General features: G+C 58.7%; 33 protein-coding genes (2 of these 33 running past the window's edge). 19 read left to right on the top strand and 14 right to left on the bottom strand.

Annotation, left to right across the window (positions count from 1 at the left end; all coding sequences use genetic code 11):
* Together WDJ57_RS17030 and WDJ57_RS17025 are read right to left on the bottom strand one after the other, a co-directional pair.
* Positions 1-1617: the 5' portion of an STT3 domain-containing protein gene (locus WDJ57_RS17030; protein ID WP_338902106.1), read on the bottom strand. Its footprint begins 456 nt before the window's first position; the window shows 1617 of its 2073 coding nt (coding positions 1-1617); the start codon lies at positions 1615-1617; its stop codon lies off the left edge, out of view.
* 79 nt (positions 1618-1696) lie between these two features.
* Positions 1697-2236, bottom strand: coding sequence for a DUF7344 domain-containing protein (locus tag WDJ57_RS17025; protein WP_338902105.1), 540 nt, complete (start codon positions 2234-2236; stop codon positions 1697-1699).
* Positions 2237-2586: 350 nt separating this feature from the next.
* Between WDJ57_RS17025 and WDJ57_RS17020 the strand changes: the two genes are divergently transcribed.
* The 9 genes from WDJ57_RS17020 (at position 2587) to WDJ57_RS16980 (ending at position 14673) form a co-directional block, all read left to right on the top strand.
* Complete coding sequence (locus tag WDJ57_RS17020) at positions 2587-4251, top strand: SipW-dependent-type signal peptide-containing protein (RefSeq protein ID WP_338902104.1); 1665 nt, start codon at positions 2587-2589, stop codon at positions 4249-4251.
* Positions 4252-4334: 83 nt separating this feature from the next.
* Positions 4335-6005, top strand: coding sequence for a vWA domain-containing protein (locus WDJ57_RS17015; protein WP_338902103.1), 1671 nt, complete (start codon positions 4335-4337; stop codon positions 6003-6005).
* Positions 6006-6093: 88 nt separating this feature from the next.
* The gene (locus WDJ57_RS17010; protein WP_338902102.1) at positions 6094-7974 is read left to right on the top strand and encodes a vWA domain-containing protein; all 1881 of its coding nucleotides are present in this window, start codon (positions 6094-6096) and stop codon (positions 7972-7974) included.
* A 121-nt stretch (positions 7975-8095) separates the two neighbouring features.
* Positions 8096-9721 carry a LamG domain-containing protein gene (locus tag WDJ57_RS17005; RefSeq protein ID WP_338902101.1) on the top strand — a complete coding sequence of 542 codons (1626 nt, stop codon included), beginning with the start codon at positions 8096-8098 and terminating at the stop codon, positions 9719-9721.
* A gap of 212 nt (positions 9722-9933) precedes the next feature.
* A complete protein-coding gene (locus WDJ57_RS17000; protein WP_338902100.1) occupies positions 9934-10923 on the top strand; it encodes a right-handed parallel beta-helix repeat-containing protein in 990 nt (329 codons plus the stop codon).
* Between the two features lie 37 nt (positions 10924-10960).
* The gene (locus WDJ57_RS16995) at positions 10961-11665 is read left to right on the top strand and encodes a hypothetical protein (RefSeq protein ID WP_338902099.1); all 705 of its coding nucleotides are present in this window, start codon (positions 10961-10963) and stop codon (positions 11663-11665) included.
* 298 nt (positions 11666-11963) lie between these two features.
* Positions 11964-12989, top strand: coding sequence for a SipW-dependent-type signal peptide-containing protein (locus tag WDJ57_RS16990; RefSeq protein ID WP_338902098.1), 1026 nt, complete (start codon positions 11964-11966; stop codon positions 12987-12989).
* Positions 12989-14275 (top strand): signal peptidase I, encoded by a 1287-nt coding sequence (locus WDJ57_RS16985; protein WP_338902097.1) that lies wholly within the window; start codon positions 12989-12991, stop codon positions 14273-14275. Before WDJ57_RS16990 ends, WDJ57_RS16985 begins: the two co-directional genes overlap by 1 nt.
* Positions 14272-14673 carry a hypothetical protein gene (locus WDJ57_RS16980; RefSeq protein WP_338902095.1) on the top strand — a complete coding sequence of 134 codons (402 nt, stop codon included), beginning with the start codon at positions 14272-14274 and terminating at the stop codon, positions 14671-14673. The genes WDJ57_RS16985 and WDJ57_RS16980 overlap by 4 nt, the downstream gene beginning before the upstream one ends.
* 463 nt (positions 14674-15136) lie before the next feature.
* Here WDJ57_RS16980 and WDJ57_RS16975 read toward each other — a convergent pair whose 3' ends face one another.
* The gene (locus WDJ57_RS16975) at positions 15137-15439 is read right to left on the bottom strand and encodes a HalOD1 output domain-containing protein (RefSeq protein WP_338902094.1); all 303 of its coding nucleotides are present in this window, start codon (positions 15437-15439) and stop codon (positions 15137-15139) included.
* A 476-nt stretch (positions 15440-15915) separates the two neighbouring features.
* Between WDJ57_RS16975 and glmU the strand changes: the two genes are divergently transcribed.
* Both glmU and glmS read left to right on the top strand, forming a co-directional pair.
* Entirely contained in the window at positions 15916-17109 is a 1194-nt protein-coding gene (gene glmU, locus WDJ57_RS16970; protein WP_338902093.1) for a bifunctional sugar-1-phosphate nucleotidylyltransferase/acetyltransferase, read from the top strand.
* Complete coding sequence (gene glmS / locus WDJ57_RS16965; protein WP_338902092.1) at positions 17109-18899, top strand: glutamine--fructose-6-phosphate transaminase (isomerizing); 1791 nt, start codon at positions 17109-17111, stop codon at positions 18897-18899. The genes glmU and glmS overlap by 1 nt, the downstream gene beginning before the upstream one ends.
* A gap of 60 nt (positions 18900-18959) precedes the next feature.
* On the opposite strand, the gene WDJ57_RS16960 is transcribed toward glmS, so the two are convergent.
* The 3 genes from WDJ57_RS16960 to WDJ57_RS16950 form a co-directional block, all read right to left on the bottom strand.
* Positions 18960-20933 (bottom strand): archaea-specific SMC-related protein, encoded by a 1974-nt coding sequence (locus tag WDJ57_RS16960; RefSeq protein ID WP_338902090.1) that lies wholly within the window; start codon positions 20931-20933, stop codon positions 18960-18962.
* Between the two features lie 96 nt (positions 20934-21029).
* Positions 21030-21590 (bottom strand): rod-determining factor RdfA, encoded by a 561-nt coding sequence (gene rdfA, locus WDJ57_RS16955; protein WP_338902088.1) that lies wholly within the window; start codon positions 21588-21590, stop codon positions 21030-21032.
* Between the two features lie 198 nt (positions 21591-21788).
* The gene (locus WDJ57_RS16950; protein ID WP_338902087.1) at positions 21789-22310 is read right to left on the bottom strand and encodes a vWA domain-containing protein; all 522 of its coding nucleotides are present in this window, start codon (positions 22308-22310) and stop codon (positions 21789-21791) included.
* Positions 22311-22750: 440 nt separating this feature from the next.
* Here WDJ57_RS16950 and WDJ57_RS16945 point away from each other — a divergent pair, with 440 nt between their 5' ends.
* The 3 genes from WDJ57_RS16945 to WDJ57_RS16935 all read left to right on the top strand — a co-directional run bounded on the left by WDJ57_RS16945 (position 22751) and on the right by WDJ57_RS16935 (position 25100).
* Positions 22751-23026, top strand: a complete 276-nt coding sequence (locus tag WDJ57_RS16945; protein WP_338902086.1) for a hypothetical protein — start codon at positions 22751-22753, stop codon at positions 23024-23026.
* Positions 23027-23167: 141 nt separating this feature from the next.
* Positions 23168-24097, top strand: coding sequence for a DUF4350 domain-containing protein (locus WDJ57_RS16940; RefSeq protein WP_338902085.1), 930 nt, complete (start codon positions 23168-23170; stop codon positions 24095-24097).
* Positions 24090-25100: an AAA family ATPase gene (locus WDJ57_RS16935; RefSeq protein ID WP_338902084.1), complete on the top strand. Its 1011-nt coding sequence runs from the start codon at positions 24090-24092 to the stop codon at positions 25098-25100. The genes WDJ57_RS16940 and WDJ57_RS16935 overlap by 8 nt, the downstream gene beginning before the upstream one ends.
* A gap of 2 nt (positions 25101-25102) precedes the next feature.
* Here WDJ57_RS16935 and WDJ57_RS16930 read toward each other — a convergent pair whose 3' ends face one another.
* From WDJ57_RS16930 to WDJ57_RS16920, 3 genes are read right to left on the bottom strand one after another with little or no spacing between them, the layout of a single operon-like run.
* A complete protein-coding gene (locus WDJ57_RS16930) occupies positions 25103-25996 on the bottom strand; it encodes a hypothetical protein (protein ID WP_338902083.1) in 894 nt (297 codons plus the stop codon).
* Positions 25986-26474 (bottom strand): hypothetical protein, encoded by a 489-nt coding sequence (locus tag WDJ57_RS16925; protein ID WP_338902082.1) that lies wholly within the window; start codon positions 26472-26474, stop codon positions 25986-25988. Before WDJ57_RS16925 ends, WDJ57_RS16930 begins: the two co-directional genes overlap by 11 nt.
* Positions 26471-27889: a DUF58 domain-containing protein gene (locus WDJ57_RS16920; protein WP_338902080.1), complete on the bottom strand. Its 1419-nt coding sequence runs from the start codon at positions 27887-27889 to the stop codon at positions 26471-26473. Before WDJ57_RS16920 ends, WDJ57_RS16925 begins: the two co-directional genes overlap by 4 nt.
* Positions 27890-28316: 427 nt before the next feature.
* Here WDJ57_RS16920 and WDJ57_RS16915 point away from each other — a divergent pair, with 427 nt between their 5' ends.
* The 3 genes from WDJ57_RS16915 (at position 28317) to WDJ57_RS16905 (ending at position 34714) form a co-directional block, all read left to right on the top strand.
* Positions 28317-30176, top strand: coding sequence for a hypothetical protein (locus WDJ57_RS16915; RefSeq protein ID WP_338902079.1), 1860 nt, complete (start codon positions 28317-28319; stop codon positions 30174-30176).
* Between the two features lie 357 nt (positions 30177-30533).
* The gene (locus tag WDJ57_RS16910) at positions 30534-32708 is read left to right on the top strand and encodes a hypothetical protein (protein WP_338902078.1); all 2175 of its coding nucleotides are present in this window, start codon (positions 30534-30536) and stop codon (positions 32706-32708) included.
* A gap of 221 nt (positions 32709-32929) precedes the next feature.
* Positions 32930-34714: a CARDB domain-containing protein gene (locus WDJ57_RS16905; RefSeq protein WP_338902077.1), complete on the top strand. Its 1785-nt coding sequence runs from the start codon at positions 32930-32932 to the stop codon at positions 34712-34714.
* A gap of 63 nt (positions 34715-34777) precedes the next feature.
* Here the strand turns inward: WDJ57_RS16905 and WDJ57_RS16900 are convergent, their stop codons facing one another.
* Both WDJ57_RS16900 and WDJ57_RS16895 read right to left on the bottom strand, forming a co-directional pair.
* Positions 34778-34987: a hypothetical protein gene (locus tag WDJ57_RS16900; protein ID WP_338902076.1), complete on the bottom strand. Its 210-nt coding sequence runs from the start codon at positions 34985-34987 to the stop codon at positions 34778-34780.
* 390 nt (positions 34988-35377) lie between these two features.
* Positions 35378-49057 (bottom strand): choice-of-anchor D domain-containing protein, encoded by a 13680-nt coding sequence (locus tag WDJ57_RS16895; RefSeq protein ID WP_338902075.1) that lies wholly within the window; start codon positions 49055-49057, stop codon positions 35378-35380.
* A gap of 874 nt (positions 49058-49931) precedes the next feature.
* On the opposite strand from WDJ57_RS16895, the gene WDJ57_RS16890 reads away from it, so the two are divergent.
* Entirely contained in the window at positions 49932-50318 is a 387-nt protein-coding gene (locus WDJ57_RS16890) for a hypothetical protein (RefSeq protein WP_338902074.1), read from the top strand.
* Positions 50319-51939: 1621 nt separating this feature from the next.
* On the opposite strand, the gene WDJ57_RS16885 is transcribed toward WDJ57_RS16890, so the two are convergent.
* A complete protein-coding gene (locus WDJ57_RS16885; RefSeq protein WP_338902073.1) occupies positions 51940-53346 on the bottom strand; it encodes a hypothetical protein in 1407 nt (468 codons plus the stop codon).
* 376 nt (positions 53347-53722) lie between these two features.
* On the opposite strand from WDJ57_RS16885, the gene WDJ57_RS16880 reads away from it, so the two are divergent.
* On the top strand, positions 53723-54934 hold the full coding sequence (locus WDJ57_RS16880; RefSeq protein ID WP_380630060.1) for a glycosyltransferase family 2 protein: 1212 nt from the start codon (positions 53723-53725) through the stop codon (positions 54932-54934).
* Positions 54935-55309: 375 nt separating this feature from the next.
* Here WDJ57_RS16880 and WDJ57_RS16875 read toward each other — a convergent pair whose 3' ends face one another.
* A complete protein-coding gene (locus WDJ57_RS16875; protein ID WP_338902071.1) occupies positions 55310-55816 on the bottom strand; it encodes a DUF7282 domain-containing protein in 507 nt (168 codons plus the stop codon).
* Positions 55817-57443: 1627 nt separating this feature from the next.
* A protein-coding gene (locus WDJ57_RS16870; protein ID WP_338902069.1) for a metal-dependent hydrolase crosses the window boundary here: on the bottom strand, positions 57444-57671 show its end. The gene runs 297 nt beyond the window's last position; the window shows 228 of its 525 coding nt (coding positions 298-525); the start codon falls outside the window, past its right edge; it ends in the stop codon at positions 57444-57446.

Below are 57671 nucleotides of genomic sequence, written 5' to 3'. Positions count from 1 at the left end.
GTTCTCGCGCGCGTAGGCGTAGGAAGCGGACTCACCGTTGACGAGGTAGTTGTACATCCGGTTGCGACCCCACTCGCTCAGGACGAAGTTCTTCGGATAGGTCAGGCCGCGTGCGCTGGCGTAGTCGTGAATCCACTGTGCGGTGCGTGCAGCTTTCGGGTCGATCGTGATCCGCCCGTTGATGAGCGTCGTGTAGAGCCCACCCGTCCCGAGTAAGACCGCCGAGAGGCCGCCCAGCAGCGAGAGACGCGCGCGGTCCTGCGGCCGAACCGGGGCCGACGGCGTCTCGTCGGACCGACGCAGCTGTGCCGGTGCTGCGAGGATATCGAGCCAGGCGAGTGCAACGACGAACCCAAACCCCGCGAGGACAGCGAGAAACGGGGCGAGTTCGCCAGCGAAGCGGCGCTGAATCAGGGCAAGAATCCCGAAGTGGGCCGTGTATCCTATCACGATGAGCCAGGACGGGTCGTGTCGCCGCCGGGCCGTCCGTAGCGCCACTGGCACCGCGATGAGTGCGAGGAAGAACCCGAAGCCAAGGATGATCAGCGGCCCGAAAACGGTTCCGTAGTCCTCGATGAGCGAAGACATCTCGCCGATGCTGGTCTGGCGGAAGAGCCTATCAATCCCGCTGAGGGCTTCATTGACGAAGTCGGGGAGCGTCGTGAGAACGACGAGTGAGACAACTCCAAGAACGAGAGCCGCGGCCGCGAGACGGACCGGAAGCGAGATATCCCACCGCTGGCCGCTCTCGACGAACGCCAGTACCCCGAGCGCACCGACGAACAGGAGCCAGACGCTCGCCGGGACCGATATCGGGTGCCAGCCCAACAGGAGATGCGCCAGCAGTACCAGGACGGCACCGAGACCGATGCCGGCGACGGCGGGTGCCAGTGAGAGGCGGGGCGCATCACGACCGAACCGGACCACGGGCGTCACCGCCAGCGCGAGTCCGACCGGAACGATGAGCAAGGGGCCGGCCTGCCAGGCGAGGGCCTGACCGGCGATGCCGACGCCGAGTCCGGCCGCGTACCGCCACGGCGTCTCGTCGCGTTCGCGCTGAGAGAGCACCACGACGAGACAGTAGCCCGTCAGCGCCAGCCAGAGGTAATCGAAGGCGTGGTGGTCCGCGAAGCCGAGACTCGTCCGGTAGGCGTGGGCTGGTGTGACGGCCAGCAAGAGGACTGCGGCGAGACCGACGCGCGAGTCCTCGCTCGCCCGGGTCGCGATGGCGTACACCAGCACTGCCGTGACGACTGCAGCCGCGACGGGATACAGCGCCAGGACGATATCGCCCACCAGTTGGCTCCCGCCGAGAAGCACCGTCACGAGCCACAGCGTCGTCACCAGGAGCGGTTCGCCAGTCGAGACACCGGACGGCAGCGACCACGGGGCACCGTCTCCGGAGAGAAACTGCTCTACTGCGTGGCGGTACGCGTAGGGGTCGTTGCTCGAAAGCACGACGGTCCCCTGGCCGAAGACGTCCATCGCGGGCAGGAGCCGAACGGCGACCACGAGGCCGAGTGCCCCCAGCAGCCATCGCTTCCGGCGGAGTGATTCGACTCCTGGGAGCGCCTGGAGACGGTCGCGGCGAAGCCGGGACTCGGGTGCGTCAGTCACGCCTCTCACCGCGCGGAGACCGCTGGCTCACCGGGCCGATATTCGCCCGGCACGAGCGTGCATCCCTCATCGATCCCTGCTAGTCCGAGACGAATGACCGAAGATAGAACCACCGGCGCGACCAGAGCTGGTAGGCCGTCGACGAGGCCAGGACGAACAGGAACACCGTGGCGACGAGCAGCGAGTCGATGCTGACGAACGCCACGAGGTCCGTGTCCGCGAGGACGACCGCGACCAACCCCACCACACCGACGGTACGGTAGTAGGTGCTCCAGGTGATTCCGAAGCGCGTGATGACCTCCATGTAGAGGTCGACGTCGCGCGCGCGCTCACACAGCGCAACCGTCTTGCGGTCCTTGTCGTAGTCGATGATGCCGATCTCGTCGAGTTTCGGGAGATGAGTCTGGTGCAGTGAGTTGTAGACGCTCTGTCGGATGTTGCGCGGCGGCGGCGACTCGTCTGTCTCCAGCTCCGCGATGCGTTCCGACAGGTCACGCAGCGAGACTGGCTCCAGTCGCTGCTTGAGATACTGAATGACCCGCCGTCTCCGGTCGTTCCGAAGGACGTCGTGCACAACCCCTGGATCGATACGTCCGTCTGTCGTCTGGTTCGATAACATTGGTTCCCCCCAAGTTGCTGACTTCCGTTGCCGTTTCCCGTGATGTAGATGTGCGTTTGTTCCATACTCCCACACACACGGTTGGAGTATAAAGGTGTCGCTGGTTCAGAATGTGCGTTGAAATCTAAAGTCGTCGAGTCGATAAACGACCGATTACGGCGGGAATGGCAGGCAGGCACTCCTGTGAAACGGGCCATTGAACGTCGTAACGACCCACTCGTGTCGGGCAAACGGCCTGTTGAGATATCGAGTGAGGAGTTACCAAGCAGTGATGCTGCAATTATCTTAGGGGGTAGGGATGTGATTTCGTGGCAAGTTCGGGCCACGTGGGCCGGACGGAGGAACAACCAATGTCAGACCAATACGACATCTCACGGCGGAAGGTGCTTGCCGGGCTCGGGACGATCGGCGTTGCCGGTGCCGGGGCCGGCCTCGGGACCAGTGCCTACTTCAGCGACCAAGAGACGTTCACCAACAACGAGCTAGTGGCTGGCGAACTCGACCTCAAAGTCGGCTGGGAGGAGCACTACTCTGACTGGTCCGACGACGAGAACGACAATCTTGCGGGCAACGTGACGATGGTCGAGGGCGATGTCGAGAACATGACTGCAGGGAGCGTGAGTGGAACGAGGGTTGGCTTGCCGTCGAACGTTGCAGCGATGATCTCCGTAGAGGATGATGCTGACGCGATGCAGTTCCTTGACAACACGCAGGAAGACAGCTATCCATCGGGATACGATGCCTCCACAGTTAGTGGGAATTTTACCTGCAGTAATCCAACAAACGATGATGGCCAAGCCGTGCTAGCCGATGACGATGGAGAGGGTGCTACACCGGTCATCGATCTAAACGACGTCAAGCCCGGCGATTTCGGAGAAGTAACGTTTAGTTTTGCACTGTGTGACAATCCCGGATATGTTTGGGCACAGGCGTTTTTGCAAAGTGCCAGCGAGAATGGCCTAACAGAGCCGGAAGCCGATGATCCAGACGAAGATGGCGACGCAGATTCAACGGATCCCGCAGATGTCGAACTCCTTGATGCAATCAAGGTCGCTGTATGGCTGGATGACGGTGATAATTACCAGAACGGTGGTGAACAGCCGCTAGTCGCTGGTAGCCTTCGGAGTGTCATTAATGGAAGCGCTCCTGGAATCGACGGTACGGGTATCAGACTCGACGGAAGGACCCGTGACTTTGGAGGAAATATCGGTAGTGACGGTCCCGCTCCGGATGCGGAGTTGACGGACTTCACTACACCTGATGTCACTCGATTCGATACGGATGGAAGCGGAACAGTAGAGAACGATGTAGAGTTGGTTGATGATCCTGACGGGAGCGGAAAAGTCGCTCATGCAACGTCTGGTGGGGTCCAGACAACCGACTACGTTACCTCAGGAGTTCGAGTTGGCGCGACGATGGGTGATTTCGGTAGCGGGGCGAGCCTGACTTACGAGTATTATGAGGGAGAAGAAAATGCACAAGCAGCACCGGATGAAGTATACCTCCTACTCCGGGAATCCGATGGCACTGAGCATGTCGTCTATCGGACCTCTAACGATGACCGGCCGAACGGCAATCTTAATTCTCCCTCTCGGCCTTCCGGGAACTGGTACACACGCAATGTCGGAGACGAAATTCGCGGGGATTTCGCCTACAATGATGGATTTAGCTGGAACGACCTCTCGACAGGGGACAATTATAGTGCATTGAATACCAATTTCGCAGGCGATACTGAAATCGTCTCAATGGCATTCGGAAAGGGTAACATCGGGAATGGTACGGTGTCAGATGTCTACTATAAGAACCCCTCACTGGATGAAAACTCGCTCGGCAACTTCCCGACATCCTGTTTCCGTGGCGATGGTACGGTCTACAACGGCGTCTTCGCATGGTGGCTCCCGGTCGACCACGCCAACGAGATTCAGTCCGATACGGCGACGTTCGAACTTGGGCTATATACCGAGCAGTGCCGCCACAACGACGGCACCGGCAATCCGCCCACGCAATCGGAATAACTTGACCTTCGCGGGTGCACGCGCTATCGCGCACGGCGGTTCGACTCCGCCGGTGGGTCTTCCCCAGAAAGGGGGTCCAACAGATGACAGACGACAATAAACTCGAACTGACGCGGCGGAAGATCCTCGGCAGCATGGGTGCCATCGGTGCAGCGGGCGCCGCTGCTGGCCTGGGGACCAGCGCGTTCTTCAGCGACCAGGAAACGTTCGTGAACAACCAGCTCGTCGCGGGTTCGCTCGATCTCCACGTGGGGTGGGAAGAGCACTACTCCGACTGGTCCGACGACGAAGACGACGGTCTCGCCAGTGTCGAGATGGTCGAACCGGGCACGACGGCGGCCGCAGACCGGACAGGGCTGCCACTCGCCGCCTCGTCACCGGAGAACGGGTCGCTCATCACTGTCGAGAACGTCAGTCAGGCACGTCGGTTCCTGAACAATACGGAGGTGGGGAACTACTCGAACACAAGCGGTGCAGCGTTCGACCCCGAGACGCTCGATCCAGCCAACGCGTGCCAGTACCTCCAGCCCGGGTCGGAGCAGAGCCCGGTCATCATCGACCTCGACGACGTGAAGCCGGGGGACTTCGGAGAGGTTACGTTCAGCCTCGCGCTGTGTGACAATCCCGGCTACCTCTGGATGAACGGTGAACTCAAGAGTGCTGCCGAGAATGGGTTGACTGAGCCAGAAGAAGAAGATCCTGACGAGGATGGAGATGAAGACTTCAGCGTCGACTCCATCGACGATGACACGGATAATAAGATCGAACTGCTTGACGCGGTCCGGACTGCGCTGTGGTACGACGACGGCGACAATCTGCATTCTGGCGGTGTTGGCGGAAGTAGTGACCCGCTCTGTGTCCAGATTGTCCTTGATTCTTCAGGATCAATGGATAATCCACAAGAAAAGCTTGATAATACCAAACTAGGTGCAAAAAACCTTGCTGAGGAAATTCTGAAAGCCAACAGTGAGAATCGAGTCGGTATTACATTCTTTAGTGAATCGGGTAATGACGCCGATGTCAAACAATCGGTGATGAGTACTGACGATGAGGATAATGATGAGGATGATGACCCACAGGATATTGAGACGACAAAGAGTGAGATCGATAATCTAAGTGCGACTGGCAGTACCACCGCCATTGGAACAGGTATCAGTGAAGCACAATCTGACCTTGAGTCCTGTCCTGATTCTCATGATCCCGTGATGATCGTGCTGAGTAACGGGGGCGAGAATGCGAATACAGATCCTGTGGGCGAAGCGGATGCCGCATGCCAAGCAGGAACAGAGGTCCTGACTATTGGAGTTGTCGACGCAAATCAGTCCCTCCTCGAAGAGATTGCCTGCAAACCGGGGAGCCTAAGTGCGCCTGAAAACGCGTTTACGGCCGATACAGTTGATGAAATTGTTGGTGTATTCGACGAGATTTCAGAAGAGGTTGTTGGCACCGAGGAGATATTCTTCATAGGCACGCTCCGCGAAGCTCTCGAAGCGCTCTCGGATGGAACCGGCGTAGAACTCGATGGCGACATCCCCGCCGCAGACGGGGGCGGTACCGGCCGCAACTGCTTCTCCGCGGATACCCGCCACGACATCGGCTTCGCGTGGTGGCTCCCGGTCGACCACGCCAACGAGATTCAGACTGACACCGCGACGTTCGAACTCGGCTTCTACACCGAGCAGTGCCGCCACAACGACGGTAGTGGGCAGGCACCGGAGACTGCGACTGCGACGAGTACGCCGCCGCCGTCGTAACTAACTCAACGACCCCCGCAGGTGCACGCGCGTTCGCGCACGGCGGTTCGATTCCGCCGGTGGGTCTTCCCCCGGGAGGGGACAACCAATGACAGATGGAAACTACGAACTGTCGCGGCGGAAGATACTGGCTGGCATGGGTGCCGTGGGTGTGGCCGGAGCGGCATCTGGCCTGGGCACGAGCGCCTTCTTCAGCGATCAAGAGACGTTCACGAACAACAGAATGGTCGCCGGGTCGCTTGACCTCAAGGTGGACTGGGAGGAGCACTACTCCGACTGGTCCGAAGACGAGGACGATGATCCGGAAAATGGAACGCTCGACATCCAGATGGAAGAGCCAGGGAATCCCGACCTCTACCGTCGCTTCCCAGCAGGAGCAACTGATGAGACAGTTGGCGAGCACGGACTCTGGGTTCTCAGAGAAGACGTCCCCCAGTTCATGAATAATACAGCCATCGACGCGTTGCCGGATATGGATAATGATGGGACAGGTGAATTCCCCGTCGAAGAGATGGCAGAAATGGGCGAAACGGTATGCAGCTACTTAGCAGATGTCGGTGCTGACGATGATGGACTGAGTTCAGATCTCCGAACGAACGATGCAGGAGACGTTACTAATCCAGGCGACCCGCTCATCAACCTACAGGACGTGAAACCGGGAGACTTCGGCGAAGTAACGTTCAGCACTCATCTCTGCGCGGAGAATGCTAACCCCGGTTATCTCTGGATGAATATGCCAGGGGGTCTCGAGGCGAGCGAGAACGGTGTCGTTGAACCTGAGGCTGACGATGCTGACGAAGATCAGAACGAAGATGGAAGTCTAAAACAAGGTGAAGAAGGACCAGCAGAAGTCGAGCTCGTGGATGAAATCCAGACCGCACTCTGGTACGACACCGACTGTGACAACCTTCCCGATAGGGAGGGACAGCCGATCGACTTGCTTGCCATCGCAGATATCTCTGGGTCTATTGACTCAGATGAAATGGACACCATCGAGACTGCGGCCAATGAATTTGTCAAGCAGCTCCCCACTGATGGAACAGTTCAGGCTGGGTTCATGACTTTTAATGGACCTGGCGAAGGCTTCGCTATTGGCGATCCTGAAGTTGGTATCACATTAGAGGCAGAAATAGGCGGAGTCGATCGGTACTTTGTCAATAATGACCCTACTGAAGATGCGGATGTCGGTCAATTCCTCCCCGAAGAAGGTGTTGGGAGTACGCCGATGCCGGCAGCACTCAGTCTCGCAAGACAATACATCAATGCTGCCGCTCGGCCAAATTCACAAAAGGTCATTCTCCTTGTTACTGATGGCGGTCCAGACTATCCGAACGAAACGTACGAAATTAGTACCCCAGAGGGGGGTTTCTCGTTCACGACTCAAGATGGATCGAATAATGGGGTAAGTTCGATCGAGGAGCAGAATGAAACAGCTGATGAAGCTGATGACATTGATGATGATGATATTGTTCTATTTACTGTCGCTGTTGGAACGGCAGATAATCCACAGTTCGAAGGATCGCAATCTTTGGCCTCCTATCTTGAGACGGAGATTGCGAAACCCACGACAAACGAAGCTTTCGACGCAACACTGCCAGGCAACACTCTAACTGGCATTGCAACGACAGTCGCAGGTCGGATAAGTACTCTCGCCGGAACGGGAGGAGGAGAGAAGCCCATATTCACAGGTACGCTCGGTGAACTGGAAGATGTTCTTACTGCGAATAATGGCCGTGGAATACCACTTGACGCAGATGCGACTCCAACATTTGACGAACTCGAAACAGAAAACGAACAAGAAGACTCGGACGCTCGGGACTGTTTCCTCCCTGGCGTAACCTACTGTTTCGGCTTCTCGTGGTGGCTCCCGCTGAACCACGGTAACGAGGTCCAGACGGACTCCGTGTCCTTCGACATCGGGTTCTACACCGAGCAGTGCCGCCACAACGACGGGGGTGGAATCGTCTGAAGACCATCCCCAGACACACTCCCCTCCCACGCTCGTGTGGTACACGACGGTCCCACGTGTGGTCACGCCGTAAGGCAAGCGGTTCGATTCCGCCGGTGGGCCTTCCCAAGAAGGGATCAAAATGACGAAAGAAAGCTACGACCTGTCGCGGCGGAAGGTGTTGGCCGGCCTCGGGGCTATCGGCGTCGCCGGCGCTGGTGCGGGCCTTGGAACGAGTGCCTACTTCAGCGACCAAGAGACGTTCACGAACAACAAGCTCGTCGCCGGGAGTCTCGACATGAAGGTCGCGGCGACAGAATACTACTCGGACTGGTCTGCAGACGAAGCGGCCCTCGCCGGGATGGCAGCGGACCCCGCCTCGACAGATATCCGCCTACCGGCACCGGAGGGGCTGGACGGTGCCCAGGACATCGCACTGGATCTGAACGACGTCGACGACGAGAACCCGGACATCTACGAGCAGTTCGTCACTGCCATCTCCACAAACGAAGAGGGTGACAGCTATAGCAGAGTCAACGGTGGTATCTCGGCCGCCAGTGGCGGCCTCTGCGGGACTGACAGCGACGCCGACGGACCGGTAATCATCGACATCGGCGACGTCAAGCCCGGCGACTTCGGGGGCGCGCAGTTCGCCTTCGAGCTGTGTGACAACCCGGGCTACGTCTGGCTACAGGGCGCACTTCGGGGCGCGAGCGAAAACGGCGTGACCGAACCGGAGGGCGAGGACCAAGACGAGATGGACGGCGTGGTCGAACTCCTCGATGCAATCCAGGTAGCCTACGGCGTCGGAGACATCCAGAATTCGACTGTGTTCGAGGAGACCGACGACGACAACGACGGCTTCGAGCCGACGATGCAGATGAGTCTCCGCGAGTTCCTGACACTGGCCGGCAACGTCGAGGGCATCCCGCTCGCAGGAGACATCGCCGCCGAAGAAGGTGGCGGCTCGGGCCGTGCGTGTTTCGGCGGGAGTCCCAAGGACGGGTCGAACGTCCATCAGGTCAGTGTCATCTGGTGGCTGCCGATCGACCACGGGAACGAAGTCCAGACCGACTCCGTGACCTTCGACCTCGGCTTCTACACTGAGCAGTGCCGCCACAACGACGGTGTCGGTCTCTCGACAGATCTCGTCGGCTACTGGCCCCTCGACACTGTCTGGGACGGGACCGCCGAGGACCTTTCGGGGAGTGGGAACGACGGGACGATTATAGGTGATATCTCGTCGGTGAGCGGGCAGGTGGCGAATGCTGGGTCGTTCGATGGAGACGGTGACTATATTGAAATCGGTCCGGGACCGTCGGTCGGAAACGCGTTTACATTAGCCACGTGGCTTCAGGGGTCCGGATTCAGTCACACGCAATATCCGCTCGCCGTATCGAAATGGCAAGCGGGCCAGAACCGCGACTACCTCATTGGATACAACGGTCCGGAGGGGAAATTATACGCGCAGTTCAATGAAGAACCGACTGGAAATAAGAATACCATGTTTGGCCCCGCGCCCACGACCGGTACGTGGTATCACTGTGTACTCACATATGACGGTACCAGCGGAACAGGCAAATTCTATGTCAACGGCTCAGAAGTCGACTCGTCCAGCGGGCCCTTCAACGAGACCAGTTCGAATTTAGTAATTGGATCCAAGGACGGTGGTGGGAATGTGTGGGATGGATTGATCGATGACGTCCGCGTCTACGCCCGTGCGCTCTCGGACGCAGAGGTGACAAAACTATACAATGAGACCAGCTGAGTCACTCTGAATCGGTCCGTCAGCGAGGGATTCGAACTCCTCGCTGGCCGAACAGATCGCGCGCTGCACCCACGTTTGGCGTACGGCGGTTCGACTCCGCCGGTGGGCTTCTCGGAGAGGGGAAGATGGCCAACAAGGCAAACAAACCAACACGCCATACAAACAGGAGAAGACCGACCGGACAGTCGGGGGAGTCTCCCGTCGATACAAGAGTGACCGAAGGCGAGTCTGTGCAGGCCGCCATCGAGCGTGCCAGCCCCGGCGACGTCGTCGGCCTCCAGGGCGGGACGTTCACCGAACAAATCGTCGTCGACAGGGAACTCACGCTGACAGGGGTCGGGCCGGAACGAACTGTGCTCAGGGCACCACCTTCACTCGAAGGCAGATTTCGACGTGGTGAACAATGGATATCGCCCGTGATTTCGCTGGAGAGTAGCGGTGCAAAACTCCAGAACATGCAAGTCGAGGGTGCCCGAGCAGAGCGCACCGATCACACTATCGTCGGCATCGGCTGTACGGACCCAAGTGTCGACATCGGAGACGTCAGGGTTACCGGGAGTGAGACGGCGAGCACTCGTCCCGGCATCGGAATCCTCGTGTACAACGACGACTGCGCCCGTCGGGGAGCGGTGGTAGAAGACTGCGAGATTTGCGATTACCGACACAGCGGCATCGTCGCGCAGGGAACGGGACTCGACGTTCGCGTCACCGAGAGTACTGTCACAGGGATCGGTCCGACCGACACGAATAGACAACATGGCATCAGAGTGAGTGGCACGTCGCGTGCGACGCTTCTCGGGAACACGGTCGCCGACAACTACTACAGAGACAGCAGTATCGGCGCGGGAATCCTCGTCGACGCAACTCGCGACGTCTTCGTCGCCTGGAACGACATCGAGGGTAACAACAGCGGAATCGCAGCCCAGAAGACCGGCGATATCGTGGCTCGGCGGAACAATATCCGTCCGAACGACACGGGTGCGCTCAACCTCGGAGCAAAATCGTTCGACGCGACAAACAACTGGTGGGGGTCACCCGACGGCCCCTCGATCTCGAAGATATGGACAGGTAACGGGGAAGGCGGAGACACCGATGCTGCAGCCAATGGTAGCGGTGACGCAATCGTGAACGTGAGCTGGCAGCCATACGCGACCAGCCCGGTCGACACCAGCGTCTGGAGTCGGGTCGGAGGACGGTCATGAATCGAACACGGCCACAGAGGGAGGCTCACTGCCAGTCATGACCCGGGGAGGTCTCACGCGACGCAGAGTGCTCGCCAGTCTCGGAGCTGCTGGCCTGGCATCAGTAGGCGGGCTGGCGCTGGCAACGAAGGACGCAGTCGTTGTCGCTCAGACCATGGATGTCCAGAGCGATTTCGACCTGCAGGCCGACTGGCGGGAGACGTACAACGGCATGGCCATCGAAGACACGACAGACTCGTCGATATCCGAGACGACAGAGGGACCGATCATCTCTCTCCGAGATGTCTATCCGGGGGATAATGGCGTTCTCAGTTTCGAACTCAGCGAAGTCTCGGAGAACGAGATTTCCGTCGAGCCCGAGCTGGGGCTCAGCGTGACGGACAGACCCGAGAACGGCCACACTGAACCCGAGGAGGAGGCCGGTGATACGACCGCTCCCGGAGAGCTCCAGGAGTACCTACAGGTAGCCCTCTGGTACGACAGTGGCATCGGAAACATCGACCTGTTCGGGGGACAAAACGGCGTCCAGGACATCGGCGAGGGGCTCATCGACCCCGATGCCGAAGGAACGCTTGCGGAGGTAGCAGATGCAATCAATGGTGTCTCGCTGGGCTGTCTCGCTCCCGGCGAGAGCGTCACGGTCTCGTTCGGCTGGGCGTTCGAGAGCGACCAGGAAAATATCAACGTCACCCAGGGCGACGGCGTCGACTTCGACTTCGACTTTACAGTACAGCAATGTTGACGATGCGTGCGTTCGAGTGGTGCCAGCGGGCCGCTTCAGCGGGTAGACTACCCGAATGGTGTTCCAGACCGAGCGGACGAGCAGGGACTCAGACGGCCCGGCCAGTGCGTGAGACAGACCACAGGAAACGGTCCGGAGCCAGCGCGTACGCGACCGCTGGTTGGGCGCGGCCTTTCTGTCACGTGGAACGGCATATTAAAAAACAGACAAGACCTAAGTGGGTGGCACGCAAGTATGAGAATACGGCACAAAGGAGGGTGGCAGTCGATAATGAACAGCAGACATCAGGGGGGACTCTATGGGGAAGTCAGAACTGAGCCGCCGTGAGGTGCTGTCGGGGCTCGCCGTCGCGGGGGGCACTGGCGCCTTCGTCAGCGGCGGCACACTGGCGTTGTTCTCGGACGAGGAAGTGTTCGCGAACAACTCAGTGACCGTCGGCATCGTCGACCTCGAGGTGGACTGGGCGCTCGATTCCGGGGAGTCCGGGTCGAGTGAGGGTGATGTGACGATTCCGATAGAGATAACTGAGGAGAATCGAGCGGGGGAAATCACCATGACCGTCTCGGTCGACGACGACAGCAATCCAGTCTACGCCTGGCTCGGGAGCCTGTGTCCGGACCCAGCAGCGGACTTCATAAACGACCTGCAGGTGACGCTCTCGTACAAAGACGGAGAGACCATCGCAGACGGAACGCTACTCGAGGTCACGGACGGGCTGCAAGACGGCGAGGCGCTCACACCCGAGGGGCGCGTTACGGACCCGGAGAACCGGGAGTGTCTCCAGTCTTCGGACCCGATAGAACTCGTCTTCGAGTGGTCCCTGCCCGAGTACAAAGGGGATGACGACACGTCCGTCACATTCCGATTCTACGGTCGGCAGTGTCGCCACACTGACGGTACGGCGAATCCGTTCTCACAGAATCCACCGGAGTGTGAAGCGCCCGACGAACCCAGGGTGAAGAGTATCAGTTACATCGCGTTCTGCACCGACGGCGAGGTCACGGATCCGAGTGAAGATATCACGGATTACATCGATGCCATAACGACCGTGAACGACGACGGAGAACCGATCGAAGTCGAGTGGTCGACGGACTACCCCGTCGATTACGTCGTCGTGAGAGCAGGGGATTACATGTGGATTTACGATTACGCCGACGTAGAGAAGACCGCCGGAACTGCGGGAACCATCGCGGATCAGGACGGCGTCATCAAGTACGACGACGAACCTGGCGAGGCATCGAGTCCCTGTGAAGTCGCGGCACGAGAGACCGGTGGGAGTTTCGATGGGACGCAGATCAAAATCCAAGAGGGGGGTGACAAGTGATGAACGACACAGACGACACCGGAGAGGAAGCGGAGCCACTTCGAGAGCAGATTCCGTGGCGACGACTCGCCAGCGTCGCGGGACTTCTCGTTCTGCTGGCCATCGTCGTCCCGTTCATCATATACGCAGTCCCACAGATTGTCGGAGGGAAAGCGAGTTACGTGGTGCTCTCGGGCAGCATGGCACCGACCATCAGCCCCGGCGACGTCATCGTGACTGGAGGAGTCGACGCGGCAGACATCGACAAAGGTGACGTCATCACCTTCCAGCGGGGGACAGCCGAGCGACCGACGACACACCGCGTCATCGAGGTAGTCAGCCAGGACGGCGGGCCGGCCTTCCGGACCAAAGGTGACGCCGTGTCCGACCCTGACCAGCAACTCGTCTCGCCGAGTCAGGTCAGCGGTCGGGTGCTGAGCATCGGTGGGTATCTCTTCGTCATCCCACTCATCGGCTACGTCATCCAGTTCGCGAACACGCAGGTCGGATTCGTGGTGCTCTTCGCGATTCCCATACTGCTGTTCGTCCTCTCGGAGATATGGGAAATCGCATCCTCTGCCGGGTCGAGCGGCGACTCCACAGGGGACGATACGACCGAGAGCGACGAAAAGAGCCCGGCCGGTACCGCGACATCCGCGGAGGGGACGGCGGCAGCTGCGAATCCCGTGGCGACTGCAGAGCCCGAAGAGAATGTCACGGAAGCCACCCCGGCAGACATCGAACGCAGCGGAGAGGAGGAGTCCATCAGCACAGCAGACGAATCGGAGACCAGTGATGGCGTCACGTTCACCGCCCCAGAACTCCAGTTAGGGCTGATTATTCTGGCTGTCTTCCTCGTCTACAGTATCTGGGTCGCCAACGTCACGCGCGAAGTCTGGTCCTTCGCTGCCGCGGGCAGCGTCGCCACGACATTCCTGTTGCTGGCAGCGGTCTATACTATGGGAGGCGGTGAAAGCGACGACAGCGACACTGCCACCCCAACAGACGGTGATGGGGATGGAGACGCAGGCGGCGACGGCGAGTCCAAGGCACCCGCGTATGGCCACGCTGAGGTTGATGTCGAGGAAGAAGTGGCTATCCTCAAAGAATTGATGGGCTCGAAATCCGAGACGAAAGAGAGGAAGGTCTCGACGAACGGTGGGGCCAGCGCCCCAGACGGAAGTGGCGAGACACCGAAGCCGGCAATCACCCAGGCCGGTGGAACCCAGCGTCCCGCGGGCAGTGCTGAAGTGGATACCACCAGCACCGAGGACAAGGACGATTCCCCAGGAGGTGAGACGGCATGACTGATCCGAAGCAGGGGTTGCTCGCGCTGACGCTCGTCGTTATCATCGGCCTGGCCAGCCTCACTGGAGGCACAACTCTCACCGTGTTGAGCGACGGGGAGCACCTCACCGCCGACATCAACGTAGAACTGACGGACGTCAATGCCAACGACTGGACCATTGAGGTCGGAAACACCGACGGTGGGAGTCAGAAGCAGGACGACGATACTGACTCCGAAAAAGACAACGAGGTCAAGGGAGGAGGGTTCTCCTCGCACTCAGTCGTGAACACCGGCGGAGGAACGAGTAGTGGAAACACAGCGGGTGCCGGGAACACGACTTCCGGCAGTATGTCACTCCTGACAAAGCAAGTAGGGAACTACCACGCAGGAGTTCGACGACAGGGGGCGATCGGGTGAGACGCCAACCTGAAGAAAGAATCCACAGCACTGCCAGCCACGAGTACTATCAAAATTGATATTATTTCGAGGGAGAAAACATACTCAATACGTAACATCCAAACGACGACTCGTGAGCATCGTTTTCGTTCGTCAAATAAGCAACTATATCCATTTGGCGAACTACATCGATATGCAAAAATAATTTTACTGATACAAATGTTCTGTCACTCTTGTCAACCGAAATAACAAAGTAGCTTCAGATAATGTATTACGGTGGGTGCAGTCACAGAGAGGCTGTCATCCCTAGCCGAGCTGTGGCGCATCTGTGGGTGCTCCGGCATTCCACAGGCACCCGACGCCACTCACACACCCCCCAAGGCCCAGTTTATGGGCCTTTCTCTCACGTTCGGCTTCTATTTCGGTGCCGGAGGCAGAATGTAAAAACAGCGTTTTCGAGGGAACCAATCGGTGAGACGTCCGGTTACAGATGGGATTGCGGGCGAGCTCGACGTTCCCGGGCTGCAATGGTCCCGTCGTCCGTGATTCTGATCTCGAAGTTCTCGTACTCGAAGCGGACCTCCGACGCTCCGCGCTGACTCGCCTCTGGACCCAGTGTGTCCCGAACTGCCTCCAGGTCGATGTAATCGTAGAGCGGTGCCGACGTGGTCGCAAGCTGGTCAAGTGCGTTGCTCAGAGACGTCTCGATGGCCTGGTTCCCCCGCCAGTCGTGAGTTGCGAGAACATCCCACGACCGGAGTACGGCTGCATCCGTTTCTGACGACATGGGAGACGTTTTGCATTGGATGTATATATACTTTGAAGTCTAAGTATCAGATACAATAACGAGACGAGGGCTATTTTGGGATGTCGTGAATTGATGCGGGAGTGGTGTACCAGACGTAGTGCATTATTATAGTCACGAGTACGTATCTACAATACAATAACAGTTCCAAAATTACATTCTGTATACAGTAAAGAGTCCAGTACGGGTGTCGATGGAGAGACAGCACGTTCACTAAAATTATTAATCTTATTATAGATAATTTAGCTGTATATTGAGTATTTATCCAGAATTGAGATATAGAACTGCTGTTCACAAGTTATCCGGAGAGCCGTATCGGCTGGAAATCAAGCAGGCATAGTCATATATAACATAGTTATTTACATAGTCTATATTCTATATTTGTTCCAATCGAAGGAATGGGTGGCGACCATTGCACTTCCCAGAAAGTTGAAACCCCACGAGGGCGACGTTCGAGTATGACCGTCCAGACCGCCGTCGTCCTCGCCGCCGGGGAGGGAACGCGGCTGCGGCCGTTGACCCGCAACCGCCCGAAGCCGATGCTCCCGGCAGCGAACCGTCCGATTCTCGAGCACGTCCTCGACGCCCTCGTCGACGCTGGCCTCGACCGCCTGGTACTGGTAGTCGGATACCGCCGTGAACGCGTCCAGGAGTACTTCGGGCCCTCCTACCGCAACGTCCCCATCAAGTACGTCGTCCAGCACAAGCAACTCGGAAGCGGGCACGCCCTCTTACAGGCCCGCGAGGCTGTCGACGGTCCCCTTATCGTAGTCAACGGCGACCAGATCATCGAAGCGAGTTCGGTCCGGAGCGTCCGCGATGCCTTCGAAGAGGAGACGGCACCGGCCGTCATGGCCGTCCTCGAACGACAGGATGCGAGCAAGTACGGCGCGATTACGCTACGCGACCGCGACATCGAGGAAATCGTCGAGAAGCCGGACACCGACAAGTACCGGCTGATGAACGGCGGCATCTACGCCTTCGAACCGTCGATATTCGCAGAAATCGACGAGACAGAGCGAGAGGCCGGCGAACTCTCGCTGACTGACACCATCGCCAGAATCGTCGAGACGGACCGGGTTCGCGGCGTGCGCATCGGCGGCCTCTGGGTCGATGCGACCTATCCGTGGGACTTACTCGAGGTTTCCTCCGAGGTTCTGGCGCGAGGGCGCACCGCAGAACCCGAAATCAGCGAGGGCGTCTGGGTCAGCGACGCAGCAGGCGTCGACGAGGCGGCGGTGCTGCGACCCCCCGTCGTCGTCGGCTCCGACTGCGAAATCGCCCCTGGTGCCGTGGTCGGGCCGAACGTTGCCCTCGGTCAGAACGTGACCGTCGGGGCGAATGCCACACTCGAACGGACGGTGCTGGACGCCGACGCGCGGGTCGACATCGGCTCGACGCTTCGCGATGCCGTGGTCGGACAGGACGTCCACCTCGGTGCAGCCACGACGATTTCGGGCGGTCCCGGTGACGTCCGCGTCGGCCGGCAGGTCTTCGAGAAGCAACGCCTCGGTGCGGTCGTCGCCGACCGGGTGCGAGCGCGTGGGGACGTCAGCTTCGCCCCCGGGACGCTCGTCGGGCCGAACGCCAGACTGCACGCCGGGACACACGTCAGTGGAACTATCTCCGAGGGCGTGGAGGTGATGCGCTGATGTGCGGCATCATCGGTGCTGTCGGCCGGGACGACGAGACACTGGAGACGCTCGTCCACGGCCTCGCGAAACTGGAGTACCGCGGCTACGACTCCGCCGGCGTTGCGTTGACCGGTGACGGGTCCGGCGTCGACATCTGCAAGCGCGCAGGCGAAATCGACGACCTCAGAGAGTCACTGGAGACGCGCAGTCCAAGCGGCGCGGTCGGTATCGGTCACACCCGCTGGAGTACCCACGGCCCGCCGAACGACGCGAACGCACACCCCCACAAGGACTGCACGGGCGACGTGGCCGTCGTCCACAACGGCATCATCGAGAACTACCAGTCCGTCCGCGACGAACTCACGACGAGCGGCCACACCTTCCGCAGCGACACCGACACCGAAGTCGTCCCCCATCTCATCGAGGAGGGACTCGCCAACGGGTTAGACCCCGAGGCAGCCTTCCGCGAGGCGGTCGGCCGAATCGAGGGGAGTTACGCAATCGCGGCCGTCATCGCGGGTGAGGAGACCATCTTCGCCGCACGCAACGACTCGCCGCTCGTGCTCGGACTGGACAACGAAATCTTCTACCTCGCCAGCGACGTGCCTGCCTTCCGCGATTTCACCGACCAGGTGGTCTATCTCGCCGATGGCGAGTTCGCCCGCCTCGACGACGACTGGACGGTCACCGACGCCGACGGGACCGTCCTCGACAAGGACGTCGAGACAGTCGAGTGGGACCCCGAAGAGACGGGCAAGAGCGGCTACGATCACTACATGCTCAAGGAGATTCACGAACAGCCACGCGCACTCAGGCAGTGTCTGCGCGGCCGCGTCGACGAACTCGGGGGGAGCGTCGACCTCGGCGACCTCGGCGACCTCTCGCCGACCGGTGTCCAGTTCGTCGCCTGCGGCACCTCCTATCACGCGGCGCTCTACGGCGCGCAGTTGTTCGAACACGCCGGCGTGCCCGCACAGGCATTCCTGGCGAGTGAGTACGCCGCCTCGCCACCGCCCATCGGCGACGCACTCGTCATCGGAGTCACCCAGAGTGGGGAAACCGCAGATACCCTGTCGGCGCTCCGTGAGGCGAGTCGCCGCGGTGCGCGGACGCTCGCCGTGACCAATACGGTCGGGTCGACGGCTGCACGCGAGTGCGACCACGTCTTCTACATCCGCGCCGGTCCCGAAATCGGCGTCGCCGCGACCAAGACGTTCGCCTCTCAGCAAGCTGCACTCAACCTGCTCACGCTCGCGACTGCCGGCGGCGACACTCGGAGTGTCGTTCCCGCGCTGCGTGACCTGCCCGGCAACGTGCAGGCGCTACTGGATGACTCCCGAGCGGCAGATATCGCAGAAATATACGAGGACGCGTCGTCCTATTTCTTCATCGGCCGCGGCTATCACTACCCGGTCGCGCTGGAAGGCGCGTTGAAGATGAAGGAGATTACCTACAAGCACGCCGAGGGCTTCGCCGCCGGTGAACTGAAACACGGCCCGCTGGCGCTGGTGACCGAAGATACGCCCGTGTTCGCCATCGTGACCGGCGACAACGAGATGGCGACCAAGACGATCGGGAACGTCAAAGAAGTCGAGGCCCGGGACGCGCCGGTCGTGGCCGTGACCGACGGGCAATCAGACGTCGAGCGCTACGCCGATCACGTGCTTCGGGTGCCAGAGACGCATCCACGGGCGGCAGCCGTGCTGGCGAACGTGCAGTTACAGCTGGTCGCCTATCACGTCGCGAACCGGCTGGGCCGGTCGATCGACAAGCCACGGAATCTGGCAAAGAGCGTCACTGTCGAGTGAAGAACTCGGGACTTCGCTTGTGGGTTTTCTCGTCGAATCTGGATGCTGGTCCCGAAAGATTCAGGCCGAATATTCGACGCGGTGATACTCGTCTTCGAGTGCCGAGGCATCTTCCGGGAGGAGCGCAACGAGGATGTTCGGGACGATATCGCTGAAGTAGTCGATCAAGCGCCCAATACGATCGCTGTCGATCGCTTCGAGTGAGTCGAGGATCATGAAGGGTGCCTTCTCGTGAACATCGTGGACGAGGTAGCCTGCCAAAGCGAAGACGAGCCCCGTTACCTCGCGCTCGCTCTCGCTTAGGTGATCGATGGTATCCTCGTACGCTCGGCCCTCACTCGTTGTTCTGACGACGTGAAGTTCGAATACGGATTTGCTCACCGTCCGTCGCCCGTCCCGCATCTCCTCTTCCTTCCGCTCGATCCAGACGCGTTCGAGATTCTCGTATTCGAGTACGCTCAGGATGTCGTCCATCCTGTCGTTAAATTGTGTGACTGTCTGTTGCTCGATGCGATCGATGTGTCCGCGTAGTTCGTCCAACTGCTGATTTATATCCTGTATCTGTGTCTCGATATCTGGCATTTCCCCTTCGATAGAGGTTATTCGCTCAATCTCGTCAGTTTTCTCCGACAATTCGGACTGCTTTTGCTCGAGTTCGTACTCGAGAGCACTCACTTCCTGACGAAGTTCGATCAGCTTGGTATCCTGTGACTCCTGCAACTGGTGGATCTCCTCTTCCAGGCGCCCGATTTCGTTGGAGAGTTCGTCGATGCGGGAGGTGAGTTGGTCGATGTTCCGGTCGTGGCGTTCGATGTCGTTTCGCACCTGATCGATACGGTTCTGGAGCTGGTCGCGCCGTTCGTGCTTTTCGTGTAGCTGCTCACGGTCGCTTTCCAGTTCCTCGACTTCGGTCTGGAGCTGGCGTCGCTCACCAAAGAGGTCTTCGTGAACTGCGCGGAGGCGTTTGATCGTTTCCGAGATATTCGACTTCTGGGTCGTACTCCCACACGTCCAACAAACGATAGATTCGCTCTCTGAATCGAGCAGTACATCCGTCTTCGTGTCGCCGTCTGGCGGCGCAGTTGTTCCTTCGCGGAGGGCAGCAAAGATGTCTTCATCCATCGTCTCGTTTTCGATCATATCCTGGTTGAACTGCATGATATTCTGCAGTTCACTCATCATCGATTCTTTGCGAGAGATTTTATCATAGAGAGACGCTATATCGGCTTCGAGACGGTCCAGCCGGGAGTCATCGAGAGATATCTCCGCTAACTCAGCCTCCTTGGTACTCACTTCGTCTTCGAGTGATCGTTTCGTTTCCTTACTGGACTCACATTTTTCCTGAAGCTGTGAGAGAGACGATTGCTTCGAGTGGAGTGTGGCCAGTTTCTCTTCGAGTGTCGTTTTCTGCTGTTTCGAATCCTCGACAGACGTTTCAGTGGTCTCGATCTTCTCGGTCTTCGCCTCGATTTCCGCGCGCAGGTCGTCGATCTCACGTTCGAGTGTCGATTTGGTCTCGCGGAGCGACGGCAACGAGTCGAGTTCGGACTCGATTTCGTCTTTCCGAGATTCCTTCGCGGACCGTTCCTGTTTCAGCTCTGCAATCTGACGCTCGATGGCGTCTGTATCCACCGGGGCCATGATGATGTCGTAGAGGTCACCGCGCTGGCGAACGGCCTCTCGGGCCCGATTTTGTTCGAACAGACACGCAAACAGCTCCAGGTAGTGCGCTTCTTCTGGGGAAAGATAGGGGTTTCCCGAAAAGGCTAGCCCACTCTCTGTCCTGGAAACCCCCCTCCGATAGGTTTCACCCTCGATTTCGAATTCGACCCACCCCTCTTCTGCATCGCCTTTGAGTGAGACGTTCGTACTACCGAGTGAGGCACTGATTGCCCGAAGCAAGGAGGTTCGGTTGGTTGCGTTTTCACCTGAGAGAACATTGACTCCACGATAGAGTTGTGTTTCGAGTGTATCGATCCCTCCTAAATTGTGGACCGTGACAGGGCCAATAGCTGAATCCTGAACCGGGGACATAGGCATAGTAACGTTATCCCCCCGTTTAATTGCTTTGTCAGTTCATGTTAGAGTTTAGAGTACTATCACTTTTAATAACTGATTACGTCGAAAAGTTTATTCTGATTTACACTCGCACCCATTATCATCTAAGATACTGAGTAAGCTTCTGCTGGTATTGCACTGTCGGCAGGTTACAGTCACCGAAACAGTGACATCGAAATCTCCGACGTAGAAGCCTTCCTTCTTCGAAAGAGACTCTAAGTTGTCAGTGACAACTGTTGTCAGGCGGCTCTGGATTTTTTGTGCTGTGCGTTTCACCGATTGAATTTGGTCTGAAAGAGACGAATCTGTCGAGGCTTTGGTAATCTCTCGTACATTTGTAAGGTAGCGATACATGGTTTGGTGAGAAACGAAATCTTTTTTAACTGCCTGAATTTCTCCGTCTGACAATCCAAAGCGCTCCTTGACCTGGAGCGCTATAGTCTCGGAGGAATCATCTTCACTCAGGAGCCGGTACGTATTTTCGAGTTCACCTTCCAAGGGAATGACTCCTGTCTCCCCGAGTGCACTCTCTAACACTCGTTGGTTGAAAAACTGTGTGAGCTCACGAACGCTTGCATCCTGACCGTCTTCACCGACCCACCTGCGTTCGAGTTCATCCGAGAGCGGCTCCATCTGTCGGCGTCGGATTACCTCGGCAACCTTGTTTTTCGGCGAGGGACTGGAGTTCATATACCCCGTTGGAGAAGTTGCTACTTCAGTGGCGTGGGTCAGCCGACCTCATCGCTTGGTGCAATGGAGACGTCGGGCGGACTCACGGACGACCTCACAGCAGGACAGCTGTGGAAGGTCGAGCCGGCGACGAAACGCGAGTTACGATATTTCGAAGAGTTCGCCGCCAGAGACGGATTTGAAGTCGGCGACTGACTTCTGCTCGATCGTAACACCGAGTGTCCCTATAGTACTGAATATTCCATAGTCTGCTAGACGTTCGATAGTTTGAGAGATATTTGAATCAATCTCAGTATTCAATACGGGGTGAGTATCCGTCAGCAAGAGTATTCGTCTTTCGATACCTTTTGGAGCTATGTCGGGGTCGATAAACTGTTCTTCGCCAGCACTGAGCGCAGTACTGATGTCTGTGCCACCTGACGGTTCCATCGCAGAGATTTTCTGTTCGAGGTCGTCACGCACGAGCGATTTGACTTCAGACAGTTCTTGAAGCACATCGACTGACGTGTTGTAAGTTGCAACGGCCACTTTGTCGTGAGCCTGCAATCCCTGAATCGCCTGCATGACGAAATCGGAAATCAGTTCAACCTTCTTCGGTTGGGACTCATCAAGCCCATCACGCTGGGTAGAGTGAGAAAGCGAATGGGTAAGCGGGAGCTCCATAGATGACGAAAGGTCTATGAGTAGGATAATCTCGAACTGCGGCCGGTGGACACGTATCTCTCGAGAGATGAGGTCTGAAACCGAGTTCGATTCAGAGAGCAAGGGCGACAGCCGAATCGAACAGTCGAACGTGCTGTCACAGAGCGAGAGAGTCCCCGACTGTGCCTCGTGGCGGATACACATATCAGTGGTAGATAAGAGTGGAATGAGCCCGAACGGCCTGCTTTGAACATCTTCTGTTAAGTCGTTCCACATAATGTAAGTTGTTGTATATATAAAAATAATAAGAAATGATATAAAGATTTTGAATTGGTCAAATCTTGATACAGACTTGTATTGAGTTGGATTACTGTTGTAATCAATATATGATTAAAGTTGTGGAAGATATGTCCCAGACGAAAAACTAGTGATTAAGTCAGCAGATAAATTATACAGCGTCAATGACGAGTCAACAGCGTCAGCGATTCATCATCGGGCAGGTGGTGTGGATGCTGTTGGGTATCCTGTCGCTGACGCTGCTGGAAGCCCTCTCACTCGAGCTCTTTTTCGTCATCTCACTCATTGGATTCCTGGTCATCGTCGAACTAACTGCACCATTCGCAGTTACTCCTCACTGGCGGCGACGACTTCGGTGGATAATCTTGCTCGGCCTGATTGGATTCGGCTATATCGTTATCAGGCGTGTGCTGGCAATCCTCCCTGAGGGGGTACTCTAAATGAGGCTGTCGTACCCACGACTGGTTCTCGCTGGCTTCGGCGTGGTTGTCGTCGCAAGTTTGCTCGTTGCGGCCAGTATCTCGGGTACCGCATTTGGGTCGTACAACCCCTCGTGGGAAGGTACTTCAGATTTGCGAGCAATGGGCGAATCGTTCGCGGATGAGACATCAGTCATCCAGAATACCGAGTCCTACGAGTCGGACACAGCAACGGGGACAATCGGCTTCGTAATTTCACCCGCTGAACCCTATTCGACGACCGACGTCGCTACGATTCGCCAATTCATCCAGCGCGGAGGAACACTCGTCGTTGCAGGTGATTTCGACGGGAGTACGAATCAACTGCTTCGAGGGCTGGGCACGTCTACTCGCATCACGAATGTGCCAGTGCGTGACGAGCAAGAATACTATCGAAGTCCTGCACTCCCCATTGCCCCGAATGTTACGAGCAGTAATTACACGAACAATATATCACAGCTGACATTGAACTATCCATCGAGCCTTCAGTTGGCAGGCAACGAGAGCACCGTCCTCGTACGGACGTCTTCGTATGCGTATCTGGATCTGAACCGCGATGGAGAACTGAACAGTACGGAGACGCTGAGACAGCATCCAGTTGTCTCGAGGGAGCAAATCGGGGAGGGTGAGTTGCTTGCCGTCAGCGACCCGAGCATCTTCATCAACACGATGCTTGATCAGCCGGACAACCGAGAGTTCGTCCAGAATCTCGTCGACCGGCACAACCGGTCAGTGCTCGATGTCTCACACTCCGGAGGAGTGCCTCCCCTCGTTGGACTGCTCATGCTCCTCCGAGAGTCGACGGTCGCCCAGTTATTAGGCGGGGGCCTGTTACTCGCCATGGTTGGAAAGTGGAGGGGACTACTGGGCTATACACGCCGTCTTGGACGGAGGATTTCGCTGTCTGCAGAGGTTCCCGAAAGACGCGCGGTCGACAGCGGGGCTCTCAAAGAGAGTTTGCAGGCGAAGTATCCAGACTGGGACGAACAGCGAGTTGAGCGCGTAGCACAAAGTATTATGCCGCGAAACGGTGAGGGAAGAAACGATGAGTGAGCCTGGGGAGTTGTACGATGCGATCTACGATGAAATCTCGACGATTATCGTCGGGCACGAGGAGTTAGTCGAACATCTCACTGTATCACTTTTGACTGGCGGTCATATCTTGCTGGAAGGGGTGCCTGGCGTTGCGAAGACGACCCTTGCGAACGTCTTCGCCCGCGCTAGCGGTCTCGAGTACAATCGGATTCAGATGACTCCGGATATCCTCCCTGCAGATATCACGGGAACGACAGTCTATCGCCAGCAGACGGGTGAATTCGAACTCCAGCGCGGACCAGTCTTCGCAAACGTCGTTGTTGCAGACGAGATCAATCGTGCAACCCCCAAGACACAGAGTGCGCTGCTCGAAGCGATGGAGGAACGGCACGTTTCCATCGAAGGGGAGACGCTAAAGCTCCCAGAGCCGTTCATGGTCATCGCAACCCAGAACCCAATCGAGATGGACGGCACGTTCGAACTCCCAGAAGCACAACGGGACCGCTTCCAGCTCAAGCTCACGGTCGATGTGCCGAAACGCACCGAAGAGCAAACGATTCTCGATCGGTTCGACGAACAACCCACTCTCGACCCGGGGACGGTCAGTCAGGTCGTCGCACAGCAAGACCTCGACGCTGCGAGGGACATCGTCGGCGACATTCACGTCGAAGAGAGCGTCAGAGACTACATCATCGATTTAGTCGAGGCAACGCGCTCGCATCCTGATGTGGAGTATGGAGCATCACCGCGGGCCTCGTTGGCATTTTTGCAGACAGGAAAGGCCCGGGCGGCCATTCACGACCGACAGTACGTCATCCCGGACGACATCAAGGCGCTTGCTGTTCCCGTCCTCGTGCATCGGCTGGTGTTGAACACTGATGCACGACTCAGTAATGTCTCCCCACGGGAGATTATCACTGATATTCTCGACGAAATCGTTCCACCGAGCGGTGTTGCAGAGACGGCATCTGAGACCGTTGCGGCTCCAGCACCCGCGGGCAGCGACGATGGGCCCCAGTAGACTCACTGCGTAGAGTGCCACGCAAAGACGACAGTACGAGTCTCCGTATCGACCGTCTCGACGTGGATGGGTTTCGCGAGTCCATGGGCGAGACCGACTGCGAGAAAGGAGACAACGGGATGGTCGAACCGGTCGAGCGGGCCGTAGGCATTCCCCTCGACTTCGACAGTGACTCTGGTATCGCCCGTTTCGTGTTCATAGCGGATGCCATCGACGATTTCGAATTGCTTGGCGAGGCCGTCGACGAGCTGGGGCATGAGCTCCCCGACAGATTGCCCGACCGAGCCGGTCACGGCACGCTCGAATTCGGAGAACAGGCCTTCCCCAACAGGTTCGAGCGTGACACCGCGCTGGGTTGCACTGTCAGAGACCACGAAGACAGACCGAAGGTGGGACTCGTCGGGGAGAGCGGCCTCATCTGACTGGGGGACGAACAATCGAACCTGGATACTGTCATCGCCCAGTGGGACGTACACGTGCGTTCGTGTGAGTCCGAGTTCTTCGATGAGCGTATCGAGCGTCGACGCAACGCTGTGGTGTACTGCGGACCCGACGCGTGCGGAGACGAGACGCTCGGGGGTCAGATAGTACGTCAAGACTGCAGCGAACAGGCCAGTTGCCCCGAGTGCGAGTAACACCGTCTCGACGACCGGGAAAACAATCGCTCCGAGAGTAGCCAGGAGACCCAGCAGACCAAATCCGAGAGCGGTTCGTCTGTAGTGACTCCGCTGAGCCTGGACGTACGCCTCGCGCAATCGCTGGTTCTCTTCACGGAGAATCTCGACTTCGGCAAGCAACGCTTCGTCCGTCTCGCTGGTCGAAGCACTGCCCGCCGACACAGTCTGCTCTGTGTCTTGCCCATCCTGCTGCAATTGCGTTGGATTCTCACTGCTCATTGGGTACTACTCCGAGTGTGACGAGGGTGTATCGATGAATTCCATAGCTGACAATCGCGACGAGACCAATGATCAGGGCTGCACTCATCCAGAGCGGGGAGACGGCCCTAACCACGAGGGCGCCAGCGAGAAGCGAGCCCCCACCGACGACGAGCGTGGTGAGTGTCGACAGCGAAACGAGAGACTGACCAGAGCTGCCCGAGAACTGGAGTCCAACGAGGGGAATTTCGCTCAGTACGAGCGTCATGACTGCTGGGTCCGATGGGAGGAAAGTCGCCACCAAGAGCTGGCCGAGTGCGAAGAAGAAAACTCTCGGGAGTGCAAGCGTGGCAACGCCGAGAACCAGCCCGCCGACGAGTCCAGCCAGCCCTGCCAGAACCCAGAATACGATCGAGGTCGCGAGAAGTGCAATCCCGGCTTGCAGCGAGAGACCCGGTGCCGGCAGGTCGCCCCGAGACACATCAGTTGTGACACTCATGTCTGCAGCACCTGCCTGCGTGAGCGGCCGTGTTGGAGCAACATCTGTAATCGGTCCCGAGGGCCGACTTCGAAGGCGCTCACGCGCTCGAGAGAGTCGAGCTCGTGACGGAAGGCTTCGAACTCGACGTACTGTTCGTACGCTGTCGCGACATCGCGAACTGTACTCGTACGAAAGAGCACCGAAGGTGTCAGATATACCGTCACGTAGCCACCGCTCTCGCGAGCCAGTTTGACCGACTCACGGAGTTCAGAACGCGCGGTGTCGTCGGTCAAGATGACTGACCACTCCGACCCACTCTGCTGTGAGAGTGTGAGCGCTGCAAAGAGCGGCCGGTTCTTGACTCGCCGGACGTACTGCTGTTGGTCACTGAAAAAGGGCGTCAGTGTTCTCGCAAACGACGAGTCTTCGGCTGCAAGCGCCTCCGCTCGCGCCCGAGCGTTCGATGATGACGTGACGGGAGCGGGCGGCTGCGACGACGATGTCGTCGACAACTCGACGAGGGTCGCTCGAATCGAAGCGATACTCGTCTCGGTGGTCACAGGTTCGAACTGTGCGGTGATGCCCTCGTTGCCGACCGTATAACACCCGATCGGGTCACCGTATTCGGCGCCGCTGTTGACGATTGCCAGCGCTATCTGTCGGAGATAGTCGAGTTTGGTTCGCCCGGGTTCACCACTGTTCGTACTGGCGCGATGGTCGAGGAAGATTTTCGTATCCCTGTCGGTCTCGAGTTCGAATTCCCGGATATGCGGCTCTGCTAACCTGGCAGTTGCTTTCCAGTCGATGCGACTGACCGTATCGCCAGGAACGTACTTCCGGACGTCAGACGGCGTGATTCCCGTCCCTGCGTCCCCCGTTTCGTGTTCGCCGAAGCCAGTCACCTGGCGGTCGCCTGCCTGCCCGACGTGGATATCACGGGGGGCTCGTGGCTCGACACGCACAGTCGGGCTCTTTCCATGGGAAACACGCTGTGTGAACAGCCCATATCGGTCGGAGAACGTAACCTGAGGTTGCTCGAAGGTAAACTCACCGGCAACTGGCCAGTACAACGCAGCGCTCGTGTCCGAACGAGCCTCATCAGAGAGCGAAAGCGTTGGCATCTCACCGCCCACACCGACTGGGAGGGAACCGGTAATGTCGATACCAAGGTCGCCGTGTGACTCGCCCGCAGCAGAGAGCGTCACCGACCGATATTCTTCGGCAGTCAGCGTTCCCCGCTCGACAGAGAGTTCGACGGTCAGGTCCGAAAGCGCCTGTCTGAGTCGAGTCGAGAAGCGATACTGAGCGAGGAGTACCCAGCCACCGAGCGCGCCAGCCCCGACGACGAGACTCGGAGCCGAGATAACGACACCCCAGAACGCCAGACCAGCACCCAGCGCTGAGAGTGTCCAGAACCGATAGGTGACTCGCACACGAAAAACAGGTCAGTCACTCTAATTGTATTTTCCGGTTCGACTGGTCACCGCCACCAGAGCGGCCCCTCGACGGGGCGGATCAACGACGAAAGGCAGCCGGCCTCTTTTCAGCAATCTATTTACACGAGGGTTCGTAGCCCTAATCCAGTAACGAATGGCACGTCCCCCACACTGGTCACTTTCTCTGCTTGCACTCATTGTGGGGGGACTCTGTCTCGCACTGGTCGTCGCCAGTGGGGTTGGCGCTGCAGCGACGGCCGACAATACCACGAACACGACGACGCATCACGAACGCCCGTCGGCAGTGTCGGAAGACGGGGATACACAATCGGTACAGAATTGGCTGACGAACCGACTCGGTTCACGACTCCAAGACAGTTCGATACAACTCAGTCAGGGGGAGTACGAACTCGCGGACTCTCTATTGGGCGAGGAATTCGAAGACCGCCTGGACCAGTTCGTCGATGTCGCAGGAGAAACCGATGATACTGACGACGACAACACGAGCGAGTCGTTCGAGGAGGCAAAAACACAGCAAAAAGAGCTAGTGAACAAAACACAGGAGTTCAATCGCGTCCAGAAACAGTACGAACAGGCGCGAGAGGCCGGGAACGAATCCCGGGCACGGACACTGGCTCGCCGTTTGCTTGACCTCTGGAGTGAAATCGAGCAAGGGATCGGAGAGCTATCCGACCTGTATGCACTGCTTTCGAGACAGACAGGGACTGATTTCACTGGCGCGAGGCAGTCTCTCGACGAGTTACAGCGGAACGTCACAGACCAGCGAAGCGCCATCATCAATCAGGTGTTCGTCGACACGCGGCTTGCGCTGTCGGTCAATCGCTCGACAGCGTCGTATCTGGAGCCGGCAGAGATCTCTGGCACCCTGGTCGACGAAACTGGTTCCGCCCTCGGGAATCGGACGATTGGCCTGCGGATTCAGGATACGGTCCGTGTTCTGAAGACGGATACGAACGGCACGTTCACTACGGTCTACCGGCCACGAACGAGTCCGAGCGCAGAGACCACAGTGACGGCTCGGTACGTACCGAATGCGACATCGGAATATCTGGGCTCTCAGGATGCAGTCACACTGGCGGTCGAGCAGACAACCGCAACGCTCTCGATCGAGCGAGTTGCGTCGCCGCTACGATTCGCCACGCCCAGTAATGTAACGGTGCGCCTGGAGGCAAATGAGCGGCCAATCAGTTCGATGCCGATTGACCTCACGATCGGAAACGTATCGCTGGCGACAGTCCAGACAGGAGCGGACGGGACGGGATCGACAGCCAACACAATCGGCGCCACAGTTCCCCCAGGCAAGAGGTCTCTCGAAGCACAAATCGCTCTCCCGAACAGTACAATCGTTGCACAACCTGCGTCGACAGAGGTGACCGTCCGTGAGACAGCGACCAAGTTGACGCTCGAAGCAAGCCACTCGAACCGAGACATCACTCTCTCTGGCGCCCTGCAGACCCGAGAGGGGCTGACTGTGCCAGGTGAGCCCATCGTTGTCTCGATCAATGGCTCGAACGTTGAACGTGTACGAACAGGCGGTGACGGTCAGTTCGACACGACTGTGACCGTATCGAGTGCTCTCGCAAACCGTTCTGGCCCACTCAGACTGACAGCACGGTACCGCGGTAGCGGGACGAACCTTCAGGCCACACAACAGCAGGTCCTCATAGAGGGGATTACAGTCGCGAATGGAACAAGCGGAGGACAATCGAGCGAGGGAGGAAACGGCTCTGCTGGAAACGGTGGAGAGAATGGTGCTGGTGGTGGTGGCGGTCCTGGACAGCCCAACAGTGGTGGAGCGGACCTGCTGGTCTGGGCAGTTGGTGGTGGGCTACTGGTTCTTGGCTCGCTTGGATTCGCCGTGTGGACTCGTCGCGACCAGCCAGAGGCGACCGAGATTGAGGGTGAGGAACCTGCTGTCGAAGCAGAGACAGAAGTGAGTGAGTCACAGACCAACCTGGAAAGCGCACAGCAATTACTCGACCGGGGAGAGTACCGGGCAGCCGTGATGAGCGCATACGGCATGCTTCGGGATTCGTTCGAGACGGGAAACTCAGCACAGACTCACCGAGAATTTTTCAGCGAGATACGAGAGGCTGGCTGGGTCGACGAGAGCGACGCATCACGGCTAGAAGCCATCACCGAGAGCTTCGAACAAGTCGCGTTCGCGCCTGGCACTGCATCCGCCGAAGAGGCGCGCTCTGTCATCAACGCAGCCCGCGAGCTGATAGAGAAAAGCCAGTCCGTCAACGCGGCCGATGATTGAGTACGAGAACTTGCGCCACTGAGACACGCACGCGCTTTGTATCGCCAGGGAGACGGAGACAGGGATGTGACAGATGCGGTCCGACCAAACGAGATATCGTCGGAAAACGAGTCGGGAGACAGGATCCGTGACCACCGCTGGCTGGACCGGGCCGAACCCGCCGCTTCGTGAAATCCGATTATCATCTCTGATTAGCAGAGGCAAACTCATTTAGTGTTTCAACCGACCAGTTTACATATCGGATTCGATAGTATGAGGGGCAAATATCAGACGGCAAAGACGTGGATGGCAGTCGCGCTCATGGTACTGTCAGTGGTGACAGGACCCATAATTTTGACCGGTAGTGCTGGCGCAACGGTGGATGCAGTTGCAGTCGACGAGAGTACAGTCGACGCCGGCACCTCACTCTCGGGATACGCCTCCTTCGGGAGTTCGACACAGAGTGACGTGCACGTCGTCCTGGACGATGGAGACGGCACCTTCAACAGTGCCGACGACAGCGTGGTGAGTCTCTCTGCATCCGGCAACCTCCAATCATGGAGTGGCCTGGGGACGAGTGGCTTCAGCGATGGGACCTACACCATCTATGCCTGGGACAACACCACGAGTTCTGTGAGCGATGGGACGAATCTCTCGAAGGTACAGGAGGCAACGACGACTGTCACGATCGACAGCACGGCGCCGACAGCGACCATCTCGTCACTCGGACAGTCGACGGTCAAATCAGGTGAAACGGTCTCGGTCACCTACGAAGCCAGCGACGCGACAGCTGGCGTCGAGACGGCAACGCTGAAATTCACCAACGCGAGCGGAAGCGTCGTGAAGACCGCGACCCTCAGCAACACATCGGTTGGTTCGACGGCGACCACCGACGTGACAGCGCCGTCCGCAGAGGGGTCGTATACGGTCACGCTAGCGGTGAGTGACACGGCAGGGAACTCGAAGACGAGCGGGGCGGAGAGCCTCACAGTCGATACGACAGCGCCGAACGTGGGCATCGTCTCGCCGGAGACGGATGCGAATCTCACCTCCCAACCCACCATCTCGCTCAGTGCCTCGGACAACAACGCACTCCAGACTGTCGAGGTGCGCATTCAGCGCACTGATACCGACGAGTACTACAACGGCAGTTCGTGGGTGAGCTCGGATTCCTGGGTGAATGCGACGAAAGAGAGCACAACCGAGTGGAGCTACAACACGCAGTCCAACGGCATCGTTGCGGACGCGAGTTATACAATCGTTGCACGCACAACGGATACCGCGGGCCATACGACGAAATCGACCGGCTCGTCGACGACGAGTTCGGCACCGCTTCCGATCTCGACTGCCGAGCCGAAAGTCACCTACACTGTCGACACCCACAAGCCGATTCTGGAAGACGTCACGGTCACGAACAACGAATCAGGCGACACAGTCGAAGTTGGCGACACGGTCAAAGTTTCGGCCACGGTGTCTGATTCGACGAGCGGTGTCGGCTCTGTGACGGTCGACGCCACGGCATTCGGGCAGTCGGGCGAAGAAGAGTTGTCACACGACTCCGGGACGACCTACTCGACGACCTTTGCTGTGACCGATTTCACCGTTACCGACGGGTCGACGACGGTCGATGTCACGGCCACGGACGCATTTGGCCAGGAAACTGTCAAGAGTGATTCGATTACCGTAGATACGGCTGTCGATACCGTCGAGTCGTTGATAATCCACGCTGAGTTCGTCGGGATCGTCGCAGACACGAACCAGTCTGTTCGCGTTACTGCGACGGGCCTGGAAGATGATAATGGCAACACAGTGACTGTCGGGAAAACGACACTGAGCATTGCCGGGACGACCTACCAGGCCGACGTCAATGATGGGTCAATCGCTACGGAAATCGACCCGACGAAGATAGCAAATACAGCCACGACGGATCAGCGAGTGACCGTGCGCATCGTCGGCAGGGACGCCACTGCTACAACCGATAAAGTCACGCTGGTCCACGAAGCACAGGACTTAGAGAAGGGGTACCAGCTGTCGGGGACGCCGATGCCCGCCGCTGACGTGCTCTTCACCGACGATGTGCGCGACGTGACGACGTACTCTTCGACCGGGACGTCGACCTGGGTCGGGACGGATGCAACACAGGTCGGTGAGGGCTACTACATCAATGCCGAGACTGCAGACGCACGCGTCGGCTACATCTTCGAAGAAGACAGCGACACCAAACAAGATTACACGCAGATAATGGACGACGGCTTCAACCTCGTCAGTCCTGCAGTCTCCCTGAACGGAGGAAGCGATTCGCTCACGATTACGGCCGACATGGGCTTCGAATCGGCCCCCACCGGGAACGATATTCTGTTCCACGTCCAGGACACGAGCGGGAATGTCGCAAAATCACCGAGCGGGGCCGAAGTCCCGCCATTCGAGGAGACCTCGCCCAGCACCTCCGTGTCGGCCTACGAGGGCTACTTCGTGGAGGTCACTGACTCTCGCTCGGCCGACGTCTTCCACAATATCGCCTCGGACGGCTACAACGAAAGCAAGGGCAGCTGAATACCCGACACGCCGCGAGGAAACCCTCATACTATATTTGAATCGGGCAGTCACTCTGTGATACATCAGATTATCTAATAGATATGGACAGGGCAACAACGGGTAAACGAGACGCGCATCGTGTGCTGAGCGCCCTCCTCACCTGTAGTATTGTAGTCAGTATCGCGGTCGCTGGAGTGGCCGGGCAGACGGCTCCTCCGAATGCATACTACGGCACGGCGATGACAACGGACGGGACTGACTTGCCGGCCGGGACGACGATTATTGCGGTGGCCGATGGTGCCGTCCGGGACAGGATAACGATGCAGACCAGCGGGCAGTACGGTGGCTCGGATGCGACAGCGGATAAACTCCGAGTCAGCAGCGGGATTGATTCGAATGTGAGCTTCTACGTCGAAAAAGACGATGGCACGCGCATCAAGGCCGAGGAGGTCGATCCCGATCCGACGGCAGAAGTCGAGCAGTTCAATCTGACCTTCCCCGTCGGGACCATTAACCCGCAGCCAAACGTTGCCGTCACGGACGTCACGCCCTCGAAAGAGAGCGTGATCGAAGGTGAGCGCCTCAGTATCTCGGGGACACTCACCAACACCGGGACCGAAGACGGGACGCAGGTCATCTCACTCGAGATAGACAGCCAGACGGTTAGAACGACCGAGCGGACGCTCGCACCAGACGAGACGCAGACAGTGACGTTTAGCGATATCGGCACCAGCGGGCTGGCTGCTGGTGAACACGACATCGAGATTACCTCCGCGGACGGTGCGGGACAGGCGACATTCACCGTCAGGCGCAAGGCGGCGAATTTCACTGTCTCCCAGCTCGACCCCGCCAGTCCCACTGTGACCAACGGCACGACACTCGAAGTTTCGGCGACAGTCACGAACGAGGGGACTGTCGAGGGCACGCAGACCGTTGCCTATCGCGTCGATGGACGTACACTCGAGAGTCGTGAACTAACACTAGCGACGGGCGAGAACACAGAGGTCGTCTTCTCTGGCATTGCAACTGGTGCGATCGGACCGGGGACGTACGCTCACGGGATACACACAGCCAACGATAGTCAGCAGGGCACGCTGACGATTACGAAAGAGGGGCTCTCACCGGCGAACTTCCAGGTGTCGGGGTTGACGCCTACAGAGACGACAGTCACGGAGGGCGATACCATAGAGGTTGTCGCGACCGTGAGCAACGACGGCGAAGAACGCGGTACGCAGTCTGTCCAATTGCAAGTCGATGGCAGCGTCGCCGACTCGCTGGACGTCACACTGGCCAGTGGCGAGAGTACGACAGTCACATTCAGCGGTGTCGAGACGGGCTCGTTGGCATCTGGCTCACATCCCTATTCGATTCGGACGGCCAACGGGAGTCAGCGTGGAACGCTCACGGTCGAGAATCGACCGACCCCGGTGTTCACGGTCACCAGCGTGAGTCCATCAGGCGTGACGGTTCCGAAGGGTGAGACGGTCACTATCTCGGCCGAGCTAACCAACGATGGTGAGCGACAGGGAACGCAAGCACTTCGCCTCCGTCTCGATGGAAGCGAGGTCGCCAGCCAGTCAGTCACGCTCGCATCGGGTGAGAGCACGACAGTCGAGTTCGCAGCTATCGAAACCTCGACACTGGCGAGCGGCACCCATTCCTACCGCGTTGCGAGCGAGAATACCAGTCGCAGCGGCCTGTTTACCGTCTCGCAGGAAGAAAGCGAGACGCCAACCGAAACGGCGACAGCCACATCGACTGTGACAGCCACTCCGACGGCCACATCGAACGCTGCCAGTGCGCCGACGGAGACACCACCGACACAGACTGCAACAGCCTCGACACAGAATGAGACTGTCTCACCGACGAACGCCGGGAACACATCGACAGTCACGCCGACGCCGGGTAGCAGCGGGGGACTGCTCCCGACGGGACTCATTCAGCCGCTGCTGTACTATATTGGCCTTCCACTGCTCGTCATCTACCTCATACTGAAAGCAATGGCAATCTATCTCGGATACTGAGCCGGGTCGCGCGGTCACTTCTCCTATTCAGGGCTTTTCGAAGATCGTTGTCAGTGCGTGGACTCAGGAGTCTTCGAGAATGTAGTGCGCGCCGAGAACCAGGATCGGGGTCAGAATCAACCAGAGAGCGTATTCCAGCCACATTTCGTCGTACGTGTTGATCGCGAGTCTGAGCGTGCCGCCATTCGCATAGGCGAGAAACCAGATATTGATCGACAGAAGCGCGAGGCTGAACGCCTCGAAGAGTGCGAGCCGCTTGATGAGCTCTCGCATGGGGATGTCGAGATACGACGAGAAGTGACGGTTTGGTAATGTGCTGACTTCGAGAAAAGTAGTACACTAGTATCGAGTGCTGGCGACAGACGGAAGAGATACTTGCAGCTAAACTCTCAGAAAGACTCCGATAACTCCTGAACGTTTCACTAGATTAGTCGAGCCGTACCACACTTCCTCGCAGCTTCGTCATTCGTTTTCGTGTGATATGGAATCGAGAACTGCCCGTCGAGACAGGTCGCGGTCACTCAGGATAGCAACTGCGGGAGAGTCGATAGCAGAGTACGAACGACGGAACGGCTACGCTGGTGCGAAACAGGGTACCAGCGCACGTTGTCAGCTGAAAAGCGAGGGCGGACGCAACAGCCCTAGTGAAAACGGGTGCTGGCTCTACTGTCGCCGCCGCCAGATGACGATTGCAACGGCGATAATCACCACTGCGAAGACCAGCAGTGGCAGAACCGGTGCTGCCGCAACTCCACCTTCACCGTCACCGTCGTCAGTTGGCGTCTCCGTTGCCGTCTCGGTCGGCGATGCCGGAATGACGTTGGCCGTCGGCGTTGGCGTCGGTGTCGGCGTTGACGTCACGGTTGGCGTTGCCGTCGGTGCCGTGGACGTTGGCGTTGTGGTCGGCGTTGCCGTCGGTGGCTGAGTACCGTCCGGCGTCGGCGTCGCCGTCGGTGGCTGAGTACCGTCCGGCGTCGAGGTTGCCGTCGGTGTAGCTGTTGCACCGCCACCAACGGGTGCGCCACCACCGCCGACAGGCGCACCGCCACCGCCAACAGGTGCACCACCGCCACCGGTGCCACCTTCGTCAGGAGTCGGCGTTGGCGTCGGCGTCGGCGATGGCGTCGGCGTTGGCGTGGGAGTCGGCGTCGGCGTCGCTTCTGGGTTGACAGTCAGGTTCGAGAGGTTCTCGTCGTTAATCGACACGGCGTATTCTCCAGTAGTCGAGCGACTGAATTCGAAGCCAACGACCTTCGAATCTCCAGCCTCGAGTCGCACTGTCGTCGAGTCGGTGTACAGCGTCGGTCCGTCGACGGTCAGGTCGAGCGTGTAGTTGCCGGCGATGTCGCCAGTGTTCTCGGTCGTCGCACTCGCGTTCGCCACCTCACCCGTCGTGACCTCTTCCGGTGTGAGGTCCACACTGGTAATGGAGATATTCGGCTGGCCAACGGCGATGGCGAACCGGGAGAGGTGGTCCGTGGTCGCCTGGTAGACGTAATCAGTGCGTTCCTCGCGGACGAGCGTTGCTGGCTTGCGAACCGGCTCGTAGCCCGAGCCATTGTATGCCAGCAGACTAACGTCCTGTGCGGTCGCTCCCTTCTCGGCGAGTGCGGCCTTGCTCACGCGGAATTCGAACGTGGAGTTCGTAAACTCGGTCGACGAAATGTTCGTCTTCGTCACCGAGAGGTAGCGAAGGGCGTCAGTCCCATCCGCGGTGAGCGCCGCCCCGCCGAAGGCAGTCGACTGGCCTTCGAAGCGCAGTTCGAAGTCAGACGACGTCTGGGCTGCCGTCTCGACGCCCACGATTGCGGCATCCGTATCCAGCCCTCTATCGAACGTCCGCTTGGGCTGAACGCCCGGCTGGACGTTCCGGTAGAGGACGTCGACGCTCCCGAACTCTGTGATGACGATCGTCTGTGAGTTCGAGAGGAAGATCGATTTCACCTGCTGGCGTGGGTCGTTCGTCAGCACGTTCAGCGAGGCGTACTTGTCGCCGGATTCCGTCGGCGTGAGCGAGACCGTGACAGTCGTCGACTCACCGGGTGCAAGCGTGCGCTGTGTCGGCTGCGTCACGGTGTATTCGTCGGCAGCTGCCGGACTCGAGATGGTCAGCGACTCCAGCGTAATGCTCGCCGACCCGTTGACGTCATTGGTAATCGTCAGATTCCGAGTCGAGGTGTCGCCAATCGAGGTCGACCCGAACAGGAGCGAACTCGGTGCGCGCAGGGCGGGCGTCTTGCCCGTGCCACTCAGCGCGACCGTCGCGACCGTCGTGTCGGGATCGTTGCTCTGGACGGCCAGGTCGGCAGTCCGGGCAGTGCCGTTCTGTGCAGCCTCGACATCGCTCGTCGGCGGTTCGAACCGGACTTCGACCTGCTGGGTCTCCTGAGGCGCAATCGTCAGCGACGAATCCACCACGGCAAACTGTCCCGGGAAGTTCCCGGCAAGCGTGATGTCGGTGACGTTGAGTTGCTCGTTGCCAGTGTTGCTGATTGCGACGGTGTCGGTATCGACGGTCCCCAGGCGCGTGCGGTCGAAGGTGAGACTGCTGCTCGCAATCTCGATGTCCGGTTCCGTCCCGGTGACACCCAGGCTACCCGTCACGGTGCCCTGCGTTGCGGTGTCGATCTCCAGGAGTGCCGAGGCGCTTCCGGTGACACTCGGCGAAGTCGAGACAGTGAACGTCTCGTTTGCCTCGCCGGCGACTGTCGTCGTCGACAGTCCCGAGACGGAGAAGGCGGCTGCGTCAGTGCCGGTAATTGACACGCCCGTCACCGACAGGTTCGCAGCACCGTCGTTGGTGAGGTTGAGCGTCCGCGAGGCAGTGTCACCAACCCGGACGTCACCGAAGTCGACCGAGGGCGTCGAGAGCGACGCGTCGGCGTCGATGCCCGTACCCGAGAGGCTGGCCGTGTAGCTCTCGTCAGTGTTCGTTGTGAGCGTCAGGTTGGCGGTGTAACTGGATGTGTCCGTCGGCGTGAAGGAAACGGCGTACGTCGCCGTCTGCCCGCTGCCCAGACGGAGTTCCTTGTTACCGCTGACGACGCTGAAGGCGCTCGCTCCACTGATGGTTGGCTTGTCGAGGACGAGCGTTGCGTTGCCAGTGTTCTCGACGACGAAGGTGCGCTGGGTCGAACTGCCAGCACGGACACCACCGAAGGTGCCATTGAGGTCCTGGCTCACGTTGAGCTCCGGTGCAATGCCGGTGGCCTGCAGTGACACGGTGGGCGAGCCGCCGTCAGTGTTGACCGTCAGTGTCGCCTGCTGCGCTCCGGTTGCGGTCGGACTCGCAGTGACGGAAATTACCTCCGAGGCACCGGGCACGAGCGAAGGCTGGTCGAGACCGTCAGCGCGCGGGAACTGTCCCGCGTCTGCGCCCGTAATCGTGATGTTGTCGAGTTCGAGCGCGACACCACCGTCGTTCGTTATGGTGACGTTGCGGGCGCCTGTCGTCGTTCCAACCCGCGTCTCACCGAAGCTCAGCGAGGACCGGTCGAGCGTCGCGTCGGGCTTTGCGCCCGTGCCGGTCACCGCGAGCTGCTTCGTACCCTCGTCGGGGTCGTTCGTCCGGATTTCGACTGTAGCCGTCCGCTCGCCGGTCGCGTCCGGATCGAACGAGACGTTGAGCGTTGTCTGTGCACCGCCACTGAGTGACGTGCCGTTCAGCGAGTTCAGGATGGTGAATTCATCGCTGTTGGTACCGGCTTTGGTCACCGACTGAATCGTCAGCGTCGTGCCAGCGCGACCGGTGTTCGTAATCTGGACGCGCTCGGTGGCGTTGCCAGTTCTCGTATCGACGTAGCCGAATTGGAGCGTCTCCGTTCCAAGTGCAATGTCCGGCGGCGTTGCCTCAGCCGTCAGCGACACCGCGAACTGACTCGTGCCGGCAACGTCACCTTCAGCAGCGAAGGTGATCGACGCCGAGTGCGTGCCGGCTGCCGTCGGTTCGAAGCGGACGTCGACAGTCGTGGAGTTGCCAGCACCGAGTGAGTCAGGCAGCGTACTCGTATTGACTGCGAACTGACCCGCACCATCGCCAGTCTTGTTCTTGACCCGCAGGCCGGTGAGGTCTTCGCTCCCGTCGTTCGTGAGCGTCAGGTTCTCGACGGTAAGGCCACCCTCTCCAATCGTACCGTAGTCGATGGAGGCTGGCTCACCGGTGAGTTCCGTCGACTCACCCTCGCCGGTCACGTTGACCGTGACTGTCCCGTTGTTCGGGTCGTTCGTCTCCAGCGTCACGTTCGTACTCGCCTCCCCAGGCGCCGTCGGCTGGAAGGCAACGGAGACACTGCGCTGTTCGCCAACCGGAACCGTCAGCGTATCCGTCGATCCAACCAGTTCGAACGATGCCCCACTCGGGATTGCGTTCGTACGGTCAATCTCAAGCGTGGCGTTGCCAGTGTTTGCGATGACGATCTGCTTCGACAGCGATCCACCGACTGCGACGCGACCGTAGTCAATGTCCGGGTTATCTGTTGTTGGGTCCGGCGTGATGTCTGCGGTCGCGGTCAGTCCAGTCGCCGTGACGTTCAGCGATGGGTTGGCCGGGTCGTTCGCGCCGGCAGTGGTCTCGAGCGTGAAGTTCGCACTGGGCGCATTCGTCGAAGGCGTGACGCTCAGTGTCAGGAACTGTGACTCACCTGGCGCCAGTGCGAATTTCGTGTTTTCGTTGTCGATCGTGAACGCATCGCCACTGTCGTCGTCTTCTCTCGGCGTCACGTCCATCGTCTGCGTTCCGGTGTTCTCCACCAGGATGGTCGTGTTCGCAGTGGCACCCTGGGTAACCTCACCGAAGTCGTAATCCGTGCCTGACCCGGTGTTCGGCGAGACCGTAATCTCGCCACCGAGACCAGTTCCACTCGCGCGAACAGTCACGGTCTCGTTGAACGGATCGTTGGACGAGAGCGTGAGCGGGCTGCCGTAGGTTCCGGGCTGCGTCGGGCTGAACGTGATAGTCACGTTTGCCGAGGCACCCGAGTCGACGGTCAGCGAACTAGTCGAGCGCGTGAAGGCAGTGCCCATCGATGGGATATCGAGCCGGAGCGTCTCGCTGCCCGTGTTATTGATGCGGACAGTCTTCGTTGCGCTGCCACCCACGTCAACGTCGCCGAACTGTGCCCGCGTCCGGTTGACCTCGATGACCGGTGCTGTGCCCGTGCCAGTGAGGTTGACCGTCCGGGTTGGGTTCTGTTGCGTGTCCGCACGGAAGCTGAACGTGGCGTTGTGCGTCTCACGAGTCGTCGGCGCGTATTCGAGTTCGACCGTTGCAGACGTCCCTGCAGCAACCTGCGAGGGTAGCGACGAGACCAACTCGAACTGGCCGGGATCTTCACCCTGGATGGCCGGGCTACTGAGTGAGACCGCACGGCCGCCATCGTTTCTGATGGTGACGTTCACCGTTTCCGTCTGTGCGGCCGTCCGACTTGCGGTGTCTGGTGACGCACGGACGGTGCCGTAATCGATGTCCTGATCGACGGAGAGCGGGTCGGTCACTGTCACTCCCAGCGAATCGCTGTTGAAGGCAGTCGACTCGTTGGCCAGCTTGCTCGCCTCGGCAGTGTAACTGCCAGCCGTGTTGATCGAGGTCGTGACCGTGTTCGTCGTTCCAGTGGAGGCGCTGGTGCCGGCGACCGACACCGTTGCATTGTCGATCGGGTCGCCACTGGCGGCGTTCGTGACGGTGAATTGGATTGGTTCGCCAGCCGCCACGGTCGTCGTATTCGCATCGAGAGCCAGGTCGACCGTCTGGAGTGCAATGGAGACATCCTTCCCCGGGAGGCCATTGACCGAAATCGTGCGCGTGCCGTTGGTGTCGAAGCTGGTGGTGAACGTCTCGGTCGTCGAGCCGTCCGCTGCCAGCGTGACCTGCCTGGTTCTCTGTGCCGCGCCGTCTATCGAGTAGGTCACGTCGACAGTGTCGCTAATGCTCCCGCGGTTCTCGACAGTCGCAGAGATGTAAAGCGTATCGTCAGTACTCAGTGCAGTCTGTGAGAGCGTAAAGCCAGTGACCGCCGCCGCCGGTTGGACATCGATCGTCGAGACGTTCGCACCGTTGATCTTGAGCGTCTCCGACCCCGTCTTGTTGAACGACGCCGAGAGCGTGATGGTCGTCGAGGCACCGGCATCGAGCGTGACGTCGGTACTGTTGAGGTCACTCGACGCGTTCTCGAGCGCAATGGTCTTCGTTCCCTGGACGCCGCCATCGTTCAGGAGGTCGACGCTGAGGGTGACCGTATCGCCCGCGTAAATCGGGGTTGCCATGGCAAGTTGGACGTCGGTGACGTTGATGCTTGCAGGCTCTTTGATCGTCACCGAGGTGCTGGCTGGGTTGTAGTACTCCCTGTCGGTATTTTGTTTCGACGCGTCGGCAGAGTACGTCCCCGTCGTGGCGAACGTCGTCCTCGCCTCGCCATTACTATCAGTCGTCAGTGTCTGATCAGCGACCGATATCTCCGCGCCCGAGACAGGGTTGTCGGTGTCCGTCCGGGTGACGGTGAACGTCACTGGTGCGTCAGTTGCCGTCGACGTCGTGTTCGCGCTGATGGCGAGGCTGACGCCCTCTCGCGAGACACTGACAGTCTTCGTCTCGCTGACGCCGCCGACCGTGACGTTGAGTTCGCCCACTCTGTCGAGCGTCGGCGTGAATTCGACCGTCTTGTTGCTCTCAGCGCCGAGATCGATTGTCTGACTTGCGGTGATGTTCCCATCGTCGACGTCCAGGGTAACCTGGATGTCGGAATCATCAGTGCTCCCGCGATTGACGACGGTTGCGTTGACGCTGATGGAGTCGCCGACTGTGACAGCTGTGTCGTTGAGCGAGAACTCGCTCACGACGGTCTGTGGGTCGATCGTGACGTTCCCGGCGGGGACGTCGTTCGCCGAGAGAGTCCGAGTACCCGGACTGTCGAACGTCGTGTTCAAGACGACGGTCGTCGTCTCGCTGCCATTGAGGGTAACCGTCGTATCATCGAGGATGTTCCCGCTGCTATCTGTGAGGTTGATCGTCTTCGTACCCTTCCGGTCACCGGAGTTTGCAACGTCTGCCTGGACAGTGACGTTGTCACCCGTGTACGCCTGCGTGACTTCACGGTAGGCGGCCGTGACGTTGAGCGAGGCGGGTTCGAAGACGTCGATCGTCACCGAATCGCTGTTGAACGTCGTCTCGGACGTATCGGCCTTCGAGGCGACCGCCCGATAGCTGCCACCCTCGTCGATCGTGATGTTGAGGAGGCCATCACTGCCGGTCGTTGCAGTCTGGTTTGCCACCTCGACCGCTGCATCGACGGTTTCACCCGTATCCTGTCGAGTGACGTTGAATCGGATCTGCGTTCCGGCTCTGACGGTTAGGTTGTCCGAGTTCTCGACGGTCAAATTCAACGCCGTGACGTTCCGGTCGACAGTGACGGTCTGTGCGGCCAGGTCTTCGACGCTGAGATCGAACGTTCCGTCGTTGGGGAAGGACGTCACCGCCGAGACGGTGGTCGTGCTGCCAGCGCCAATAGCACTCGTCGTGTTGGTGGCAAACTCAGTCGTTCCGTTGTAGAACGAGACGTCCTCACCGTCGCTATCCTCGGTCTCGCCGCGGTTCTTCACGGTGGCAGTAATCTCGACTGCCTCGTCGGGCGTCACCGCGGTCGCATTCAGCGTGAAGTCGGTGACGACCGACTGCTCGTCTATGGTAACCGTGCCAGCGTCGAGTGTCTCGACCTTGAGCGATTTATCGCCCGTCTGGGTGAACGTCGTCGAGAGAGTGACCGTCGTCGACGACCCCGCACCGACGCTCACTGTCTTGTTGGCGCGTTCCGTCTCATTGACGCCCAGGGCAATCGTCTGCTGCCCGCTCACACCGCCGGTGTTCTCGACTGTCACCTCGACAGCCACGGTGTCGTTGACGTACGCCTGGCTCGTGCCGAGGAACGTATCTGCGACGGTGAGGTTTGCGGGTTGCTTGATCGTGAGCGACGTCGTATCAGCTTCGAACGTCGTCGTCGGGGTCTGGGCTTTCGTTGCTTCCGCGGTGTAACTGCCTGCGGTCGGGAAGTCCGTCACGCTCTGGCCGGATGCGTCAGTAGTGAGCGTCTGGCCACCGACCGAGATGGTGGCGTCTTCCGCCGCAGTACCGTTATCGTACTCGACGGTGAATTGAACCGGGTCGTCAGTGACCGTCGTCGAGGTGGCGTTGTCGGTGATGACCAGCGGCACCGACGTGCGCTTGACCGAGACGGTCTGAGTCGGCAGGCCGTTGACCGAGAGGTTCTTCGTGCCGACGCTCGTTCCGGAGGTGTTCCAGTCGAGCGACACCGTCGTCGATTCGCCGGGTGACAGCGGCGTCGTCGTAGACGGACCGGCCTGCCCGTCGATTGTCAGATTCAGATCCAGCGTCCGGTTGGTCGCGCCACGGTTCTTGACGGCTGCGTCCACGCCGAGTGTCTGACCAACGGTCACGGTACTCGAACTGACGGAAAAGCCAGTCGCGACCGCTGCCTGCTCGACGGTGATGGTCGACGAGGTCACGCCATTGACGCTCGCCGTTTTGTTGCCAGTCGAGGTGACGTTCTGATCGAAGAAGACGGATTTCGTCTCACCGCCGTTCAGGCTAACTTCTTTACTATCGACCTCCACGGTACCGTCGAAGCTGTAGGTCAGGTTCGTCGTCCCGGACAGGTCGCCAGTATTCTCGACGACTGCTTCTATCGTGATCGTATTCCCAGTGTAGGTCTGCGTCGACAGCGGGACAACGTCCGTCACGCTAATCGACGCGGGCGCGTTGACGGTGACGTCCGTGGTGTCGTCCTGATACGAGACTGACTCGGTCTGGGCCTTGCTAGCCGTTGCAGTGAGTGTCCCGCTGGTGTCGAGCGTGACTGTTGCCTGCCCGTCACTACCGGTGTAGACAGTCTGGCCTGCGACATCAACAGTCGCGTTGACTGGTTGCGTGTCGTTCGTACGGATCACTTCGAACGTTGTGCTCTCGCCCGTTTGAATCGTCGACGGGCTTGCTGTGATGTTCAGCTGAACAGTGTTGCGAGAGACGCTGACTGTCTGCGATTCGGTATTCGACGGTCCACTGACGGCGACGAAGTAATCATCAGCCGCGTCGAAGCTCTCGGTGAATTGGATTGTTGCATTCGTCTGCCCAGCGACCGGCCCGGTCGATTTATTTGCCGTGTCGGTACCACCGATGCTAAGAGTGAGCGTGCTACTGTCTGCGTTCGTCCCGCGGTTGCTCACCGACGCAGTGAGCGTGACCCTTTCGCCAACCGTTGGCGACGTCGGTGACACCGAGAGACCAGTGAGCGCAACAGCAGGGTCGATGGTCACACTGCCAGCGTCAACACCGTCGACGGCTAGCGTCCTGGTTCCGGGCGTATCGAAGACCGTCGAAATGGTGACAGTCTTCGTTGCCCCGCCTGCAACGCTCACGACCTTATCATCGATAGTGGAGCCGTTACTCGATAGTTCGAGTGTCGTAGTGCCCTGGAGGTCACCCGTATTCTCGACGGTGACGCTCACGGGCACCGACTCGTTCGTATAGGCCTGGGAAACGTCGGCTGATGCATTGACGACTGAGATATTCGCTTTCGTCGGCTCTTGGATATTCACCGTGCCCGTATTCGAGGCCAACTCCGTCCCACTGGGGTTCATCGCGAGGTGGACATAGCGATACTCGCCTGCACCCCACGCGCGCGTGGTCTCCACGAGAACGGTGGCATCGGCACTCGTGTTGACCATCGTTGCTGAGCTGTTCCAGGTGACGTCACTGGTTGCGGTCGTCTGGACAGCCCCCAGGCCGGTTCCCTCAGCAGCGACATCGAAGACATCGCTGAAGGGGAACGACCCGTTCCGCCTGCCAGGATCCAGAGCAGTGCCCATGAACGAGGCGTTGTTTCGAATCGTCCAGGCCCCGTTGACCGTCTTCACAGTGTGTTTGAGCGTGACGTTATCCGAGATATTCGTCAGTGGACGCTCGACGACGACGGTGAAGTCTTGGCTGGTGAACGTCGTCTCGTTGTAGACGGCGACGAAATGGGTGACGTTCTCCGAGCCAGATTGAATGACAGAACTCGTGTTGGCCGCCAGGCTGACATTCTCGCCGGTAGTGTAGGTAGATTTGTCTGGCGTGACCGTGGAGTTGCCACGCTCAACCATCACCTGATCAACGCCGAGAACTGTGGTCTGATTGGCAACGCTGATGTTGCCGCTGGCATCAACGACCAGGCTTTCGCTCTCGTTGCTCACCAAGAACAGCATGTAGTTGCCTGGCTTGTCGGGCGAGAACGTGTACGAACCAACGCCCTTTCCGTCGTTGTTCTTCGTTATTTGATCGGTCCCGACAACCGAGAAGCTCGCATTACTGTTGGCGCTCTCGGAAGTCAGCACCTCGTCGATATCGGTGAGGGTGTTGATATTCGTAAATGGTGAGTTCTCACCGGATTCCAGGCGTGCGGCCACCAGCTTCGTATCTAGCTTGTTGTCGCTATAGGCGAGTTGGCCAGTGGTGCCTGCTCTGCCATCGTTGAAGCTGACGTTGATGTCTGTGCCAGTCGAGAAGATCCCAATCGGATCTTTGTTTAGTGATTTCTGGGCGAGGTCTGGGAGCGTGACGTACCAGAACGCGTTGTCAATCGTCACCGCTGCCTGATCCGTGTTCGCCCGGAGTGGAAGCGGCGAGCGTTCCCAGACATCGACACTTTCCGTCCCAGTCAGCATCTGGCTGGACGGAGGATTCCAGACATCGAGTTCCAGTGCGTTCGAATCTTTCTGGACAGTGTTGCCCTCCGCGTCAGTCGCGGTCACTGTTGCACTGTATGTACCATCGTTGGCAGCCTGGGTCCGGTCTGCGCTGATCTGCGCCTCGTAGGTGTACGGGTCGACCTGCGAGAGCGTGACCGTCCCAGCACCGAAGGCACTCAGGTCCGCTGTGACGGTGTCTGCACCAGCCACCATCGCGGTGACGGTGACGTTTTCCCCATCGTCGACGATTCCGTCATCACCATGGCTGAGTGTGACGTCGTTGATACGAGGTGCCGACTCCAGCGTGATGTTGAGATGGGTATCACTCGAGACGGTCGTGTTCGTCGCATTCAGCGTGAGTGAGCTGTTATCTGGCGGCGTGACGAGCAGGTCGATGGGCCCCTCAAGTTCGAAGCCAGGGCCGTCACTGGCGGGGTTCACCCACTCACCAGAGGCGTTCGTGAGCGCATCGACGTCAGCCACGACATCGCGGTGAGTCCCGGGGACGTCGTAGACATCTGTTGCTTCGACAGTGGCGTCTTCAACCGGTTCACCACTCTCGTTCAGGACTGTCACAGTCAGGTTGTAGCCCTGTGGGACGCTCACTGCGTCAGTCGTATCCGAGCTGTAGGAGACGTTCTCGAGCGCTGCAATGTCGACCGAGCCATCTTTCGGATATTCGGTAGCTGCCTTGGTACTCGTTTGTGCGTACGTGAGCCCGTAGGAGCCGTTCTCGATTACCTCCACGGAGAACTCACCGTTGGCGTTCGTCTCGTTCAGGGTGAAATCGTCGACATCGCGCCCTTTCCAGACGATCGTATCGTTCGCTGCCAGGTCACCGTCAGCTTCAGTGAGGGTTCCACTGACTGTGACGGTCGACTGCAGTGTCAGGGTGAGGTGCGTGTCGTTGTCGACGGTAAATTGCCTGTAGGCACCCGAAAGATTCGTTCCATCAGGCGGTGTGATTTCGATTTCGGCAGAGCCAGTGAGTTCAACGGCCGACTTGTTGTCCCGCTGATCAGGGTAATACCCAGTAGCATTCGTTGAGGCGCCGTAAACTCCTGCTATCGCATCTCGTTCAGTCCCGGTAATATCGACGATGTGCGCGATTCTGACGGAAGCATTCTCAATGGGGTTGCCCACCGGATCCTGCACGGTTGCAGAGACGTCATAGGCACTCGGGATAGTCTGGTTCAGCGTCGTATCGGAGCCATAGGAAACGACACCGAACGTGTAGAGGTCAGCTGTTCCGTCGGTCGGGAACCGAGGGTTTGTGTTCCAGTCCTGATAGTAGCTGAATCTGTAGTCAGTATCTTTTCGAAGAGTGGTTGAAAAGCCACCGCTCGCGTTCGTTTCGATGTACTGATCATCATCGACGTTACGACCGCTAAACCATATCAGATCTTCAGCCGAAGGACTACTATCCGCCTCGTAGATATGCCCACTGACTGTAACGGTCGAGGGCAGCGTCACCGTGACGTGCTCGTCCTTATTAACGGTAATTTTCGTCCCGTTTCCGGAGAGATCACTCCCGGTCGGTGAGTCAACGTCGACGAAAACAGTGCCATTAACCTCGAAGCCAGGTTCGCCACTGTCGGCATCAACCAGGTCCCCGGAGGTATTCGTCCGGCCCTGCATGGTCGCATAGACGTTATCGTCGGTATTCGAAACGTTGTACTCGCTCGAGACGTGAACCAGAGCATCGTTGACAGGGTTGCCGTCCTGGTCGACGACCTCAACCGTGAGATTGTGGCCGGTATCGACGGTTCGGTTTTGGATCGTCTCTCCGCTGTAGGAGACGGTCCCAAGGGCAATGCCGTCAACCGAGCCATCGGCGGGATACGTTGTGTCTGTATCCTGGAAATCAGACCCGTTCTGGAAATACGAGAGCCCGTATTCCGCATTCTGTGCCAGCTCTTCGGAGTAACCCCCGCTTGCGTTCGTCGTGACAAATTCGTCGTCCTGTCCTTCGCGCCCGTTGAAGCGGAGTCTGTCATTCGCTGCTGGGGTGCCATCAGCCTCGTGAATATATCCACTGACCGTGACTGTCGGGAGAAGCGTGATATTGACGTGGTCATCCCCAGTCACCGTCAGGCGAGTATAATTCTCGGAGAGACCACTCCCCTCTGGGGGGTCGACATCGAGATCAGTCATACCATTGACCTCGAGACCTGGTCCATCACTCCCCTGAATCACAGCCGATCCGTTGACGTTCGTTGTCGTTTGCCGACCGTAGTATGCATCTTGATCTGTGTTTGGAACGTCGAAGAAGTCCACGAACCGGACAGACGCATTCTCGACAGGCGAACCGCTTGCGTTCAGGACCGTTACGGTTAGATTGTGCCCGACTGGGACAGTCTTGTTGAGCGTGGTATCCGAATCGTAGGAGACGACATCGAGAACCGAAAGGTCAGTCGAATTGTCCTTCGGGAACGGGACTGCTGCCTCCGGACTGTTCTGGGCATACCCAAACTCGTAGGAGGCACCTTTTCTCAGTCGCGCCGAAAATCCACCACTCGCATTTGTCGTGGCTTCTGTAAAGTCATTCACGCTCCGTCCACGCCATTCCAGCGTATCGTTCGCTGCTGGTGTGCCATCAGCCTCGTGAATATACCCACTGACTTTGATTGTGGATTCCAGCGTAACAGTCAGATCCCTGTCTGCGGTAATCGTCTTGAGTTCACCATAGCTGGAGTAGTCAGTACCGGGCGGGGGCGCCACGTTGAGCGAGTTTGTTCCATTCACTTCAATACCAGCGCCGTCGCTCCCGGCGAGAACTGCCTCACCGGTGGCATTCGTTGTCGTTCTGAAACTCGGATAGATAGTATCGCCGTCAATCTTTAGTCGAGTCCGTATTTCCACGGTCGCGTTCTCAAGCGGAGTGCCACTGCTATTTTCAACAGTTACCGTGAGATTGTGTCCGACTGGGACAGTCTCCGAAAACCCGTTCACATCCGTCCCGAACGAGAACACCCCGAGGTCCGCAAAGTCAACCGATCCATCTTTCGGGAACGGCGTCACTGCAGTAGAACTGTTTTGACGATACGTGAGCCCGTAGGACGTGTTCCTGGTGAGCTCAGCAGAGAAGGCCCCCGTTTTGTTGGTCGTTGTCGTGACTCGGTCACGTCCAGGGTCCCGCCAGACGATGGTATCATTGACCGCCGAAGTACCGTCGGCCGTCTTGATGGTACCGCTGACATTGACAGTCCCATCGAGAGTTGCGGTATCGGAATCGATATCATACTGGAAGGTACCGTTCGTTACATTCGCGAGACGAACTTCAACGTTCTCGTCACCGTCGAAAGCGTCGTCGGGAACAGTGAGAGTTGCATTGCCTTTGAAGTTCTGAAGCGATGTATTCGAAAGAACCCGATTGCCATGCTCGTTATAGATACCAACCGAGATGTGACTCGGGTCGCTAACGTTACCCGTCGCATTATACGGGATTATTAGGGTTGTCTCTGTCGTCGGAGTATATGGCTGGTCATTTATATTTACATATGGAGCAGGAGGTGTCGAATCGGCACTGCTCCCAGACTGCGCTGTCACAGCCGTCGAGAAGGTCACTCCGCTCGCTGCGAACACTGACAACACGATCATCGCCGTCATGAGGACGGCCTGGAATTGGTGGGTTTTGCGTGTCATTGGTATCGGTGGTCCTGAGTTTCTCGTCGTGGTTAGCCCGAGAGACGATGATATCGAGTCGCGTGCGACTCTGCCCAAGCCGCAGCGGCGACCCGCCCGCCAAGGCAAGCCGGGAGAGAGGATGAAGGGTCGACAGTACACGGTCGGTCCAGCTTCACACATCCATTCGGCCAGCCATCCCATCGCGAGTTGGAATCCAGTGGAATGACTGCTGTGGGACACGTCCAACTACCGGTAAGTTGTTCGCGTGTCCACGTCTGCGAGTGCCGAGATGCATGGAAAGAGCCCAGGCTGCCCACAGGGCTCCCTGGACCGCCCTCCCTGCCCCGGTTTAGGCGGGGGCTTCGCACTCCGAGAAACATCTATCTCTATAGACAATTGTCGGTAACTGACCCCTAGATAAAAAGTGTTTCTCCTGCCGTGTCATGACACGGAGTCAGTGAAATCAGGTTGAAACTCTGAGATACAAATTCGGGCCACTGAACGATGACTGGCTAGCACACCAGAGGCGCCGTCAGGAATCTCTTCGAGACAAAAATCACGTTGGCAGAAATTGTCATATATTGAATGTCTTAGTCACATAGACTGCCAGCGAAAAATTGTAATTGAGATGAGAAGTGCCAGAAGCCCACCAACCAGTCCGAATCCCGGTCCAGTCGTTCCCGGGGGTGTTGGGGACCGAGTGTCATTCGAGAGCGTTCGGTTCGGCTGGAGGACCCCATCAGTGGTAGGCGTCACTGTCGTCTTGCTTGCCGTCGGTTGCGATGTCGCTGTCTGAGTTGGGGTTGCAGCCACACTCGAAGGTGGTGTTGGTGAGTGAGGTGAGGTCGGTGTCACCGTGGGCGTCGGCGACGTGGGTGGTGTCATCGTTGAAGACGTGGGAGTGGGAGTCGTCGTCGGAGACGGGGTTGGCGTTGCTGTAGAAACTGCGGTCGTCGGAGTCGGGGTCGGTGTGGGCTCGTCGTCAGAACTCCCCCCTGGCACACTTCCTCCGGGACCAGATCCGCTCTCGGAGCCACCATCCGAAGTCTCCGTCGGAGTGGCTGTCACCGTTGGCGTGGGAGTGGCAGTCGGCGTCGAGGTTGGCGTTGCGGTCGCCGTTGGAGTGGGGCTGGCAGTCGGCGTCGCCGTTGCAGTCGGCTCGATCGTAACCGAGTGGGAATCGCTCAGGCCGAGGAGTTCTCGGTTGCCCTCGACGGTGTCTGTTCCGCGGACGGCAACGTAGAGGCGATACTCTCCGGTCGAAAGATCGGCTGTCGAGAGAGAGACATCATGCGTGCCAGTGCTGGTCGTCCCGACATCAACTCGGCGGTCAGTGTCACTGGTGGCGAGAACCACTTCGATAGCGTCGATTGATTCCCCACTTACCAGTTCACTGACCGTCGTCGAAAGAGAGAGTGACTCTCCCGTCTTGACTGTCGCCGGGGCGTCAACGCTTGCTGTGTAGGCGGGTACAATCACTGGCAAGACGGTCTGAAAGATGCCGTCAGCTTCCAGGACGAGTGTATAACTCCCCGGGTCGAGATAGCTCGTCTCGAAGGCAACCGTCCCATCGCCCGTGAGTTGTTTCGAATCGACGATCTGTCGGTCCGCATTGTAGAGGTGCACCTTGTACTGCGTGGCACTCGGAGCCGTGGCGTCCACAGACAGCGTCGTTCCTGCCTGCACGCGAGAAATTGCCGAGACAGTGTAGCTATCGCCTTCGAACTCGACGGTCCGTTCCGGGACGTCAACGTCGCTAGAAGAGCCGAGCGAATACTCACTGGCAGCACTGGCAGTAAAGATGAGGCCAGCAGTTGCCACGGTGAGCGCAAGAATCGTCAAACCGACCGCCACATGCGTGCGTCTCACTGTTGTCGTACTCTCCCCAAACGATGAGTAAATAGCTTCTGGCTTCGCGATGGATCCTTGCTCTATCGAGTCTGCGACTCCGAGTACATCTTAATCAGAGCGGGGGTCGACGACAAAAAATGAAAGAGACGGACGAAAGGAGACAGGAGAAACCTCCCCACCGTGTGTCCCTGTCCGGGCCGACCTGGTAAGTCGAGAGTGTGCGTCTCGCAGATGACGGCCAGAAATGTTATTAGTAGTGAAGGTTTTAAGAAGGGAGCTAGCGTATCGAATTTGTGTGCCAGGAAAGGGTGCATCACGATGGGGAAAATACTACGAACGCCGTTGAGTCCTGAGCAAAGAGCCACGTTCTCACTCGTGAGGGAGGGGTGAGTGGCGAATGGTTGCAACGAAAGAAGACTACTGTCCACACTGTGACCGGGAGACGAAGATCGTCAAGACAGTCCCGCATCAGGACAACCGGTGCATGGAGTGTGGATCGGCAGTCACCGAGTGAATCACCACTACCAGGCAGACAGTTATAGTCCTGATCTGAAAGTGAGAGAATTGTGAGGACATTCTCAGCGGACCAGCCGCTCGCTCGAGGAGAGACATTTACCCAAACTGAAGCGCTCAAAATCCACGAATCACAGTGGATTCAGCCGGAAGTATTATAGTATCTACATTAAAAGTAGCAGTCATGAGTCGGTATCCTCGGCGAGCCCGGCAGGCGCAACTGAAATGTATCGACTGCAACGCGCCCGTTGTCCAGACCGTCGACGACGGTTTCGCCTGTGTCGAGTGCGGTGGGTCACCCATCCAGTCACAGGCAAGCCCCACCGCAGATGACTGAGGTAGGCGCCAGTGTTACGCACTTACTGCTGTATCAGTAGCCGGGCTGTATCGTTCACGACAGTCAAGAGAGAGTGAGCGCTCTGGACGGGAGTGAACACCAGCGACGTGACCGTAACAGACCGACGATCACAGCGGAAGAGGGGGTAATTCCACCCGAGAAATTACGGCTGGAGCGCAGCAGCGAGTTCTCGCGTCAACGTTGTCGGCTGCGTATAGCGGTCTGCTGGGTCGGTAGTCAGGGCACGGGCCAGAACGTCGTCGACAGCGGGAGGCACCATCTCAGCGTGGCTCGCATCGGTGAGCGTCCCGTCCCGGATGGCTCGCTCGACGTACGCCGAGTCCGAAAACGGCTCACTCCCCGTCAGCAGCCAGTATGCGAACGCGCCCAGTTGATAGACGGGTGTCGTCGAAAGGACACGGCCCTCGTCAAGTTGCTCCGGTGCGCTGAATGGGGTGACTCGGGGTTGATAGTCCTCGAGCACCGACCGGACCGCGTCTTCGATACCCCAACCGGCCAGCGAGGCGCGCGCCGTCTCGGCTTGCATGTCGATTCGAACCCGCGAGGGTTCGATTGCAGTGCGCGTCACGTCCGCCTGACGCGCCGTCTCGACTGCCTCGCCAACATCAGCGAGGACCTGCAGGCGTTCGTCCAGTGAAAGTCTTGGCTGGAGCGCCCTGGCCGACCCGCTCGCAGAACGATACGCCACCCAGACAGCGGGACTCGGCCCAACCTCGAAGATGGTCGTCACACAGGGATGATCAGCAAGCTCGCGCCAGTCCTCGACGATGTTGGTAAACTGTTTGACCGCTGCGCGCTCGCCGACGCGGTCGGGGTCCAACAGGGCAATCCGTGCGTGCTCGTCGTCCGTCCACGTTGCATCGTAGGCGTAGACGGGCCCCGAGATATCGTCTTCTTCCAACTGCGAGAGGTCGGGAATGGCCGCCATGAGCGTACTCGTCGGCATGGCCGCGGCGACGTCGTTGCTCACCGACGCTTCCGAATCAGCCTCGTCATGTGCTGGCTGGGGCGTTCCGGTCAACCGCTGGCGCTTGAAGCGGACGCCAGAGGCAGCAATTGAGTGGCGAAGGAATCGATGCTCGCGGACATCGCGGACGCCCCCATCGACGGTCAGGACCTCCAATTCCTTGAAATCGTACTGGCGCTGGATGGCCTTGCCGTACTCACAGGCCTCCGAGAGGTCCTCGCTGGCCTGGAAGACGTAATGCCCATCACCAGGTATCACCACCCACGCGGTCAGAAACTCGCTGTAGGTGACGTGCACCGACTCGAAGAGCGTGTTCCAGTAGATGTCGCCGACGACGTCCTCGTCGTCCCAGCGCAACAGACAGGGATGGCGGTCCTCGTTCATCCTATCTTCGCCTGCGCGCATCGCATCCATGCGCGTCCGGTGTGTCGAGAATTCTCTCCCCGCACCTGCCCTGCGTGCGTACTCTCTGAGTCGCCACTCGCCGTTGCGTTCGATAATCTCGAGCGGTGGCCTGCAGGGCGGCGGCGCTGTTGCACCGACGAGCGACGACGGCAACGTCGCATCTGTCTCTCGGTCCATGTCAGTAGTCATCGAAACAGGCAGTCAGAGACGGCTCGAATCCTGAAGGGACACACCGAAGACCTTCTGCGACTGATTGCAGTGCTGAACTGTCTCTCCGACTTACCTGTCGCACGTCTTCAGGTACCTAGTGGTTCTACTTGTGTATTCGGGTTTCTCACATCTGGAAGAAGCAAGTCCGACTGGGAGGTGACACCGAATAGTGACGTGAACACACAACACCTCCGGCGCATGTGAAATACCCACACCCACAGCTTGCAACACGATTTCGTCCGCAGGCACCACTGAAAGAGGCGCTAAGTGACAAATCAGGTAGTATTCAACTAAGTAGCAAATTACAAGTACTCGCTAAACATCATTCACGATTACTAACCAGATGGTATCTTCCCAGCAGGGGCAAGCAGTCACTTCCACTGGCGAGTCTCGTGTCATCGGGACGCCGGAGTCGTATCTCGTGGGGCAGGACTCCGATGTCGAACCAGTGTTGAGTGTTGTGATACCCACAATGAACGAGGAGGAGGGCATTGGGACGTGTCTGGACTGGGTCACGGAGGCCGTCGAAGAACTCCGGGTGCCGACCGAGATTATCGTCGCCGACAGCTCCACGGACCGCACCCCGGAGATTGCCGAAGAGCAGGGGGCAATCGTCGTCGAGCCTGATGACACTGGCTACGGCTATGCCTATCGCTATGCGTTCGAACAGGCACGTGGTGAGTATCTCGTCATGGGCGATGCCGATACGACCTACGACTTCTCGGAGATCCCGCGCCTGCTCGAGCACCTCAAAGAGACCAACGCCGACATGGTGATGGGCAGTCGCCTGGAGGGCGAGATCAAGCCCGGCGCGATGCCCCCGTTGCATCAATACATCGGGAATCCACTGCTGACGCGATTTCTGAATATCTTCTACGATGCCGGCGTCAGTGACGCCCACAGTGGCTTTCGGGTGTTCACGGCCGACGCACTGGAGGCGATGAACCTGAAGACCGACGGGATGGAATTCGCCAGCGAGATGATCATGGAGGCTGGGGCCTCCGACCTGGACATCGAGGAGGTGCCGATTACGTATCACGAGCGAAAAGGCGAAGAGACACTCAATAGTTTCCGCGACGGCTGGCGTCACGTGCGCTTCATGCTCGTCAACGCCCCGGGCTACATCTTCTCCATCCCGGGCGCCGGGTTCTCGATGCTCGGCTTGGTGGTCATGCTGTTCGCGTTGACGAACATGCCGATTCAGGGCGTACTGCTCGGGGCGAACTCCATGATCGTGGGGAGTTTGCTCGTGATGGTCGGGTATCAGGCGGTGAGTCTGGGTGTCTTCTCGACAGTGGCTGGCGACCCGATCCAGAAGCCCTCCGCTGGTGTGTCTGCCTGGATAGGCGAGAATCTCACACTCGAGCGAGGAGCAACGGCCGGCCTGTTGCTCTTCGGACTCGGGGCCGGCTATGGCTCGTGGTTGTTCGGAACCTGGCTGCAGAGCGGCTCTGTGACGACCGCATTTACCGTACAGGCCATTGCAGCCTTCACCGGTATCGTCCTCGGGATGCAGACAATCTTCTCTGCATTTTTCCTGAGTATGGTGGAGTGAGCCTACACCAGAGCGCAGGAGAACGTAGGCAGTCACGTCGAGACCGAGGGTCAGTATGTTTTCAGCCGGAGAGAATGACCGATGGAGTTTATATTCAGTGTAGCCGACTTTCTGAGCGACCATGTCAAAAGCGAAACTTGCGGGTGTCGTACTGGCTGTAAGCGTGATTGCAACACTTCTCGTCTGGAAAGTAAGGGGCTAGAATACTCCCGGCGGCGAACAACAGCAGGCGCAGTTGTCGAATAACAGCGAGACCGTACGAGGAGTCCTCTCCAGCAGCAGGCAACACCTGAGTCACTACCGCATCGCTGTTGGGAGAGGATACCCTGGCTGCGTCTTCATCCGCTGCCCTACCCATCTACGGCGAGGAAGAGATCACCGCGACCGCTCGGTCGGGGAGATGAACCGGACGTCAGCAACAGCCTTGACGTGCGAGCCGTCTGCGCTGTAGTGGCCGTCGTTTGCACAGCCATCGAAGGTTTCGTTACCGTCGTCTCTGTGGAGCATCGCGACGAGTTCGTACGTGCCCGGCGCCGGGGCCGTCTCCAGGGGAAGCGCCACCCCGCCGTAGGAGCCAGGGGCGAGGTATCCCGTGATGCCATAGATCTCGTGAGTGCAGCCCGAATGTCCTCCGTCACCACCGTTACTCGAGGTAGAGACATCATCACCGCCTTGGACACTCGCGTGATGGCCACCCGAATCCGGCGTCTCGTGTACCATGATGAAGCCACCCTCGGGCAGGTCCGCGCGAGCGATGAGCACGCTCGGTACGTCGACGTCCAGACGACGCGTCTGTTTGCTGAATTCGATGCGGGCGTCGGCCGAATCCTGACTGGCCTGGGCCGTCCCAGTCCCAACGCCTGCAAGTGCTACTGTTGCCACACCGAGTTGCTTGAGCACCGATCGCCTAGAGGTTGAATGCATTACACTTCAATATGATTCATAGATAATATCTGTTTCGTCACATTCTCACATCGAATCAGCAACGTATCGGGACTGGCCGAGGACAGGAGTGCCCGCACGATTTCATACTCCCACCACCGGGTGGAGAGGGCCACAGAATGACGCTCCAGAGAAGTGAGACACTGTGTGTCCGTCCATACCCAGAGACGTCCTCCGCAAGGACACACTGTACAAAGAAACCCTCCACTGGATATGATCACGGCCGATGGCCAACATCGCGCTGCCCGCTGCGGGGCGAATGCCAGCCAACGGTCTCACAGAGCGCCACCGTGACCCAATCCCGTGCAGATGGGCGTGGCCAAATCCGGGCTGAGAGTGGACACGTAGAGGCGAGAAAGGCTTCATAATCGGCTTCTGTCTTGCGTTTTCTCGATTTCAGGTGGTGAGGCGGGCGCTGTGAGGGTGGTGTGAGGACCGTAATTCGCCGGAGAGACGTGCGCTCGCGTTCGATTTCGGGCAATCAGTGAGTACACGAGAGGGTGACGGACAGCCAGTATCCAGATGATCGAAACCATCGAATTCGAGTGTTTTGGTGACTCTTACACCGATTAATGAAGATTTGGGGGGCGTCGCCCGGAAACGAGGTCTGGCTGGGGAACGCAACGATGAATCACGAGCGTCCGCGGTGAAGTCCGTGTGCCTGCAGATATCCGGGGTGTCAGAGAGACATGCCACCCTAGACAGTCACGACAGCCAGTCAGCGGCCCTCACAGGCAGGGCTGCGCTGGTGAATGACGTGATGCTCCGAGTGCACACGTGGTGTCTGCTGCGACGCCCACGCAGTGACGAACCCCCACAGGGCATGACACACAGAAACACCACCCCATCACTCACTTCCTAGTTGCCTCGCAGAGACTGCACAAACACTGTCCTTGCGGAGGTACGCCCCGAGTATGAACGGGTGGAGAGTCCCTCAGGGACATCTAACACGCCTTGGGTGCGGGCTTGTGCCCTTGCCTCGGATCGTGAAACAGTACAGACACGACTCCGATTCGGCCGTGTGACCCCACGGCACAGCACAGGCACTGCTGGACAGGACCCAGCCAGTGGCCGACTGGGACGTGAGCAACCTGATACTGGTCACACAATGCATGCGGACAACGGCGGAGCGTGAACCGCGCGCTCTCTCGTCCGAGCGTCGCCACCGATTATTGTCCGGCCTGCGGTGTCGGCGTTGCTGCGGGGAGGTGTGGCACTCACCATCCGCGGGGAGCCCCTTGTCTCGTCCAGACGCCCGAGTCGACTTCAAGAGGGCTCGGTTGCTTCATGTCGTCAGTCCAGACGGTGAACAGCCTCGGGCGCAAATGCTCCGAGAGACACCATCTCTCCCCATGACCGAACGCTTCGAGTTCCGAACGACTCCGAGCCAGGCAGCCTGCGCTGTCTGTAGACTGCCATACCGACTTCTGTGGGGTATCCTCCGTAGTTATCTCTGGCCCGGGGTGGGCAATGTGAAATCGGAATCTCTCGGGATACTCCAGAACGGGGGTGTCGTGGTTGCGGAGGCGGCGGTGTTTCTCCGAGCGATCGCGTAGCAGTGAGCGCATCACGACCGATGCGATCGAAGCGTTTGCGTGAGATAGATCACACCGAAGGTGAGCGCCGAGAGGACTCCATAGCCCGTGACCAACGGATAGGTCGAGCGGCTGCGACTGGGCGTGCCAACCCGAAGCTCCGGGACTGGCTGGGTGATACTGGGGACACCGAGTGTCTCATCGAGGGCGAGTTGTGTCGGGTACTGCAGGCCAACGCCCGTCTCGATGAAGGGATAGAA

The sequence above is a fragment of the Salinibaculum sp. SYNS191 genome (assembly GCF_037338445.1).
GTDB lineage: Archaea > Halobacteriota > Halobacteria > Halobacteriales > Haloarculaceae > Salinibaculum > Salinibaculum marinum.
Note: the sequence above shows the minus strand (reverse complement) of the source record. Positions and strands in the feature narration are given on the sequence as shown.

What these genes read in the sequence shown, in the direction of transcription:
- WDJ57_RS17025 (WP_338902105.1), bottom strand. Translation starts at nt 2,236, where the DNA reads ATGTTATCGAACCAGACGACAGACGGACGTATCGATCCAGGGGTTGTG.
- WDJ57_RS17020 (WP_338902104.1), top strand. Translation starts at nt 2,587, where the DNA reads ATGTCAGACCAATACGACATCTCACGGCGGAAGGTGCTTGCCGGGCTC.
- WDJ57_RS17015 (WP_338902103.1), top strand. Translation starts at nt 4,335, where the DNA reads ATGACAGACGACAATAAACTCGAACTGACGCGGCGGAAGATCCTCGGC.
- WDJ57_RS17010 (WP_338902102.1), top strand. Translation starts at nt 6,094, where the DNA reads ATGACAGATGGAAACTACGAACTGTCGCGGCGGAAGATACTGGCTGGC.
- WDJ57_RS17005 (WP_338902101.1), top strand. Translation starts at nt 8,096, where the DNA reads ATGACGAAAGAAAGCTACGACCTGTCGCGGCGGAAGGTGTTGGCCGGC.
- WDJ57_RS16995 (WP_338902099.1), top strand. Translation starts at nt 10,961, where the DNA reads ATGACCCGGGGAGGTCTCACGCGACGCAGAGTGCTCGCCAGTCTCGGA.
- WDJ57_RS16990 (WP_338902098.1), top strand. Translation starts at nt 11,964, where the DNA reads ATGGGGAAGTCAGAACTGAGCCGCCGTGAGGTGCTGTCGGGGCTCGCC.
- WDJ57_RS16985 (WP_338902097.1), top strand. Translation starts at nt 12,989, where the DNA reads ATGAACGACACAGACGACACCGGAGAGGAAGCGGAGCCACTTCGAGAG.
- WDJ57_RS16980 (WP_338902095.1), top strand. Translation starts at nt 14,272, where the DNA reads ATGACTGATCCGAAGCAGGGGTTGCTCGCGCTGACGCTCGTCGTTATC.
- WDJ57_RS16975 (WP_338902094.1), bottom strand. Translation starts at nt 15,439, where the DNA reads ATGTCGTCAGAAACGGATGCAGCCGTACTCCGGTCGTGGGATGTTCTC.
- glmU (WP_338902093.1), top strand. Translation starts at nt 15,916, where the DNA reads ATGACCGTCCAGACCGCCGTCGTCCTCGCCGCCGGGGAGGGAACGCGG.
- glmS (WP_338902092.1), top strand. Translation starts at nt 17,109, where the DNA reads ATGTGCGGCATCATCGGTGCTGTCGGCCGGGACGACGAGACACTGGAG.
- WDJ57_RS16960 (WP_338902090.1), bottom strand. Translation starts at nt 20,933, where the DNA reads ATGTCCCCGGTTCAGGATTCAGCTATTGGCCCTGTCACGGTCCACAAT.
- rdfA (WP_338902088.1), bottom strand. Translation starts at nt 21,590, where the DNA reads ATGGAGCCGCTCTCGGATGAACTCGAACGCAGGTGGGTCGGTGAAGAC.
- WDJ57_RS16950 (WP_338902087.1), bottom strand. Translation starts at nt 22,310, where the DNA reads ATGGAGCTCCCGCTTACCCATTCGCTTTCTCACTCTACCCAGCGTGAT.
- WDJ57_RS16945 (WP_338902086.1), top strand. Translation starts at nt 22,751, where the DNA reads ATGACGAGTCAACAGCGTCAGCGATTCATCATCGGGCAGGTGGTGTGG.
- WDJ57_RS16940 (WP_338902085.1), top strand. Translation starts at nt 23,168, where the DNA reads ATGGGCGAATCGTTCGCGGATGAGACATCAGTCATCCAGAATACCGAG.
- WDJ57_RS16935 (WP_338902084.1), top strand. Translation starts at nt 24,090, where the DNA reads ATGAGTGAGCCTGGGGAGTTGTACGATGCGATCTACGATGAAATCTCG.
- WDJ57_RS16930 (WP_338902083.1), bottom strand. Translation starts at nt 25,996, where the DNA reads ATGAGCAGTGAGAATCCAACGCAATTGCAGCAGGATGGGCAAGACACA.
- WDJ57_RS16925 (WP_338902082.1), bottom strand. Translation starts at nt 26,474, where the DNA reads ATGAGTGTCACAACTGATGTGTCTCGGGGCGACCTGCCGGCACCGGGT.
- WDJ57_RS16905 (WP_338902077.1), top strand. Translation starts at nt 32,930, where the DNA reads ATGACAACGGACGGGACTGACTTGCCGGCCGGGACGACGATTATTGCG.
- WDJ57_RS16900 (WP_338902076.1), bottom strand. Translation starts at nt 34,987, where the DNA reads ATGCGAGAGCTCATCAAGCGGCTCGCACTCTTCGAGGCGTTCAGCCTC.
- WDJ57_RS16895 (WP_338902075.1), bottom strand. Translation starts at nt 49,057, where the DNA reads ATGACGGCGATGATCGTGTTGTCAGTGTTCGCAGCGAGCGGAGTGACC.
- WDJ57_RS16885 (WP_338902073.1), bottom strand. Translation starts at nt 53,346, where the DNA reads ATGGACCGAGAGACAGATGCGACGTTGCCGTCGTCGCTCGTCGGTGCA.
- WDJ57_RS16880 (WP_380630060.1), top strand. Translation starts at nt 53,723, where the DNA reads ATGGTATCTTCCCAGCAGGGGCAAGCAGTCACTTCCACTGGCGAGTCT.